This is a genomic window from Bacillus sp. FSL R5-0523 (assembly GCF_037975295.1).
Taxonomy (GTDB): domain Bacteria; phylum Bacillota; class Bacilli; order Bacillales; family Bacillaceae; genus Bacillus; species Bacillus subtilis.
Window position 1 is genome coordinate 3,466,852 of the sequence record NZ_CP150251.1, and the last position, 57,671, is coordinate 3,524,522.

The 57,671-nt window shown below is 39.8% G+C and carries 51 protein-coding genes (2 of these 51 only partly in view); 10 read left to right on the forward strand and 41 right to left on the reverse strand.

Annotated features, from left to right (window positions below):
• The 17 genes from NYE53_RS17765 to degS all read right to left on the reverse strand — a co-directional run.
• Nucleotides 1-155, reverse strand: partial view of a flagellar hook-associated protein 2 gene (locus NYE53_RS17765; protein ID WP_339245994.1) — the 5' portion only. 1,342 nt of this gene lie to the left of the window's left edge; the window shows 155 of its 1,497 coding nt (coding positions 1-155); its start codon is at nucleotides 153-155; the stop codon falls past the left edge of the window.
• Between the two features lie 17 nt (nucleotides 156-172).
• Nucleotides 173-502 carry a flagellar protein FlaG gene (gene flaG / locus NYE53_RS17770; RefSeq protein ID WP_009968250.1) on the reverse strand — a complete coding sequence of 110 codons (330 nt, stop codon included), beginning with the start codon at nucleotides 500-502 and terminating at the stop codon, nucleotides 173-175.
• Between the two features lie 232 nt (nucleotides 503-734).
• Complete coding sequence (gene hag, locus NYE53_RS17775) at nucleotides 735-1,574, reverse strand: flagellin Hag (protein WP_070547858.1); 840 nt, start codon at nucleotides 1,572-1,574, stop codon at nucleotides 735-737.
• 144 nt (nucleotides 1,575-1,718) lie between these two features.
• The gene (gene csrA, locus NYE53_RS17780; protein WP_339245996.1) at nucleotides 1,719-1,943 is read right to left on the reverse strand and encodes a carbon storage regulator CsrA; all 225 of its coding nucleotides are present in this window, start codon (nucleotides 1,941-1,943) and stop codon (nucleotides 1,719-1,721) included.
• On the reverse strand, nucleotides 1,937-2,368 hold the full coding sequence (fliW, locus tag NYE53_RS17785; protein WP_003228007.1) for a flagellar assembly protein FliW: 432 nt from the start codon (nucleotides 2,366-2,368) through the stop codon (nucleotides 1,937-1,939). Before fliW ends, csrA begins: the two co-directional genes overlap by 7 nt.
• Before the next feature lie 20 nt (nucleotides 2,369-2,388).
• The gene (locus NYE53_RS17790) at nucleotides 2,389-2,964 is read right to left on the reverse strand and encodes a DUF6470 family protein (protein ID WP_015384781.1); all 576 of its coding nucleotides are present in this window, start codon (nucleotides 2,962-2,964) and stop codon (nucleotides 2,389-2,391) included.
• 46 nt (nucleotides 2,965-3,010) lie between these two features.
• Nucleotides 3,011-3,907 (reverse strand): flagellar hook-associated protein FlgL, encoded by an 897-nt coding sequence (gene flgL / locus NYE53_RS17795; protein WP_015714797.1) that lies wholly within the window; start codon nucleotides 3,905-3,907, stop codon nucleotides 3,011-3,013.
• A 10-nt stretch (nucleotides 3,908-3,917) separates the two neighbouring features.
• Nucleotides 3,918-5,441 (reverse strand): flagellar hook-associated protein FlgK, encoded by a 1,524-nt coding sequence (gene flgK / locus NYE53_RS17800; protein WP_003228001.1) that lies wholly within the window; start codon nucleotides 5,439-5,441, stop codon nucleotides 3,918-3,920.
• A gap of 18 nt (nucleotides 5,442-5,459) precedes the next feature.
• The gene (gene flgN / locus NYE53_RS17805) at nucleotides 5,460-5,942 is read right to left on the reverse strand and encodes a flagellar protein FlgN (protein WP_251188233.1); all 483 of its coding nucleotides are present in this window, start codon (nucleotides 5,940-5,942) and stop codon (nucleotides 5,460-5,462) included.
• A gap of 15 nt (nucleotides 5,943-5,957) precedes the next feature.
• Nucleotides 5,958-6,224, reverse strand: coding sequence for a flagellar biosynthesis anti-sigma factor FlgM (gene flgM / locus NYE53_RS17810; RefSeq protein ID WP_015384783.1), 267 nt, complete (start codon nucleotides 6,222-6,224; stop codon nucleotides 5,958-5,960).
• 80 nt (nucleotides 6,225-6,304) lie between these two features.
• On the reverse strand, nucleotides 6,305-6,724 hold the full coding sequence (locus NYE53_RS17815) for a TIGR03826 family flagellar region protein (protein WP_339245999.1): 420 nt from the start codon (nucleotides 6,722-6,724) through the stop codon (nucleotides 6,305-6,307).
• A 72-nt stretch (nucleotides 6,725-6,796) separates the two neighbouring features.
• Nucleotides 6,797-7,519: a comF operon protein ComFC gene (gene comFC / locus NYE53_RS17820; protein ID WP_339246000.1), complete on the reverse strand. Its 723-nt coding sequence runs from the start codon at nucleotides 7,517-7,519 to the stop codon at nucleotides 6,797-6,799.
• On the reverse strand, nucleotides 7,504-7,779 hold the full coding sequence (gene comFB / locus NYE53_RS17825) for a late competence protein ComFB (protein ID WP_339246003.1): 276 nt from the start codon (nucleotides 7,777-7,779) through the stop codon (nucleotides 7,504-7,506). The genes comFC and comFB overlap by 16 nt, the downstream gene beginning before the upstream one ends.
• A 59-nt stretch (nucleotides 7,780-7,838) precedes the next feature.
• Nucleotides 7,839-9,230: an ATP-dependent helicase ComFA gene (comFA, locus tag NYE53_RS17830; protein ID WP_339246005.1), complete on the reverse strand. Its 1,392-nt coding sequence runs from the start codon at nucleotides 9,228-9,230 to the stop codon at nucleotides 7,839-7,841.
• Nucleotides 9,231-9,335: 105 nt separating this feature from the next.
• Complete coding sequence (locus NYE53_RS17835) at nucleotides 9,336-10,181, reverse strand: DegV family protein (RefSeq protein ID WP_003227986.1); 846 nt, start codon at nucleotides 10,179-10,181, stop codon at nucleotides 9,336-9,338.
• Nucleotides 10,182-10,278: 97 nt separating this feature from the next.
• Nucleotides 10,279-10,968, reverse strand: a complete 690-nt coding sequence (gene degU / locus NYE53_RS17840) for a two-component system response regulator DegU (protein WP_003219701.1) — start codon at nucleotides 10,966-10,968, stop codon at nucleotides 10,279-10,281.
• An 82-nt stretch (nucleotides 10,969-11,050) separates the two neighbouring features.
• Nucleotides 11,051-12,208 (reverse strand): two-component sensor histidine kinase DegS, encoded by a 1,158-nt coding sequence (degS, locus tag NYE53_RS17845; RefSeq protein WP_003227983.1) that lies wholly within the window; start codon nucleotides 12,206-12,208, stop codon nucleotides 11,051-11,053.
• A 216-nt stretch (nucleotides 12,209-12,424) separates the two neighbouring features.
• Between degS and NYE53_RS17850 the strand changes: the two genes are divergently transcribed.
• Both NYE53_RS17850 and tagV read left to right on the forward strand, forming a co-directional pair.
• On the forward strand, nucleotides 12,425-13,078 hold the full coding sequence (locus NYE53_RS17850; protein WP_003227979.1) for a YigZ family protein: 654 nt from the start codon (nucleotides 12,425-12,427) through the stop codon (nucleotides 13,076-13,078).
• Nucleotides 13,078-14,253 (forward strand): polyisoprenyl-teichoic acid--peptidoglycan teichoic acid transferase TagV, encoded by a 1,176-nt coding sequence (gene tagV, locus NYE53_RS17855; RefSeq protein WP_327828494.1) that lies wholly within the window; start codon nucleotides 13,078-13,080, stop codon nucleotides 14,251-14,253. The genes NYE53_RS17850 and tagV overlap by 1 nt, the downstream gene beginning before the upstream one ends.
• A 72-nt stretch (nucleotides 14,254-14,325) precedes the next feature.
• Here the strand turns inward: tagV and NYE53_RS17860 are convergent, their stop codons facing one another.
• The 13 genes from NYE53_RS17860 to NYE53_RS17920 form a co-directional block, all read right to left on the reverse strand.
• Nucleotides 14,326-15,402, reverse strand: coding sequence for an MraY family glycosyltransferase (locus NYE53_RS17860; RefSeq protein ID WP_003227975.1), 1,077 nt, complete (start codon nucleotides 15,400-15,402; stop codon nucleotides 14,326-14,328).
• Nucleotides 15,403-15,546: 144 nt separating this feature from the next.
• Complete coding sequence (locus NYE53_RS17865; RefSeq protein ID WP_339248570.1) at nucleotides 15,547-16,740, reverse strand: glycosyltransferase family 1 protein; 1,194 nt, start codon at nucleotides 16,738-16,740, stop codon at nucleotides 15,547-15,549.
• Between the two features lie 28 nt (nucleotides 16,741-16,768).
• Complete coding sequence (locus tag NYE53_RS17870; RefSeq protein WP_339246013.1) at nucleotides 16,769-17,527, reverse strand: glycosyltransferase family 2 protein; 759 nt, start codon at nucleotides 17,525-17,527, stop codon at nucleotides 16,769-16,771.
• A 23-nt stretch (nucleotides 17,528-17,550) separates the two neighbouring features.
• Nucleotides 17,551-18,231: a Wzz/FepE/Etk N-terminal domain-containing protein gene (locus tag NYE53_RS17875; protein ID WP_032726970.1), complete on the reverse strand. Its 681-nt coding sequence runs from the start codon at nucleotides 18,229-18,231 to the stop codon at nucleotides 17,551-17,553.
• Between the two features lie 28 nt (nucleotides 18,232-18,259).
• Nucleotides 18,260-19,726: a teichuronic acid biosynthesis protein TuaE gene (gene tuaE, locus NYE53_RS17880; protein WP_339246016.1), complete on the reverse strand. Its 1,467-nt coding sequence runs from the start codon at nucleotides 19,724-19,726 to the stop codon at nucleotides 18,260-18,262.
• An 84-nt stretch (nucleotides 19,727-19,810) separates the two neighbouring features.
• On the reverse strand, nucleotides 19,811-21,196 hold the full coding sequence (gene tuaD / locus NYE53_RS17885) for a UDP-glucose 6-dehydrogenase TuaD (RefSeq protein WP_014478137.1): 1,386 nt from the start codon (nucleotides 21,194-21,196) through the stop codon (nucleotides 19,811-19,813).
• Between the two features lie 61 nt (nucleotides 21,197-21,257).
• Complete coding sequence (locus NYE53_RS17890; protein WP_339246019.1) at nucleotides 21,258-22,427, reverse strand: glycosyltransferase family 4 protein; 1,170 nt, start codon at nucleotides 22,425-22,427, stop codon at nucleotides 21,258-21,260.
• Nucleotides 22,424-23,875 (reverse strand): MOP flippase family protein, encoded by a 1,452-nt coding sequence (locus NYE53_RS17895; RefSeq protein ID WP_339248572.1) that lies wholly within the window; start codon nucleotides 23,873-23,875, stop codon nucleotides 22,424-22,426. Before NYE53_RS17895 ends, NYE53_RS17890 begins: the two co-directional genes overlap by 4 nt.
• Nucleotides 23,876-23,930: 55 nt before the next feature.
• Nucleotides 23,931-24,590 carry a sugar transferase gene (locus NYE53_RS17900; RefSeq protein ID WP_003242561.1) on the reverse strand — a complete coding sequence of 220 codons (660 nt, stop codon included), beginning with the start codon at nucleotides 24,588-24,590 and terminating at the stop codon, nucleotides 23,931-23,933.
• A 234-nt stretch (nucleotides 24,591-24,824) separates the two neighbouring features.
• Complete coding sequence (gene tarQ / locus NYE53_RS17905; RefSeq protein WP_339246022.1) at nucleotides 24,825-26,729, reverse strand: (poly)ribitol-phosphate teichoic acid beta-D-glucosyltransferase TarQ; 1,905 nt, start codon at nucleotides 26,727-26,729, stop codon at nucleotides 24,825-24,827.
• 219 nt (nucleotides 26,730-26,948) lie between these two features.
• Nucleotides 26,949-28,436 carry an N-acetylmuramoyl-L-alanine amidase gene (locus NYE53_RS17910; protein WP_327828488.1) on the reverse strand — a complete coding sequence of 496 codons (1,488 nt, stop codon included), beginning with the start codon at nucleotides 28,434-28,436 and terminating at the stop codon, nucleotides 26,949-26,951.
• Between the two features lie 87 nt (nucleotides 28,437-28,523).
• Complete coding sequence (locus NYE53_RS17915; RefSeq protein ID WP_339246025.1) at nucleotides 28,524-30,677, reverse strand: SpoIID/LytB domain-containing protein; 2,154 nt, start codon at nucleotides 30,675-30,677, stop codon at nucleotides 28,524-28,526.
• Between the two features lie 27 nt (nucleotides 30,678-30,704).
• A complete protein-coding gene (locus tag NYE53_RS17920; protein WP_015384797.1) occupies nucleotides 30,705-31,028 on the reverse strand; it encodes a hypothetical protein in 324 nt (107 codons plus the stop codon).
• A gap of 212 nt (nucleotides 31,029-31,240) precedes the next feature.
• On the opposite strand from NYE53_RS17920, the gene lytR reads away from it, so the two are divergent.
• A complete protein-coding gene (gene lytR, locus NYE53_RS17925; protein WP_015251104.1) occupies nucleotides 31,241-32,161 on the forward strand; it encodes a transcription antiterminator LytR in 921 nt (306 codons plus the stop codon).
• A 39-nt stretch (nucleotides 32,162-32,200) separates the two neighbouring features.
• Here lytR and wecB read toward each other — a convergent pair whose 3' ends face one another.
• The 4 genes from wecB to NYE53_RS17945 all read right to left on the reverse strand — a co-directional run bounded on the left by wecB (nucleotide 32,201) and on the right by NYE53_RS17945 (nucleotide 38,276).
• A complete protein-coding gene (wecB, locus tag NYE53_RS17930) occupies nucleotides 32,201-33,343 on the reverse strand; it encodes a UDP-N-acetylglucosamine 2-epimerase (non-hydrolyzing) (RefSeq protein ID WP_339246027.1) in 1,143 nt (380 codons plus the stop codon).
• 22 nt (nucleotides 33,344-33,365) lie between these two features.
• The gene (locus NYE53_RS17935; protein WP_339246030.1) at nucleotides 33,366-35,276 is read right to left on the reverse strand and encodes a glycosyltransferase; all 1,911 of its coding nucleotides are present in this window, start codon (nucleotides 35,274-35,276) and stop codon (nucleotides 33,366-33,368) included.
• A gap of 74 nt (nucleotides 35,277-35,350) precedes the next feature.
• A complete protein-coding gene (locus NYE53_RS17940) occupies nucleotides 35,351-36,871 on the reverse strand; it encodes a glycosyltransferase (RefSeq protein WP_339246032.1) in 1,521 nt (506 codons plus the stop codon).
• Between the two features lie 34 nt (nucleotides 36,872-36,905).
• Nucleotides 36,906-38,276, reverse strand: a complete 1,371-nt coding sequence (locus tag NYE53_RS17945; RefSeq protein ID WP_339246035.1) for an alpha-glucosyltransferase N-terminal domain-containing protein — start codon at nucleotides 38,274-38,276, stop codon at nucleotides 36,906-36,908.
• Between the two features lie 340 nt (nucleotides 38,277-38,616).
• Between NYE53_RS17945 and galU the strand changes: the two genes are divergently transcribed.
• The gene (gene galU / locus NYE53_RS17950) at nucleotides 38,617-39,495 is read left to right on the forward strand and encodes a UTP--glucose-1-phosphate uridylyltransferase GalU (RefSeq protein ID WP_003227944.1); all 879 of its coding nucleotides are present in this window, start codon (nucleotides 38,617-38,619) and stop codon (nucleotides 39,493-39,495) included.
• A 41-nt stretch (nucleotides 39,496-39,536) separates the two neighbouring features.
• On the opposite strand, the gene tagH is transcribed toward galU, so the two are convergent.
• The 6 genes from tagH to tagD all read right to left on the reverse strand — a co-directional run bounded on the left by tagH (nucleotide 39,537) and on the right by tagD (nucleotide 48,000).
• Nucleotides 39,537-41,120, reverse strand: a complete 1,584-nt coding sequence (gene tagH, locus NYE53_RS17955) for a teichoic acids export ABC transporter ATP-binding subunit TagH (protein ID WP_041850462.1) — start codon at nucleotides 41,118-41,120, stop codon at nucleotides 39,537-39,539.
• 19 nt (nucleotides 41,121-41,139) lie between these two features.
• Nucleotides 41,140-41,967: a teichoic acids export ABC transporter permease subunit TagG gene (gene tagG / locus NYE53_RS17960; RefSeq protein ID WP_014665585.1), complete on the reverse strand. Its 828-nt coding sequence runs from the start codon at nucleotides 41,965-41,967 to the stop codon at nucleotides 41,140-41,142.
• A 173-nt stretch (nucleotides 41,968-42,140) separates the two neighbouring features.
• The gene (gene ggaB / locus NYE53_RS17965) at nucleotides 42,141-44,843 is read right to left on the reverse strand and encodes a poly(glucosyl N-acetylgalactosamine 1-phosphate) glucosyltransferase (protein ID WP_339246040.1); all 2,703 of its coding nucleotides are present in this window, start codon (nucleotides 44,841-44,843) and stop codon (nucleotides 42,141-42,143) included.
• A 125-nt stretch (nucleotides 44,844-44,968) separates the two neighbouring features.
• On the reverse strand, nucleotides 44,969-46,309 hold the full coding sequence (locus NYE53_RS17970) for a glycosyltransferase family 2 protein (protein ID WP_339246041.1): 1,341 nt from the start codon (nucleotides 46,307-46,309) through the stop codon (nucleotides 44,969-44,971).
• A 23-nt stretch (nucleotides 46,310-46,332) separates the two neighbouring features.
• The gene (locus NYE53_RS17975; RefSeq protein WP_339246044.1) at nucleotides 46,333-47,517 is read right to left on the reverse strand and encodes a CDP-glycerol glycerophosphotransferase family protein; all 1,185 of its coding nucleotides are present in this window, start codon (nucleotides 47,515-47,517) and stop codon (nucleotides 46,333-46,335) included.
• 93 nt (nucleotides 47,518-47,610) lie between these two features.
• Nucleotides 47,611-48,000, reverse strand: a complete 390-nt coding sequence (gene tagD, locus NYE53_RS17980) for a glycerol-3-phosphate cytidylyltransferase (RefSeq protein ID WP_029318766.1) — start codon at nucleotides 47,998-48,000, stop codon at nucleotides 47,611-47,613.
• A 507-nt stretch (nucleotides 48,001-48,507) separates the two neighbouring features.
• Between tagD and NYE53_RS17985 the strand changes: the two genes are divergently transcribed.
• From NYE53_RS17985 to NYE53_RS18010, 6 genes are all read left to right on the forward strand, one after another.
• Entirely contained in the window at nucleotides 48,508-49,281 is a 774-nt protein-coding gene (locus tag NYE53_RS17985; RefSeq protein ID WP_339246046.1) for a WecB/TagA/CpsF family glycosyltransferase, read from the forward strand.
• 95 nt (nucleotides 49,282-49,376) lie between these two features.
• Nucleotides 49,377-50,528, forward strand: a complete 1,152-nt coding sequence (locus NYE53_RS17990) for a CDP-glycerol glycerophosphotransferase family protein (protein ID WP_339246047.1) — start codon at nucleotides 49,377-49,379, stop codon at nucleotides 50,526-50,528.
• An 88-nt stretch (nucleotides 50,529-50,616) separates the two neighbouring features.
• On the forward strand, nucleotides 50,617-51,330 hold the full coding sequence (locus tag NYE53_RS17995) for a 2-C-methyl-D-erythritol 4-phosphate cytidylyltransferase (RefSeq protein ID WP_003235520.1): 714 nt from the start codon (nucleotides 50,617-50,619) through the stop codon (nucleotides 51,328-51,330).
• Nucleotides 51,327-52,352, forward strand: coding sequence for a ribitol-5-phosphate dehydrogenase (locus NYE53_RS18000; protein WP_003235523.1), 1,026 nt, complete (start codon nucleotides 51,327-51,329; stop codon nucleotides 52,350-52,352). Before NYE53_RS17995 ends, NYE53_RS18000 begins: the two co-directional genes overlap by 4 nt.
• Nucleotides 52,353-52,355: 3 nt before the next feature.
• Nucleotides 52,356-53,525, forward strand: a complete 1,170-nt coding sequence (locus NYE53_RS18005; protein WP_339246049.1) for a CDP-glycerol glycerophosphotransferase family protein — start codon at nucleotides 52,356-52,358, stop codon at nucleotides 53,523-53,525.
• An 18-nt stretch (nucleotides 53,526-53,543) separates the two neighbouring features.
• Nucleotides 53,544-55,403: a CDP-glycerol glycerophosphotransferase family protein gene (locus NYE53_RS18010; protein ID WP_015384814.1), complete on the forward strand. Its 1,860-nt coding sequence runs from the start codon at nucleotides 53,544-53,546 to the stop codon at nucleotides 55,401-55,403.
• Nucleotides 55,404-55,441: 38 nt separating this feature from the next.
• Here the strand turns inward: NYE53_RS18010 and lytD are convergent, their stop codons facing one another.
• Nucleotides 55,442-57,671: the 3' portion of a beta-N-acetylglucosaminidase LytD gene (gene lytD / locus NYE53_RS18015; RefSeq protein ID WP_339246051.1), read on the reverse strand. 413 nt of this gene lie beyond the right edge of the window; only the last 2,230 of its 2,643 coding nucleotides appear in the window; the start codon falls outside the window, past its right edge; its stop codon occupies nucleotides 55,442-55,444.

The window sequence follows — 57,671 nt, forward strand, 5'->3', positions numbered from 1 at the left end:
TTTGTATTGACTTCACGATAGCTGTCACGCTGCCATTCAAGAGTCTGCTTTTTTTGCTTCAGCTTATCAAGCGGCGCTCTTTCTGTCTGCATCAGCTTTGATACAATATCATCTATATCCATTCCTGACGCCAGCCCTGTTATTCTTGTGACCATCTCAAACCACTCCTATTCTACTTTTTTTCATCTACAAATAACCCAAGAAATTCAGTCATAGCCGCATAAAAATCAAGCCACCGTTTTGGTGGAATTTCGCGGATCACTTCATTTGTAGAGTCCTCTATTACCTTTACATAGTATTCATTTAACTTGTCATGAAGCTCGAACTTCAGATGAACTTGCGAAGGTTCCAAAAGCTTGTTCATTTCCCCCACCATTTCAGCAAGATTGGTATATGAAACTTGATGAACAGGAACCTCGTTATCATTATCTTTCTGATTATGTATTTGAGTATCATAACGATCCCAAACAGGTTGTAACGTAGTGAGCCTTTCAATGTTCAATTGATCATCCCCTATGCCCCAATCTATCGTTTATATCGACTAAAAGGAGATAAGATTACACATATTTTTGGAAAAAAATCTTCTGTTTTAGATTTCTTGTTTGGAAATACATTTATAAAAAGTTAGTAGAGAATCCGGTTATTATATCATGAGTTAGTGACAGGATGAGGAATGATTCGGAGATAGAAATATAAATTAAAAGACCCTGGCAACGCCAAGGTCTTTTTTAAAATTAACGTAACAATTGAAGTACGTTTTGCGGCTGTTGGTTTGCTTGAGCAAGCATCGCTTGAGAAGCCTGAGAAAGAATGTTGTTCTTTGTGAACTCGCTCATTTCTTTCGCCATGTCAACGTCACGGATACGAGACTCAGCAGCTGTCAGGTTTTCACCAGAAGCGCTTAAGTTGTTGATTGTGTGCTCTAGACGGTTTTGTACCGCACCAAGTTTAGCACGTTGAGTTGATACTGCGTTAATAGCCTCATCAATACCTTTTAGTTGATTGTCAAAAGAAGTAGTAGCAAAATCTGTTACGTCAAGTTTATCAACTGTAACAGTAGTACCTAGAGCAGCTGCTCCCATGTCAGCGATTTTAACGTTAAGCTGTTGGCCTGCATTTGCACCAATTTGGAATGTAAATCCAGTAGTAGCGGAAGATCCGTCTAATAACTTTTTACCGTTAAATTCAGTGCGATCGGAAATGCCATCAACTTCCTCAATAAGCGCATCCATTTCATCTTTAATTGCACCAAGATCTTCTGCTTGTTGTGTACCTGTGTTTCCTGCTTGAACAGTAAGTTCACGCATACGTTGAAGAATCGCATGAGTTTCAGTCAATGCACCCTCAGCTGTTTGGATAAGAGAGATTCCATCTTGAGAGTTTTTAGAAGCCATTTCAAGACCTCTGATTTGTCCTCTCATTTTTTCAGAGATCGCAAGACCTGCTGCGTCATCTCCCGCACGGTTGATGCGAAGACCTGAAGAAAGTTTCTCCATGTTTTTTTGTGATGCACCGTTGTTTGAAGACAAACGGTTCAGTGTGTTAAGTGCTGCGATATTGTGGTTAATTCTCATTGTTTTGTTCCTCCCTGAATATGTTGTTACGGCACGTCCTTGTGCCCTTATTTTGTAACTGGCGGAGTCTTTTGCGCCTCCTCCCGGCTACATCATTAATATCGGATTGTCTCTGATTTTGTTAATACAAAAATAAAAAAATCCTCACTTTTTTTGTGAGGATAATGCGGAGATCACATCGCTGGATAACGCTGCTGCACGATTATTTTCTTCCTGAATGGTCAAGTAGATTTCTTTCCTGTGAATATCAATATGCTTTGGGGCGTCAATTCCAAGCTTCACTTGATCCCCCTCAACCGCAATCACTTTCACTTCAATATCAGCACCTATTTGAATCACTTCGTTTATTTTTCGCGATAAAACTAGCATGATTCTCCTCCAATCGGATGCTTTGTCGTATATGAGGAGTCGTGTAAAACGACTTGCTTAGCCATCATGTTCTTGCGATTCACAATAATGGGAGCCAATAAATTCGCAGTAGACTTTTCAAACGGCTCTGCCATAGTCAATATCGTCATGACTTCTACGTCTTGAATATTATCGATATCCAAAAGTTCAGCAGTTGATTCATCAAGGTCAAATTCATAATTCTTAAAAAAGATAAACGGACTCACAACGATAAACGCAAGATTTTCTGAAGTGACGGACTGCAGTGCCACGAATGGGGAGTCTTCTGAAAGCGGAAGTATGACGAACTGTTTTTCTTCTAAAAAGCCTGGAATCCCGCTTTCAAAAAGAATGATTTGTTCTTCTTTTATGTTCATTTGGCCATGGTACTTCGTATGAATGATCATTTTTCACGATCCTTTTCTTTTTACTTTTCGGGTGATTCTTTCGGGTATTCTACATCTATATTTAAATCAGGGTATTGAAGCATGTCAACCTTAACATTTCCTGGCGTATATTCAACAATTGGCTTATGCGGCTCAGCCTGAATAACAGGCTTTCGCGGCGTAATCTGAACATCAAGCTGTGACGGAGTATATTGTATTTTCACCCTAGATAGAGAAGGAGCATAATTTTCGCCTAATTGAATTTGGTGCATTTCAGAGTTCCTCCTTGCTTGTGAAGCGATTGGGTTCCCCTTATTTTCAATCCTCATAAGCTCGTCGCCTTCTTCTGCAGTGCGTGCTATTCCCTCCATTACATCCTCATGCCCTTGTTGGGCGGCTTCTTCAATTCTCTTGAAAACATGCTTTCTGTCTAGTTCTTCCCATGCTTGTGTCTGGTCAATCGTGAGTTTTCCAGGTGTCACCGATATTTCCATTTCCGCACTCGGCTGTTCGATCTCTAGATCAGCTTGAGGCTGCTCCATTTTTAAGCTGGCAGGCGTCGTTGTTAAACCAATTTTTCCTTGAACACTATGCATAATCAATCTGGGAATCTGCATCACTCTACCTCCTGAACTATAAAAAAAGCGAACTCCTAAGAGCCGCTTACTTTAAAAAGTCAATCAATGTAGGCTGAACAATTTGCGCATTAACAGCCAGAGTAGCCCTGTGAACGCTTTGCTGCGCAATAAATTCAGTTATTACTTCTTCCAGTTCTACATCTTCATTATCTGATAACACTTTTGTAGCTGTTTCTTCTTGAGCTGACAGTCTTGTATTAACCAGTTCAAGACGATTATACCTCGCTCCAAGATCAGATCGTTCAGCACTCATGCCGTCAGAAAAATGATCAATATCATCTAAAACACTGTCCATGCCATCTAGCGAACCAGAATTTAGTGCTTTCTCAAAAGAATCAAGCATTTCAAATACATTCTGCCCGCTTTCAGAAGTGCCTCCAAAAGCTGACTTTGGATCTGAATTCACTTTCAATGACATATTATTTGATATATTGACTACGACATCAGCTGTATCAGAAATTGTATAAGTTCCGTCTCCGTTATCTGTAACCGGAGGCTTATCTGAATTTGTGCCATTAAAGATATATCTGCCGTTCACTTGTGTATTCGCAATATTTAAAAGCTGTTCCTTTAACTGCTTTACCTCTACGCCAATCGCTTGCCGCTCCGACTCGCCGTTTGTATCATTTTGAGCTTCGACCGCTAATTCTCTGACCTTTGACAAGATGTCAATTCCTTCTGTAATGTTTGTTTCTGTGTTTTCGAGCCAGGTAAAGGCTTGAGAAGCATTGCTTTTGTACTGCTGCACTTGAGACAGTTGCGTATTATACTTTAAGCTTTTCATTGCTACTACAGGATCGTCGGAAGCTTTTGAGATTTTTTTCCCTGAAGAAATCTGCGACTGGAGTTTATCCAGCTTCGAGTAGCTCGAACCGATATATCTCAGTGAGTTTTGCTGTATCATTCCTTGTGTTACTCTCATGCGACTCTACCTACCTTCCTCCAACACCCATGCCGTTGATCACTTTATCAAGCAATTCGTCTTGTAAAGTCACCATTCTTGCAGCTGCATTGTATGCGTGTTGGAATTGAATCATATTCGTCATTTCTTCGTCTAAAGAAACTGCGCTCATTTGCTGACGGTTTATGTCAGCATCATTTAGCTGTGTTTCTGTATTAGACGCCAGTCGATTAGCCTCTTGAGCTTCGATCCCTAGCTCGCCAATCAGACCCGCATAATAATCTAAAACACTAGTTTCTTTACCGTTAATGGTTATTTTACCGGTTAAAACATTTGCTAATTTTGTAGCATTTGCGTTATCGTTGGCTGCACCAGTCAGTGAGAAAGCAATGTTTGCGCCTTTTGAATCTATTATGCTGTCAGCTACTTTGATCTTGCCCGCTGCGCCCTTGGCAGGTTCAGTTTCACCGCCGGTAAAATCAAAAAAGTCTCCGCCTTGTTCACCGCTCTTGGTCACACCATTTCTGTGCACTTCATTGAAAGCTTTCGCGAATTCAAGCGCCATATTGTCAAGATCAGAAAGCATTTCCGGGTATACGCCCTTTTCTTGGCCGTCTGCTGTTATATACCCGTAAGACTCTATAAATCCTAAAAGGGATCCCTTACTGCTAAAGGACTCCGCCTGCACAGCTGTATCCCCGATTGAAATACTTGATACTAACCCAGTTTCATTATCATAGTTGGCTGCAAGTTCTGAAACCTCGTAATTTTTACCGTCCAAAACAGTTCCTAACGACTGTTTATTTTTATCAAGGATTTCAATTGATACAGTTCCTTCAGCAGATGCAAGTGCATTCCCGCCTGATTTGTTGTAGCTGACTTTGATATCAACCATTGAGGATAATTTATCGATCAGCAAATCTCGCTGGTCATATAAACCATTCGGAAGAAGCCCGACCGGCTCTACTTGTGCAATTTGCTTATTTAAACTGTTTAATTGAGAAAGCAGAGAATTGACATCCAACACAGTTGTATTTAGCTCTGCTTTTAAATTCGATTGGACATTTGTAAGTGATTCAGAAATATAATTAAACGTTTCAGCTACAGCTTGTCCTTTTCGAGCAACAACAGAACGTGCACTTTCTTCATTTGTATTATTCGATAATTCCTGCAGAGAATTCCAAAACGAATTGAGCACACTGTTCAAGCCGCTGTCATCTGTTTCATTTAAAACGCCTTCCATTTGGGACAGCGCTTTGGCCTTCGTGTCATAGTATCCGGCACTGTTGTTTTGAAGACGGTATTGGTAGTCAAGAAAGATATCTCTTATTCTCTCAACTGATTTTCCTTGAACACCTGTACCCATTTGTCCCGCTGTTTTTTCTGCGTTTTTAGATACAGCAGGGAAATAGTCAGTTGCCTCCAGTGAGACCCGCTGTCTTGTATAACCATCAGTATTGGCATTTGCCACGTTATTTGCAGTAGTGCTTAAAGCTGCCTGCTGAGCGCTTAACGCCCGCCTTGCAGTTTCAAGCCCCATAAAGGTAGATGTCATTTTCTGAATTCCTTTCTGCTAAGCTTTTGAATCAAACAGTTTCATTTTGCTGCTTTTCGGCAGCTCAGCTTTAATTGATTTGCTGTAATTGAAGTTATTTTCCTTAGGAACCAGCATATCGTACGAAATAGAGATGAATTGCAGGGCGTCTCTTGTCAGCTGCCTATTCATCTCATTTACTTTTTTCAGACGTCCGAGAACTTGAGAAAGAGATTCGTATAGTTGTTCCAGCTCTTCCTTTTCACTGCCTGAGGTTTTGGCGATACATTCGGAAATAGTATTATTTTCGCTATATCCGAGAAAGGCCGAAGTTGTTTTGATCCGGTCATCTTCTGTCTGCGTGATCGCTTGAATATATTTTTGCTCTTTTGTCAAAATGTTAGAAAGCTCTTTTGTTTTGCCGGCTTTGAGCGCTTCCGTCTTTTCTTCAGACAGCGTGAGCAGGTGCTCATGCAGAACGCAAAGTCGCTTCAATTGTTCAATAATTGCCTTCGCTGACATGGGCTTTCTCCTTTTTTATTGCTTTTTATAAAAATTAATCATATTTTTCGCGATATGATTTGCGTCTACTTTGTATGACCCGTTTTCAATTTGCGCTTTAAGCTGCGCAATTTTTTCCTGTCGTGAACCAGCGACTGCGTCGGATGCATGTTGCATTTCTTTAGCCTGTGATGAAATTTCAATTTTATCTTGAGGCTGTGCAGCAGTTTTTTGCACCGCTTGCTTATCATAATTTTTTTGATATGGATTAACGGATTGTGTTCCAAATTGATTGATTTTCATAGGATTCCTCTCGCTTTCCGTTGCAGTCTTTAAACAATCTTAACCCTTTTATCGACTGCGTTTTCAGTTAGTTTAGGGAATCAGCTGTTTTTGGTATTATAGGCATAGTATGTGTCTTTTTTACTATTTTCTTTCTCGATTTTCAAAGCATCCTCGTGGATCAAATGATCCATTTGATCCTTAATATCGGACTGGCAAGCCTTACAGAACTTGCCTTCTCTAATCGATGTCCCGCACCTTTCACAAGGGTATGCCAAATTAGGAAGATGAGTGATCTGAATTCGCTTCTGCCTGATGAATTTCAATATCAGCTCTTCTTCCACACCTGTTTCCTCAGTTATCCGGCTCAAAGTTGATTGCCGGTTTTCCTGTTTTCTTAAAAATTTATAGACGGTCTCAAATGATTTTTCTTCTTCCTTAATACACGCCTGACATACGGTTTGCAGCTTTGTTTTTAAAAATAAAGCATTGCATTTCGGACAATTAGCCAGTTCTCCCATCTTTTTTCTCCTTATTAGATAATATGCCTGTGTCAATTTCTAGTGATTATATCGGCATAAAAACAGAATCATTTAGCTTCTGATCAAGGTAAAAGATGACACTGAAGCGGCTTTTCCTTTTTCTAATAAGCAGCGGGCTGCGAAGTGCAAGGTGGCGCCTGTTGTATAAAGATCGTCTATTAAAATGATATTCATACCTTCTGCTGAATTATTTTTTGTATCAAAAATGCGCTCTGACAGCAGGCGTTCTGTTTTCTTTTTCTTTGACTGTTTCTCATTATTCAGGCGAATGAGGGGATGGTGGGAAGGCCGGTCTAAACATTCTGCCAAGAGCTGTGCCTGGTTAAATCCGCGCTCTTCTTCCCGTTCCTTGCTCAGCGGAATAGGTACAAGAACAAAATGCTTATCGGGGTAAACCTTAGAAAAGGTTGAAGAAAAATCACTTTTAAATGCATTTATGATTTCTGCATCTCCTCTAAATTTAAAACGGGAGAGCGTTTCTTTCATCATATCATTATATGTGTAAACTGAACGGTTTTGACGCAATAGCAAACTGTCTCTGATCCTTGTTCTCCACACCTCGCAATCCCTGCATACGGCATGAACAGATTGAGGTCTGCCGCACAGGGGGCAGATATGTCCTGTGATTTTCTTTAATTTGCTTCTGCAAGAATAACAAACCTTTTCATCAGGCTTTAATAAAAAAAGGGCTCTCCATGTAACATCTTGAGAAAATTGCGAATCACATAATAAACAGATCAGTTTATGAATGCCTCCTCCTACTTCGTTTGACATAAATCGCTTGGACTCTCTGAAACTACAGCAGCAGATTCAGCCAAAATGACAAGCATTGCTGTGTTTTTTTGTTTATCTACCAGCTCAGCTTTCGTATATGCGATCTTTTTAAGATCAGTAACGTAGGATGGACTCACTTTGTTTAAAGAAAGTGCCAATACATCGTTTTGGCATACTTGGCAAGTACAGGCCATATGAAGCTGGTCCATATATCGGTCGAGCAGTTCTTTCATTACGATTTCTTTTGAATTGACAAGCATTTTTACAGCTCCTCATCATCGGTTATATGAGTATACTGTACCACGTTTTCAAATAATGGCTAGTCTGTACATTCAACTTTTGCTGCCAATTCATTCATTTCTTTTATATGCTTTCTTGCATCGAGCATACTCTTTGTTTTGCCGAAGTGAAAGAAAATGACATCGCCGTCCGCATATTCTTTATGCCGACCGGTTCTTCCTGCAATTTGAACAAGTGCGCTTTCCGTAAAGATAGACGATTCCGCTCCTAGTACACCCGTTTGCACCTTGGGGACTGTGACGCCTCTTTCCAGTATTGTTGTTGTGATTAATAGATCGAGCTGACCATCTCTGAATTGCTGCACTTTCTCCTTTCTATGCTTGTCTTCCGCGTGCACAGATGCGGTTCGGCAATGAACACCTTTAAAGCACGCAGCAGCCTTTTCCAGAATAGAAACGGAAGGAACGAATAAAAAAACAGGCCTCCCTTCTTTTACATGAAACTCTATCCATCTTTTCACCGCTGGCGGAATTTTATTTCGGTTTAATTTCTTCTTCCAGTTTCCACACCATACAAAGCGCGGTTCGGGTAAAGGTTTCCGGTGGTGTCTTGCGGGGATGCGAACTGAATGTAACTGTCCGTTCAGTGCTTTTCTTTTTAATTCTTTAGAAGGTGTTGCACTTAAATAAACGAGGGTGCTGTTTTTCTTTCTTGCTTTTTGAACAGCGAATTGAAGGGTTTGATCAGCAGAATATGGAAAAGCGTCAACTTCATCAATGATCATAACATCGATTGCATCTTTATATCGCAAAAGCTGATGCGTAGTGGAAATCATTAGCGGAGATAGCCGCCCTTTGTCATCGCTTCCTCCGTAAAGCGCTGAAATGTCAGCACCCTGAAAGGCAGCCTTGAGCCTTGGAGCAAGCTCTAATACAACATCGGTGCGAGGTGTTGCAATACATACACGCAGTCCTTGATTTAACGCTGATTCTATACAAGGGAACAGCATTTCTGTTTTGCCAGCGCCGCAAACCGCCCAGATGAGGAGCTCTTCTTTTTTTGATATTGCTTCAATTAAAACATTGGCGGCTTTTTGCTGTCCGCTTGAAAGCTTGCCGTCCCATGTCAGTTTAATTGACTGCCAGTTTGGTTCATTTTCCTCTTCCCATGAATATAAAGGAACCTCCTCACTCACTCTGCCCATCATGACACAGGAACGGCAATACAGCTTATTCTTTCCAGATGAGTGATAAAAAGAATAATACCGCTGATCAGTTTGGCCGCACCTATTACATCTATATCCCCGTTTATTTATGGATATAGAATTTTCAGCAGTGATATAGCCATTCTTGATATGCCATTCAATCATCTCATCGGAAAATGGTAGCTCAGTCCTGAGCAAATGACGGCTTCGAAGCGTCTGCTGCAATTCTTTTGAAAAGGAAATGTTTTTTTCAACTGGCACATTCACATAGCACGCCTCCTTTCGAGACAGTATGCCTGAATGAATATTTTCTGTCCAACTATTAAAATAAGAATATAAAAAAATCTCCGCTTTAAAAACGGAGATTTTACATTATTTAAAACACCAGCAAATTCCTAGCGCACCTTCACCCAAATGAGTGCCGATTACCGCGCCGAAATAGCTGTTATAAAATTCAACATGAGGATATTTTGCAGAAAGTTCTTCAATGATTTTCGCTGCTTCTTCCTCTCGATTAGCGTGGATAACAGCAGCTCGCATAGGCAACCCTTTACTCGCATCTTCGTCTAAAAGCTCATAAATTCGCGAAATGGCTTTTTTACGTGTGCGAATCTTCTCAAAAGGCACAATTACCTTATTGTCAAAATGAAGGATAGGCTTTACCTTTAGAAGACTACCAATGAAGGCTTGGGCGCTGCTTAATCGCCCGCCGCGCTGAAGATGAGCTAAGTCATCTACCATAAAATAAGCTCGAACTGTTTTTTTCATTTCTTCCAGTTCTTTTATAATATCTTCCGGCGATGATGCTCCGTTTTTGATTAATTCAGCAGCTTTAAGGGCATAAAAGCCTTGAGCCAAGCAGCTGATCTCTGAGTCAAATGGATACACATCAATATTGTCGACCATCGAATCAGCCGCTGCGGCACTGCTGAATGTTCCGCTGATCCCGCTGGAAAGATGGATACTGATAACCGCATCATAGGACTTGCCAAGCTCTTCATACAACGCAACCAGCTCGCCGATTGGCGGCTGAGAAGTCGTCGGGAGCTCATTATGTTTTTTCACTTCTTCGTAAAAGCTTTTCCAGTCCAACTCAATTTCTTCACGGTAAGTCTCCTCCCCAAAAACAACCTGGAGAGGGATCATATGTATCTGATGTTGTTCACGCATTTCTTTCGGAATATATGCCGTGCTGTCTGTTACGACTGCAATATTCATAGCTTCGATACCTGCCTTATTGCTTTATAACTCTATTGTAAGGGAAACGGCAGCCTAAAAAAAGACCTGCCTAGAAAAAGGCAAGTCTCCTATTATACTATCTCATTTCTACCCAGCCATTTTTAATGGCGACCACAACGGCTTGCGTCCGGTCGTTTACATTCATTTTTTGTAAAATATTGCTGACATGGTTTTTAACGGTTTTCTCACTGATAAACAATGATTCACCAATTCCGCGGTTGCTTTTTCCGTCTGCAAGCATCTGCAGCACTTCACATTCCCGCCTAGTTAAAATATGTAATGGTCTGCGGATTTCAGGGTAAACCTCATGTTGAGGGTGTGCCGAAACTCCGCTTGTTGCAAGGCGGCGGAATTCGTTAACGAGGTTGTGAGTAACCTTCGGATGAAGGTAAGATCCGCCCTCAGCCACTACTTTAACCGCTTCAATTAATGTATCAGCATCCATCTCTTTCAGCAGATAACCTCTTGCACCTGTTTTCAGGGCATGTGTTACATAATTTTCGTCATCGTGAATTGATAGAATAATTACTTTAGATTCAGGATACAGCTCTACAAGCTGTTTTGTAGCTTCCACACCATTTACGTTTGGCATATTGATATCCATGATCACAACATCAGGATGATAGTGCTCAACAATACGAGCCGCTTCGTCTCCGTCATCACCTTCGGCTACCACTTCAAAGGTAGGTTCAAAATCCAATATCCGTTTAACACCTTCACGAAATAACTGATGGTCGTCGATAATAACAATGTTTACTTTAGTCACAAGCCACGCCTCCTTGTATTATTGTTCTATATACTCTAGCATTCGGTCAATATGCCTTTTGGCTCTATTTTACAAATCATAGTCAAAGAGATAACGGAACCTTAATCATAATAAATGTCCCAAGACCTATTTTCGAATCTATTGTCATCGTTCCTTCCAATAAATCTACTCTTTCTTTCATGCCCAGCAAGCCGAATGATTTGTTTTTCTTCTCTTTCGCTTCCTTCAGGTCGAACCCTTTACCGTTATCTTTTATCATTAAAATCACAAAATCCTTTGTGATCTCAACTTTGACTGTAATTTCTTCAGATTCAGAATGCTTTAGCGCATTAGACACAGCTTCCTGTGCGAGCCTGAAGAGCGCAACCTCAAACTGAGGCGCTAGCCTCTGATCCTCTGTTTCTCCAATGCACTGAAAATGTATTTTGACCTTCCCGTTATATTCCTCGGTTGTATATAGATATTTTCTTAAAGTTGGAATCAGGCCTAGGTCATCAAGGGCCATCGGTCTTAAATCATATATAATCCTTCTCACTTCGTAAAGGGCATTCCGAACATTTTGGCGTAGATTTTTAATTTCTTGGAATCCGTCCTCTGCGCCCCGGTCACGGAAAATCCGCTCGATTAATTCCGATCTCATCATAACATTCGCCAGCATTTGAGCGGGTCCGTCATGGATTTCTCTTGAGACTCTTTTTCGCTCTTCTTCCTGCGCCTCAATAATCCTTAAGCCGAAATCCTGTTTTGCCTGAGCATCAGCAAGAAGCAGTCCAACTTCGCGCAAATCCTGATTCAAGTAGTTGAGCACAACTGTAATTTGGCTTACTAATGATTCTGAACGCTCAATGATTTCCTGAAGCCCTAGCAATCTGCGCTCCAAATCGTCCCGCCGTTCGCGCAATTGCTTCTCACGCTGCTGGATCATCGTCAATTCTACCTGCAGCTTATGGGCTTTTTCATAAGCATTGCGGATTTCCTCTTCACTGAATCTATGAAAATTACGGCTGACCTCGGATAAACGGTTTCTCGCATGGCGGGTTTGCACTTCAAGTTTATCGCCAAGCTCGATCACTTCATACACCTGCTGTTTAATTTGTTTCAGTTCTTCGACCAGCTGTTCATACTGCTGGCGTGACTGCTCCCCGATTTGAAAAACTTCGTCCTTGCTCCCGTCAACGGTTTTCAGCATCTTCATCAAAATAGAATCCAGCACTTTGGAATCCATCTTTGTTTTATTCATAATTTCCCTCCGTCACGGCGTTGTCATATATTTTTATTATAAATGTAATTGATCTGCAAATTATGTCGAATTATAATGAAAGAATGCGTATATTCTAGAAAAAAACATTTTTATATACTATCTACTCTTTATGATACCAAAATACGCACAAAAATTCTAAAGACTGTACGAATTTGTATAGGCAGTCTTTTATGCTTAGCAGGAGGGTCAGCTAGCATGCTGCACAGCTATTTTACTGTGAAAGAAGCAGGAGAACACGAGATTGTTATAGAAAAATCGCGTTTTATCTGTCATTTAAGCCGTGTTTCTACCGAACAAGAGGCACAGGAATTTATACAGAAAATAAAGAAACAGCACTGGAATGCGACTCATAATTGCTCGGCTTATGTTATTGGCGAGAATGATCATATCCAAAAAGCCAATGATGACGGGGAACCAAGCGGTACAGCGGGAGTGCCGATGCTCGAGGTTTTAAAAAAACGCAGGCTGAAGGATACTTGCGCCGTCGTTACACGCTACTTCGGAGGCATTAAGCTTGGTGCTGGCGGATTAATTCGCGCTTATGGGAAATCAGTGTCTGAAGGATTAAATCATATAGGTGTTGTAGAACGGAAGCTTATGCGAATCATGCATACTTCTGCAGATTACACATGGCTTGGCAAGATTGAAAATGAATTAAGGGAGTCACAATTTCTGTTAAAGGAAATCCATTATTCAGAAAATGTTGAATTCGAAACATACGTCGAAGAAAAAGAAACAAACGCTTTTTCTGAATGGATGACAGAACTGACAAATGGAAAGAGTGATATTAAAGAGGGAGAGTTGACGTATCTTGAAAAAGCCGTCAATCACATAAAGGAGACTGAATAATGGCTGAACGCGTTAGAGTGCGTGTGCGAAAAAAGAAAAAGAGCAAACGCAGGAAAATTTTAAAAAGAATTATGTTATTGTTCGCCCTTGCACTATTGGTAGTTGTAGGGCTTGGCGGGTATAAACTTTATAAAACCATTAACGCTGCGGATGAATCGTACGATGCCCTATCCCGCGGGAATAAATCAAATCTTCGCAACGAAGTTGTAGACATGAAGAAAAAACCGTTTTCTATTTTATTTATGGGAATAGAGGATTACGCGACTAAAGGACAAAAAGGGAGATCAGACTCTCTTATTGTTGTTACCCTGGATCCCAAAAATAAAACCATGAAAATGCTGAGCATTCCGCGTGACACACGTGTGCAATTAGCTGGTGACACAACGGGAAGCAAGACGAAGATCAATGCCGCTTACAGCAAAGGCGGTAAAGATGAGACAGTTGAAACTGTTGAAAACTTCTTGCAAATCCCGATTGATAAATATGTCACAGTTGATTTTGACGGATTTAAAGATGTGATTAATGAAGTCGGCGGTATTGATGTTGACGTGCCTTTCGATTTCGATGAAAAAAGTGATGTAGACGAAAGCAAACGGATTTACTTCAAAAAAGGCGAGATGCATTTGAACGGCGAAGAAGCCTTAGCATATGCCCGGATGAGAAAACAGGATAAACGCGGAGACTTTGGCCGTAATGACAGACAAAAACAAATCTTAAACGCGCTGATTGACCGAATGTCAAGTGCAAGCAACATTGCTAAAATTGATAAAATCGCAGAAAAAGCCAGCGAAAACGTTGAAACCAATATTCGCATTACTGAAGGTTTAGCGCTTCAGCAGATTTACAGCGGCTTTACCAGCAAAAAAATCGACACATTGAGCATTACAGGTTCTGATTTGTATTTAGGGCCTAACAACACATATTACTTTGAACCTGATGCTACAAATCTCGAGAAAGTCAGAAAAACGCTTCAAGAGCATTTAGATTATACTCCTGATACAAGCACTGGCACTTCCGGTACCGGAAATGCAACAGACGGGACTGACAGCTCAAGCAGTTCTGGCAGCACTGGCACAACAACTGACGGGACGACGAGCGAAAGCAGCTATTCGAATGACAGCAGCACAAGCTCAAACAACAGTACAACGAATTCAACAACTGATTCATCCTATTAAAAAATGCCCGGTCCTTTTAGAGGATCGGGCATTTTTGCGCAGAAAAAAACTCCGGCACATAAGCCGGAATTTTTAATTCCTTTTCACCAGCCGTTTATAAAACTTTGTAAACGGCTTAAATTTTTCATTCACGAGTCCTGTCACTTCTGCTATGATTTGCATAAAAATAATTAAAATGAAGATAATAAACAAAGAAAGCCAAATTGTGGCACTTTTAAGTACTATCGCACTGATACTGAAAATAAATCCAATTAAATAAATAACTAAGACCGACATCCGATGTGAAAGGCCAAAGGCCATCAGTCTATGGTGAATATGCGACTTATCAGGCGCTGAAATCGGCTGTTTGTTTAATATTCTCCTGATGATAGCAAAAGTTGTATCAAAAATCGGTACGCCTAATATAATAATCGGGATAACGATACTGAACAATGTGACACTTTTATACAGGCCTAATAATGAAAGAATCGAAATACTATACCCTAAAAAAAGTGATCCCGTATCTCCCATAAAGATTTTTGCCGGGTGGAAGTTGTAAAACAAAAACCCTAGCGTGCTGGCAATAACGACTAATGAGAGTGACAGAATGAGCACTTTTCCGCCGGATAGCGCCATGACAGCGATCGTTGACAGGCCGATAACAGAAAGACCGGCAGCAAGGCCATCCAATCCATCAATCAGGTTAATTGCGTTCGTGATGCCGACAATCCATAATACCGTCAGCGGATAAGCCATCCATCCTAACTCAAACCGTTCTGTTAAAAAAGGTACTGAGAAAAAGTCCATTTTTAAGCCAGTGCTTACAATCATAATGGCTACACCTAATTGAATCAAAAACTTAACTTTTGCACTTAATTGATATTTATCGTCAAGAATACCTAACACAATAATGATGAATGCTCCGACTGTAATTGCCGTCATCCTTGTTTCTGTGTAAATACCGGATGCAAGCACGCCTGCAACCACCCCGATAAATATGGCCAGCCCGCCCATGCGGGGCATGATTTTGTCATGTACTTTTCGATTGCTGGGCTGGTCAACTGCACCTATTTTAATCGCAATCCTTTTTACGATTGGGGTTATGATTAAAACTGTCAGCAGCGAGACAATAAACGCAACAACAATGCGAATCATGCGTTCGTCAAGCATAAAGAAGTCTCCTTTGGAATTAAATGAAGTCTTTATTTATATAGAGAACCGTTCCTTCCATTATACCTTCTCCTTAGTTATTATAACAAGCTTCATCAAAAAGAAACACGTATAATCAAAAAACGCGCATCCCAATTTATAGGACTACGCATGTTTTTGAATCCCTGTATATTTCATAATTTGTCTAAATAAGCAATTCCAATCTTGTGTGCGAGCGATGTTTCGGCGCATTTCTTTATAGGTTTCGTCTCCGTTTTTTTCGAGAACTTTTTCACAAGCTGCTATAAAATCAATTGGATGATCACCTTCTACATATTCGTATACATACGGCTTTTGCATTTTTGAGGTTGACGGAAGATTAGAGCCGATGACAGGTTTTCCTGCCGCTAAAAATTCAAATAGTTTCAGCGGAAACACAGCTTGATTATACGATGATTTTTTATAAGGCATGATGCCAATGTCGATAAGCTCCATAAAATGCGGAACTTCTTTCGGATCTGCCGGGCCGGTCCATATGACATTTGGAAGCCTCAGCAGCTCTTGAAACGAAACATCACCATTGGTGGCATCCGGGCCAACCCATAAAAATGTCCAATCAGGCTTTTGCAGGGCGGCTTCTTCAATCATTTTAAAATCGAGCTTCGGTTTAATCCCGCCAATAAAGCCTAACACCGTTCCTTCTCTCCCCTGCAGTATACTGCGATCGGGAGCTTGTTTATGTGCAGAAAACAGCTCATACTCCACACCGTTTTCCACAGTATGAACCTTTTCTCGTCCTGCAGTCAGTTTTTTGTCTACTTCCTTGTGAAGATAATCTGATGAACAGGTTATTGAATCTGCTCGTTGTATAATTCTCAGCTCTGCCGATTTAATGACTTTTCGCCGGAATTCAGACAGCAGATTTGATCGGCCGCTAATCGGCGCCGCCCATAAGTCACTGCAGTCATAAATGACCTGATCCCAAGGATACAGCGAAGACAGTAGCGGGAATCCAGGAAACGTGTACCATAAACAGCAGCGTTCACCATTTGCAGAAGCAGGTGTAAGCTCATCGAGTAATGGGGAGAGCTTATGTCTGTAAAAGACATCTGTATATCGTCCGAAGCGAAACATTTTTTTCTGCAGCAGGTCTTTGACAGCGAATTGCCTGATGCCAGAATGGACTTCCTGAAACTCTTTCCCTTGGGCACGCGGAGCCGGACATACCCAAATAACTTCCTTCGTTTCCTCCTGAGCAGCTAAAAATTCTGCCAGCCGGTGCCTTCTGTATCTCAATTGGTCTTTTCCCCATTCAGCAGTGGCAACGATAACATGAATGATTGCTTCTTTTGTTTCCACCTTCATCACCTTTTCTCTCTGTTTGCGGCTATAATCTTTTTTTTACCGCGTTTTTTGCATATTGAACAAAACACCATGTTGCTTTCATAAAATGAAGCCGTTCGATCTCCCTGTAGACAAACCACGTTTTTTTCGCAGCCTTCCATTTGTTGCTGGAAATTGAGTTATTGACAAGCCGATATTCAGCCAGGCATTCATTCATTCCATAGGCAGTAAATCCTTTTTTTAAAAGAGACAGCCATGTGGCTAAGTCCTGTCTCGTTCTGATATTCGGCATTTGGATCTGTCCCGTTTGCTCCCTGTCAATCATCACCGTCAAGCAGCCGATAATTGTATTTTTCAGGGCGTCATCGTACGTCAGGCTTTCCGGCGCATGAATAAATTTATCGAGTGGGGTCCCGTCCTGCGCCATTAAGCTGTAGCCCGTGAAAGAAAACGCACAGGAGCGCTCCATCATAAACTCAAGCTGCTTTTCCAGTTTGTCTTTTTTCCATTTGTCATCACTGTCCAAAAATGCTACGTAGCGCCCTTGAGCGCGTTCCAACGCTTTGTTGCGAGCAACCGCAGCTCCGGAGTTCTCTTCCAGATACACCACATGAATTCTTTCGTCTATTTTTTCATACTGCTGTAAAATGTCGCGGGTCCCATCCGTTGAGCAATCATCCACGATAATCATTTCCCAATGAGGATGGCTCTGATCTAATACCGAATGAACCGTGTCTTCAATATAGTCACGCGCATTATAGGTAGGTGTAATGACAGATACGAGAGGTTTCCAATTGGTCATGATCACATCTCCATCGTATGATTTTAAAAGGATTCTCTGAAAAATTCAGGAATGACAACGAACATAAAGGCAATCGTAAGGCCAATCATAACGCCGAGAACTGCTTTCTTTTTCGGAGACATTCCGCCGCCTGCTGTCTCACTTACGGTTTCGGAATCAGTAACACTTGCCGCTTTCAGGTTAAGCTGTGTGTTTTTGAGCTCATATAAAAATCTCTCTTTATCCACTTTGGAATCCTCGCTCACCGACTCGCCTTCAAGCGCGTCTATGCTGCTGCGGATGACGGCTTCTCTTTCTGCATACAGCTTTTGATCATTTTTGAGGAAGGTGGAGGATATGGCGTTTAAGACAGATTCCGTTCTATCTTTATCCTCGTCGCTATAGCTTAAAGTCAGTAACGATTTGGATTCCGTTTTGATGGTAAGCTTCTCTTTGATCTCTGCTACATCTTCATCCTTTTCATCAGGAAGCGCCTCCTTCAAAAAAGAGTCGCTCTTAAGCAGAAGCGGAATCTCTTCTGTGCTGTTATAAACCGGATGATCATAGCTCCCCACAACCAAAGTATCTTCTGCTGTATAGCTCTTTTGATCAGCGATCTGTGACGGCAGGATATACCCCGCCGCACCTAATATAATTGGCACCGCTATGATCCAAATGATATTTTTTTTTATGCGACGGGCTATTCTTATCAATATATCGTTCATATAAGTCTCCCTGCTTTTTGTAGTCTGTTTATCTGTACATCGGCTCAGGCGTTTGTCTGGATCGCCTTAACACATTCACGGCGGCGATGACGAGCGCCATAAACACCCAATGGAAAAATAAATTTGAAACAGAGCTTGGGCTGATACTTGATACCAGGAAACTGACCATAGCGGTAATAAGTCCTTCTGTGATCAGTTTTGACTGATTTTCTAATTTTCTTTCATAAAACTTGTAAAGCACCCATATGAGGTAGGCATAAACGGACAGATATCCCAGCATGATGAACAAGCCAAAATTAGCAAGAATTTCAACAAGCCAGTTATGCACCTCTGCCACATTGTCAGTATCATATACAGCATAATGCTCAAGATAATAGGATACATTTCCTGCTCCGACTCCGAATCCGTATGAATCAAGGAAAAAATGCCAAGCGTTTTTCAGCAGATTTGCCCGAGCCACATTTGATGGAAGCCTGTCATGAAATGAATGTAGCGTCTGCGGGGCCAGAAACAGCTCCCAAAACTTTGAATAGATTTTGCTGGCGAAAAGAACTGCGAAAAGAGCAATTCCCGCCGCCGACAGCCATATAGCCATTTTCTTTAAAACAGGCGGCAATACAATGAAGATGTAGACAGCAATACCTGCAAAAATACCCAGAAGGCTGGCTCTTGAACCAGTGGCAAAAATTAAATACAACGCACAGAGCGAGAGCACAAGGCCAATTGCCTTGATGTATCCATTCTTAATGTTTTTCATCATCGTGATGTAAAAAAAGAAGCTGATGGATAAAAAGGTCGCAAAGTCATTTTGATTAAAAAAGACCGATGTCGGATAATGCTGCTTATACTCCGGTCCGCTGTACAATGTGGAACTCGCAAGATGATGGTGGGTGATATGATTGTAAAAGCCAATGATCATCAGAAATACCGTCATCACCAGCCAAATGGCATAAACAATCATCAGCCGCTCCATTTTTTGCACGTACATGACAATAAGATAAATGAAGAAAATTCCCATTGCCAATAAGGCTAAATACTTGAGGCCAACTGTTACCGACTTGGCCCACAGCAGAGAAACAAGGCCATATATAAACCAAAAGGCGAAAAAGAGCAATATCCCTTTTACTTGCAGCCCATGCCATCTTTCAATATGGGTTCGATTCCGAACCATGCCGAAAATATGAAGGCAACCCGCTGCGATGAGCAGAAGCCGGTAAAGGAACAAACTGAAAAATCCAAGATGAATAGCGAAAAATGCATTATTTAAAAAAGTGCAGGCGATCAAAATATAGATTACAGCCATAAAGAGCCGTTCTTTTGTTGTAAATGCGGTTGCAAGCGTCAGTAAAAACAGGCCAATTGCCAACACCGCAAGCACAGCAGCCATCTGCATGAAACCTATATCTTTATGGATGGCTCCCAGCAATAGGACGACTCCAAATATAGCAGCGGCCAGTAACGCTAGCGTATGGACCGCTGATCGTTTGATACTCACATGTTTAACCCCTTTCCTGATGTTTCAGGAGCCGGCGGCCGAGCCTAGCAGCCGGCAGCTTCAACCAAGTAACACTTTTTCTTTTTATAAATTGACGCTTCCCAAGTCTTTAGCCAATTCTTCAAGCGGCAAGCCCGGAAAATACTTGTCAGAAGGTTCCGTTCCCCGAACAGCGGGACGGCCGATAGAGTGATAAATGTATCCGGCTGCCTGCATCTCTTCAAGTGAAAATAAATTTCTGCCGTCGATGATGACTGGCTGTTTTAAGAGGGTTTTCACTTTTACAAGCTCCATTTCTTTCACTTCCGGCCAATCCGTTAAAATCAGGCATGCATCAGTGTCTTCAATCGCAGCATACACATCTGTGTAATACTCGACCTGTTCGCCAAGGATCGCTGAAGCTTCAGGAATAGCAATCGGATCGTATGCTTTTACATGGGCGCCCAGCTGCTGCAGCATTGGGATAATATCAAGCGCTGGAGCGGATCTCACATCGTTCGTATTCGGTTTGAAGGCTAATCCCAGGACTGAAATGGTTCTCCCTTTGACGCTTCCCATAACAGTCAAAAGTTTATCTACAATATGAACACGCTGCTTTTCGTTCGTTTCAATGACAGCTTCGATGAGCTTGAATGGATAGCCTGCCGATTTTGCGATTTGAAGCAACGCGGTTGTATCCTTTGGAAAACATGAACCGCCGAATCCAATACCCGCTTTAAGGAACTTTCTGCCGATACGGCTGTCAAGACCAACACCATCAGCAACTTTTGAAACGTCTGCGCCGACTCGCTCACAAATGTTTGCGATATCGTTGATAAAGGAAATCTTTGTCGCCAGAAATGCATTCGCGGCGTATTTAATCATTTCTGCACTTTCTAGGTTTGTTTTAATGACAGGAGCATGGAATGGCTGATGAAGTTCCTCAATGATGGCAGCGGCTTTATGACTTGTTGAACCAATCACGGCACGCTCCATATTCATCGTGTCATGAATCGCTGACCCTTCCCGAAGGAATTCAGGGTTAGATACAACATCAAATGAGTATCTCCCCTTTGAGGCTTTTTGAACGATAGATTGCACCAGTTTCCCTGTTCCAACCGGGACTGTGCTTTTATTTACGATCACTTTGTAGCCGTTAAGATGCTCACCGATTGTTTTCGCCGCCGCTTTGACGTACGTTAAATCAGCTTCACCTGTTTTGGACATAGGCGTTCCGACTGCAATATAAATAATATCTGAGGCCCGAATGGCAGACGGGATATCGTTCGTAAAGGTCAGGCGCTGATCCAGCACATTTTTTTCAACTAAGTCTGCAAGCCCTGGTTCATAGATTGGGATTACCCCATTTTTCAGGCTTCTGATTTTTGATTCATCGATATCACAGCAAACAACTTTATTGCCGATCTCCGCAAAGCAAGTGCCTGATACGAGTCCTACATAACCTGTTCCAATGACAGCTATTTTTTTCACAGCGCTCAACCCTCTCCTGTAAAATGATCTTCCTATTTATAATGGTCGCAGTGTCTTACGATTAAACGGACGTTTTCGTGACCGTCTGATACTGATGATGCAAGGCCTTGGCGTTTTTTCCTGCGTCAAATTGAGCCTGCACGGTTTCATACAAGTCATCTGCTACTTCCGGCTTCCATATTTGCTCATGTTCGTACCGAGTGATCGCTTCCGCCAAGGCTTGAGCGGATTTCGGTTTAATCAGCAGATGTTGGTGCTTTCCGAATAAAGACGACACTCCGCCAACATCCGTACAAATAACAGGAACCCTTAGCGCCAGCGCCTCAATCACAACAGTCGGCATCCCCTCACTGTAAGAAGGAAGTACAAATAGATCTGCCGCAAGTAAATAGTCTCTTACCTGATGATTCGGCACTTGGCCTGTGACGATATGCCCCTTCTGCGTCAGCGTCGATTTTGCGGGACCATCCCCGACAAAGACTGCCTTAGGAGAGTCCTGCAGCGATTCGATCGCTTCAGACAGTTCAAAAATGCCTTTCTCTCTGACCAGCCGGCCGACATAGACAGCCAGACGCTGATCGAGCGGGAGTCCGAGTCTTTTTCTGATTTCCTCTTTCGTCTCCTCATTCTCCTGAAAACGGCTGAGCTGTATGCCGATTGGCAAAACCGAGCTGTCAAAGCCCGAAAGCTTTTTGGCTTCTTCCTGAAGCTTGTGGCTGACTGCTAAAACAACTGACGCAGAACCTACGGCACGCTTGAAGGCTTTAAACGCTCCTTTGCTGTAATGCGGATAGACATTCACATCACTGCCATGCAAAGTCAGGACATAAGGAATTTGCGCTGACTCTGACACGACTGCCGCAGCCCCGCCCGATGGCATGGCAAAATGCGCATGGATCAGATCCGGATATAGGTCGCATTGATTCATGGTTTTTAAAACGGCTGATGCGATTCTCCGATGAGGCTGCGCCCACTTCAGCTGGCCGGGAACTGCCCGATAGAAAGGCCGGTAAACCGGTATTCCCTTTCTAATCTCATACTCCGGTCTGGCATCCTTTTTTCGATATGTCTTTTTCAGCATGCGGACAGGCGCTGAATGAAAAGGCCGTGGGCATATCACAGTGATATCAAGCCCGAGTTTTTGCAGCTCTTGCACCTGTGTCTCATGAAACACACCCTCTCCGGGTTTCATACTGCTCGGATATACGCTTGTGATCCACAAAATCTTCATGACAAACGTCCTTTTCTTAGTAGTTTGCTTTTCGTTTGAGGGTACGCTTTTACCAAAAGAAAGAGATAGCACAGCGCCCCGGCTGCAACTGAAATGGCCAGCCGCATTTCTGCCTGCATACTGAAGTGTTCGGTACTGAGGCTTACACCAAACGCGATGATGCCCATCGCCGCAGTAATCAGAAATGGCTTCATAATCGACTGGAAATAAGCTGAAAGGTGAAGCTTGATGACATATGCCAAAAGCCAGCGCCCGATCAGGAAATTAACAACACTGATAATGGCATACACCCATGCGACTGTCAGCAGGCTTCCCGTCTGTACAGCTGCAAACAGTGATAATCCATACAGCAGCAGAACGCCGGAATCCCAATAAAATGCTAAGTCTGCTCTTCCTTTAGCCAGCAACACAGATCCATTTGGATTCATGAGCACTCTTAGTATTCCGACAATCGCCAGAACATTTAGGATCGGAACAGCAGCAAGCCATTTTTCTCCGAAAACCGCTGTGATAAAGGCGTCTGACACAGACACGAGCCCGATTAACAGCGGAAACGAAACAAGCGCCAGCATTTTTGTCATATTCAGAAAGCCTTCTCTGATCACGCTGTTTTCATATTTGTTTTTTGCGAAAACAGGGAATGCCACCCGTGTGACAATCGGATTGATCTTCAAAACCGGAATGGTGACAATCTGATAAGCGAGGTTATAAATCCCCAATGCTTCAGCACCAATAAACCGGCCGATCAAAATCATGTCGATATTTGCTCCCAGCCTGTTCACAAGACGGGATGAAAGCTGAAAGGCTCCAAAAGTAAAGAAATCCTTCATGCCTCTCAAATCAAAAACAAAAGCAGGATGCCACTTTTTTCGATATACAGCCCAATATAAAATCCCTTTACTGGACTGCAGCAGGACTTGAGAAATCACGTACGCCAAAATCGCATCCATCATAAAAACTGCTATCGCTAAATATCCGAATGACAATACATTTGAAAAAATCTCTATTTTGCTTAACGTATTAAAATGCAGCTGCTTTTGCAGCATATACTGATATTGCTGTCCAATTGGCGCGATCAAAAACATAATCGCCAGAATCCGAACCAGAAACACCAGCTCTTCTCTTTGATAAAATCCCGCAATGACAGGACTGCTCACATATAAAAGAACAAACAGCAAAACGCCCGTCATAATGTTAAGCCAATACAATGTTGACAGCTGGCGCTCCGTCGCGTCGTCTCTCTGAATTAATGCTGCGCCAAAACCCATATCGAGCACAATCTGGGCGAAAACTGTAACCGTTGTGATCATGCCGACAAGCCCAAATTCTGTTAAGGTCATCATATTTCCAAGCAGGGCAAACTGAACAATTTGTATGATTGTAATACACATGGTTGAAATACTTGTCCACTTTGCACCGCTCATGATTTGTTTTGTAATACTTGGCATCATATTCCCTACTTCTTTTTAAGCTCAGATTGATGGTGAATAATGGAATCCCGTTTTATCTTGCACCATCACCCGTCCAAACTACTTTACAAGTTTTTAACATAATTTTTAATTCTAAAGTGAAAGTCAGATTGCGAATGTAATATAAATCAAATATCAGCTTTTCCTTCGGCGTCATATCGTAACCGCCGTTCACCTGAGCCCAGCCGCTCAATCCCGGTTTAACAGCCAGACGCTGTGTAAAGCCTGGAATCTCATTCTGGAATTTTTCCGTAAATACAGGCCGTTCCGGACGAGGGCCAATCATACTCATATCGCCTTTCAGCACATTAAACAGCTGAGGAAGCTCGTCAATTCTCGTTCTTCTGATAAAAGCTCCGATCCTTGTCACCCGCGGATCTTGCTTCTGTGCCCAAACCGCTCCAGACTTCTCGGCATCTATTTTCATGGAACGAAGCTTATAAAGCTTAAATGGTTTCCCGCCTTTCCCTACGCGTTCCTGCGTATAAATGGCAGGCCCCGGTGTCTCCAAACAAATCAATATTGAAAATACCGCAATCATTGGCAGCGCAATCGCCAACCCAATGAGCGCAAACCAAATATCCATTACGCGCTTTATTGCCAAATAACGAGCCGTCTTTTCAGATAATGTAAAAGAATGTATTTGCTGAACTGAGAATTCACGACTCACATTCATGCTTTTCTCTGCACTCACTGACACACACCTCACGATTTGTTTGGGATGTTATGATGACCTATGCCAGTCAGTTTAGCAGACGGATGTTAATTGGATGTAAATGGTATGTTAAGAAGTGTGAATTTGTTATTTTTTCTGACATTTATCCGTAAACTTTTTATTGTTTTAGACACTTTTTTTAAAAATTAAGCATATTATTTAAAAAAAGAGACAAATCATTTTACTGATTTGTCTCTTTTCGTTGTGAAACATTTAATATTGAAAATAAAACTTTGATTTAGAGGTTAACAGCTTGTATTGAACCTCAACCATTTTACTAAAGAATAACATGGATTTTCGTTCCACATTCCTTGTGTCCAGGACAATTGTTTGGTTATCCACTTTTGCACTGATTTTATTTTGGGAAGTATTTATCGCAAATTCAATTAATCGCTCTTTCTTTACATGAACTAGCTGTTCAAGTAAACTCTGCACGTTTACTGTCAATTTTGTACAATTAGGCTCTAACTCTATACGTTTTACCGGTAATGAGATTTCAGACTGTCCGGTATTCACAATGATTTTTGAATGATTTGGCAAACAGATTTGCTTATCTTTAAAAATAAATGATAAATCTTTTGATTCTGTTTCATATGAAAGTTCTGCTTCTGTATAGGCATGTTTCTTTATATCAATCGAAAGATTATCGTAGTTCATTGTGAAATATGGTCTTGCACTGAAGACAAACAAAGCATTATGCCCTAAATACATCGTTTTTGTAGAATACTTATACGCAGCACGCTTGTTTCCGATTCTCGCCCTTAATTTGTAGTCGTCTATCGACGATTCAATAAAGAAATCCCAAACGCCTAAGTCTTCTTCTGCAGATGCCAGTTCATCAAACCTGCACTCAAATGTAAATGTTGAATTTTCATAATTAGCCGGCGCGATATATTTTTCCGCCTTTGTATCGCGATGAACAAATATTCCTGTCAGAGATTGATTTTGATTCGTTTCATCATCCAACAATTTGTGTTTAATGGTTCCTTGAATGCTGAGGCTGTGATCGCTAAATTCAATATTCTGCAGATAATGTTCAAGCTTATTTTTATAATTTACTTTTAATAACTCTTCAGAAATTGGATAGCGTTCTAAGCTCGGATAACGTGCAATTAAATCCCCGTTATATACAACACAGAACTTTTTAATGTCTTGTTCCTCACGCTCATACTGGGTTAACCCCTGCAAATCATTATTCCGAATAAACAGCAGCCGCAACTTGATATGCGGAAGCACAAATTGGTCAGCCTCTTCAGGTACTGCATGAATAAATGAAGACAAATATTTAAACCATTCAGCTCTTTCTTCATCTGTCTTCATTTTTATTGTGACATTTTTTGTCCGCGAAAAATCGAAATGCCTGTTTAAAAATACTGCCATCAGTTTCGTTTTTCTTGCTTCTTCCAGATCACTAGCCTTGATAGCAGAGATAATATCTTCCATTGCTCCATAAAAGTTCTCTGGGGGAACATAAGCAACACTCATATGTTCACCGTCTCTTTTGACCAGATAGTAATAATCATAGTCAGCTGAAACAGAAATCTTCTTTGCCTTTAAATAAGCGTTCATTGTGAAGACTTGATCTTCCGCTGCTTTTATGTGAGTAGGGAAGATGATTTGATTTTCTTTTAAAAGTGAGGCTTTAAACAGTTTTTGGGGTCCCAATGTGAAAACAATTTTGGAATCAACCAAATCAACATCTGGGTTTGTTTCCTTAAACATTGATTTGGGAACACCTCGGCCGTTTATCCCTTTTAACTTACCTAAAGTAATATCTGAATCATTCTCTTTTGAGAAATTGTACCATTTTAACAATGCTTCATTGCCTAGATAGTCATCGGAATCAACAAACAGGATGTATTCACCTTTGGCAATTTTTATTGCATCATTCCGCGGCGCACCTGGACCGCCTGAATTTATGGTTCTTTCAACAACAACAATATTGTCATATTTCTTTTTATATCGATTCAAAATGTCTAAAGATGAATCCGTAGATTTATCATCGACACATATAATCTCATAATCCTCTTTTGGCATCGTTTGGTTAACTAAGCTATCAAGACATTCGGAAATAAGATCTTCTGAATTATATACAGGGATAACAATGCTTATTTTCATCGATTACCTCACTACCCTAATGGATCGGTTATATTTTTGCCTGATAATTATATCAAAAACATCTGTCAATAAGAATAGGCCTAACCTTAAATTTTGTTAAACTTTTACATAGCATATGTGGTTTAAAATTTTTCTCATTTTATCGTATAAAAAAGCTTGCCGGCAATTCCTGATGGGTTCTGCCGGCAAGCCGCTATTGATGTCTACTAATTTAATCCCCTAATAATATCCAATGATTCCTTCATATATAGCTTGAGCTGCTTTTTCTTGATACAAAGCACTCTTTAACTTACTTGCGTCGTTCGCATTTGAAATGAACGCCAGCTCCGCTAAACTGCTCGGCATCGTTGATTCTCTGATGACATGGAAATTCCCTAATCTCACGCCTCGGTTTTGAGTGTTAAGGGCTTTGTAAAGTCTGTTTTGGATTTCTGTTGCGAGACGTTTGCTATTCGCTGACTCATACTTTGTATAATAGTAGGTTTCAGTACCTGTTGCAGCAGGAGTTGCTGAATTGGCGTGAATACTCACAAACAGGTTTGCATTATTGCTTTTTGCTTTTGCAACCCGCTCTGAAAGCTCTAAGAAAACATCTGTAGATCTGGCCATAATCGGAATGGCTCCACCATTGGAAAGTTTGCTGTTTACAAGCTTAGCAACGGCAAGGTTAACATCTTTCTCTTTTAAACCATTACCTACCGCGCCGCTGTCATAACCACCGTGTCCTGCATCCACAAATACCTTTTTGCCTACAATTACATTTTTAAGCTGGTTCACGACATTTGTTGTCACTGAAATAGTTCCCCCAAGAACTGTGAAGGTATTCTTGCTATTTGATCCGATGACTGTTCTTGTCGCAGTCGGCAATGAACCGGCGTCAGTAAATAGCATTGGGCGATTTTGCTTCGCCGCCAGAACAGAACCCGCTAATGCATCGGCATATTGATAGCCATTGCTGACAAATGCGGCTTTTGATGAAGAATAATATTTTTTCGCTATGTTTGCAGCCACTTCAAAACGGCTGTTTCCGCCGATTCTTGTTGGTGAAGGAAGCTGGCTGTAAACATTTTTAGAGACACTGATTTCTCCTCCGACCACAATAGTCGATGATGTCCCTTTGCTGTTCATCGCATTTTTCGTTGGTGCAGGAATGGAGCTTGCAGTAGTCAGTAAAATTGGAATACCATTACGAGCAGCATAAGAACCGATCGCCAGACTGTCAGCATATGCCGTGCCATTTGCGATTACCGCTTTTGAATTTGAAGATAACTTTTTAGAAATATTTTGGGCAACTTCATAGCGGCTTCTTCCGCCGATCCGTTCCACATTGGAAATACCCAATTTTTTAATGTCACTTACAACGTTGTTAGAAACACTTATTGTTCCGCCAATGACGATAACCTTGCTCGGTTTAAGCTGGCTGATTCTGTCTTTCGTCGGCGCAGTCAGTTTAGATGATTCCGTCAATAAAATCGGGGCATTGTATTTGTAAGCTAAAGGTGCAGCAGTTAATACATCTGCATACGCTGTTCCGTTTGCCACAACAACCGTGCTCGCACTGCTCCAGCCTTGTTTTGAAACATTCACAGCAACCTCATATCTGCTTGCTCCATCCAGCCTTGTAACAGAGTTTGCCGCAAACGCATTTGGTACAAATAACACGACTCCTAGTATCAGCATAGGTATGCTTTTAAGAAAGATCCGCAAAGATAGTCCCTCCAAAGATTCATAATGATTCATAAATCAAATAACGAACAAAGGAGGCATCTCGCCTCCTTGGACTCTAACAATCTTTTAATAGCTTGATAGAGTTGTTCCCGGATAGTAAAAACTTAAAATTGTTGTATAAGATTGTCCGGCAGCTGCTCTGGCATTGGCTCCGTACTGACTCATGCCTATGCCGTGTCCGTATCCTTTACCGCTAATGAGAAAGGCGTTTGTATTGCTTGAGACAGAAGCATATGTACTCTTCATATTGGAAGCGCCAAGCATCGTTCTCAGCTCTGTTGCCGGTACTGAAATTGTTGCCGTTTTTTCACTCAGGCTTCCATTTGAAAGAACGTAGCCATTTGATTTTTCTTTCACGAAATATGAGAATGTGACGCTTGCTGTTTCCGGCCGCTGACCGGCAGTTTTCTCCGTGCTGAATTTCACACTGGATATTTTCGTGATTTTGATAGAATCGGCATTGCTGTATTTATTTTTAATAAACCAGCTTTTCAAACCGCTCAAATATGATGAGTTTGTTTCATTTTTAGAGCTCCACCAAGAACCCGGGCTTTTCAGATTCAGACTGCTCTTATCAAGCTGGGTTTTATTTAAAGACAGAGACCAGCTGATTTGCGGGTCGTACGTATCTTTTTTGGCGATTAAATAAGGAAGCTGGCTGCTCCACACCTCACCGCTCGCTTCTGTGTAGCCGCCGTTGCTTGAGGAATACGTAGCTGAAATCAAATTCCCATTGTATTTCAAAACTTTACCTTTTGTAGCTTCGACCACTTCTGAAGTTTTTGAATTCCAGTCATATCCGCCATATACCTGAAAAGCGGTGGTGTCTTGTACTTCTTTTCCGGCCGAACTGATGGAATAAGTTCTCGCTGCGACAGCTTGGGCTTTAAGCGCTTCTTTCTGCCAGCTGGCCGGCATTTCATGAGGAACAACACCCTTTAAATAATCTTCAAAGGGGATATTCACATTGATTGGCCGAACATATTTGCCTGACTCTATTGTAAATTTCATGTTTCCGAGATATGGCGTTCCGTTCAGACTGATAGAATTTGTAGTTGCATATTTTTTAGGCTGTGCTGTAAAAGACGTTCCAAGCGTCTTGATTGCAATACTGTTTTTATAAAGCACTAGGTTTCCGCCGGTTAACTTGACTGTATATCCAGTTCCTGCAAAAGTATCTGCCAGTTTGTTCTTTAGCGTATCACTGATGGAAATGCTTCCTCCAAGCAGCGCAAATGACTGAGTTCCTTTTGACGCTACTACATCAGCGACTGGTGACGGCAGGCTGCCTGATTCAACCAGCAGTAAAGGGCTTCCCTGCTTTGCTGCAAGCACAGATCCCGTTAATGCATCCGCGAATGTTTGTCCGTTTGACATAAATACCTTTGTTGCTTTCATATTTAATTCTTTAACGATATTGGCAGATACCTCATATCGGGAAACGCCGCCAATCCGTTTCACAGTTGCCTTCTTTTTTAAAGCAGCTTCCACACCAGTGCTGACACTCAACGGACCGCCGACAATTGTAACCTTGCTTGGAATTTTGTAATCACTGCGGATGTTATTGTCTCCCGCAAGTAAAATCGGATAACCGTTCATTGCAGCATATGGCGCGATTGACAGGGCATCCGTAAAGACCATGCCTGTAGCCACTACTGCCTGGCTGTAATTCCCCATCCGATCGGCTATGTTTTTAGAAACCTCGTAACGGGTTGCTCCGCCAATCCGATCGATAGAACCATATTTTTTTAATGTATTTTCTACATTTTTAGAAACACTGATTGTACCGCCAATGATGAGAATATTGTCAGGATTTAATTTTGCAATTTCGCTTTCTGTTTTTGGTGTTAGCGAATCTGCGTCTGTTAATAAAATCGGTGCATCGTACTTTTTGGCAAGCGGGGTTGCAGAGAGCGCATCGGCAAAAGCGTCCCGATTTACAATGACCACAGTCGTTGGATTTGTCCATCCGGCAGAGGCGACATTATTGGCAACATCAAAACGGGTTGCTCCTCCATATCGCTCTGTATCCGCAATTCTTGAGCCGGGAATTTCATATCCGCCTGTGATATCGACATCCAAACTTGATTTGCTGCCTACATAATTACTCAGCTTAACCGAAATGGTTTTATCAGCGGCTTTCGCAGTCTGCATAAACGCCGGACATGCTACAGCCGCCGCAGTGACTGACGATAGAAGCAAGAGCTTCATTTTTTTCAAAACATGGAACCCCCTAAGAGTTTTTTATTACTTTGTCTCAAGATCCTTAAGCATTAAAGCGCCATTTGAATCTTTTGTATATTTGACAACAACTTTTTGCCCTTCTGAAATGCTGTTCATTTTGTCCTGAAGGTCTGAACCAACCTGAATCGACGTCTCTTTATCATCAATAGTGACTGCAATTGTATGGCTGTCCGCCAAACCGGCAAAAGTGCCTTCCTTCGTTACTGTCTCTTCTGCAGCCGCATCCTGGCTGTCTGAATTTGTTTCTGCTCCTGATGAGTTCTGAGCTGTGCCGCACGCAGACAAAAGAAGCAGCATTGAGAACATTAAAATAGCAATTTTTTTCATTCCTATATCACCTCTCCACTTTTTATCGACAATTTTAAGCTTATTTTAAGATTTCTTTCAAAACAACGAAAAATTTTTGCGGATTTTCTTAAAATACCGAAACATTTGTTACAAGGAGCCGTCTATTGTAAAGAATCAGACAAATTTTAGTTGTTTTCAAATATTAAGAAACTTATAATCGTACTAGATTACAAAAAAGCGAGGACTTTATTATGAGAGCTGAAAAAAGAAAGAAAAAAAGAAAGGCGTTACTTGTCATTTTAGCCATTGTGGCCGTATTTGTACTCGGAACAGGCGGCTATGCATACTACTTATGGCATAAAGCAGCATCAACCGTGGCAAGTATTCATGAAAGCATTGATAAATCGAAAAAGAGGGATAAAGAGGTCAGTATCAATAAAAAAGATCCTTTTTCCGTCTTAATCATGGGTGTGGATGAACGCGACGGCGACAAGGGCCGTGCCGATACGCTTATTTATATGACCGTTAACCCAAAAACAAATACAACCGACATGGTCAGCATTCCGCGTGACACGTATACAAAAATTATCGGAAAAGGCACAATGGATAAAATCAACCATTCATACGCTTTCGGCGGCACGCAGATGACGGTTGACACGGTCGAGAACTTCCTCGATGTTCCGGTTGATTATTTTGTAAAAGTGAACATGGAAAGCTTTAGAGACGTTGTTGATACACTTGGCGGCATTACTGTTAACAGCACATTCGCCTTCAGCTATGACGGTTATTCGTTCGGCAAAGGAGAAATCACACTGAACGGAAAAGAAGCGCTCGCTTATACCCGGATGAGAAAAGAAGATCCGAGAGGCGACTTCGGACGCCAGGACCGCCAGCGCCAAGTCATCCAAGGTATTATTAATAAAGGCGCTAATATTTCTTCCATCACGAAATTCGGAGATATGTTTAAAGTTGTTGAAGATAATGTGAAAACGAACTTGACCTTCGATAACATGTGGGATATCCAGTCGGATTACAAAGGTGCGCGGAAACATATTAAACAGCACGAACTAAAAGGTACAGGCACGAAAATCAATGGAATTTACTACTACCAAGCTGATGAAAGCGCCCTTTCCGATATTACAAAAGAGCTGAAGGAAAGCCTCGAAAAGTAAAACAAAAAGAAGCTTCGCACAATGTGCAAAGCTTCTTTTTTATATGCCTGTAAATGAATCCGGTTGTTCTTTCCGGTACCCGTAATGAAACAGCAATTCTTCCACAATCCGGCGGGAAGCCTCTCCATCTCCATACGGATTAGAAGCCTGGGACATTTTTTCGTACTTATCATGATCAGTTAACAGCTGTTTTGCCAGCTGATAAATGTTTTCCTCATCCGTCCCTGCAAGTTTCAGCGTTCCCGCTTCCACTCCTTCAGGCCGTTCCGTCGTATCACGCAGAACAAGCACCGGTTTCCCGAGAGATGGGGCTTCCTCCTGCACGCCGCCCGAATCTGTCAATATAAAATGCGATTTCGCTGCAAAGTTATGGAAATCGATCACCTCTAAAGGTTCAATCAGATGCACTCTGTCAGAATCACCAAAATGCTTATGAGCCGCTTCCCGGACAACAGGATTCAGGTGCACAGGGTAAACGACTTGTACATCTTCAAATTCCTCTACAATTCTGCGGATGGCCTTGAACATGTTTTCCATTGGCTCGCCCAAATTTTCCCGGCGGTGAGCGGTTAAGAGAATCATTTTATCCTCACCCACCTGATCGAGAACAGGATGTGAGTAACCATCCCTAACCGTTGTGTTGAGTGCGTCAATCGCTGTATTGCCCGTTACAAAAATAGAGGCGGCCTTTTTGTTTTCTTTTAATAAATTGTCTTTCGCCTGGCCTGTCGGAGCAAAATGCAAATCAGCAATCGCCCCTGTCATCTGTCGATTGAGCTCTTCCGGAAACGGGGAATACTTATTCCCTGTACGGAGCCCCGCCTCCACATGACCGACAGCAATTTGATGGTAAAAAGCGGCTAGGCTTCCGGCAAACGTCGTCGTTGTATCACCATGGACAAGCACAATATCGGGTTTGATATCTTTAAACAACTCATCCAATTTTACAAGTGCGTTAGACGTAATCTCTGCCAGTGTCTGCCGCTCCTTCATAATGTTCAAATCGAAGTCAGGCTTGATGTGAAACGCATCTAACACCTGATCGAGCATCTGTCTGTGCTGTGCAGTTACCGTTACATAGGAATCTATTTCAGGATATTTTTTCAATTCAAGCACAAGCGGTGCCATCTTGATCGCTTCAGGCCTGGTCCCGAAAACGGTCATAACTTTTAGTTTTTTCATATTTGTCACCTGGTTTCTTTGTTTAACGGGTTGTTAGATAGAATTTCGATTGGTCCGATTGTATAAATAGATCTACTTTCTTCTTTATTTTAAAGCACCATAGCTTTTTTTCAATATTTTTACTGCAAAAGTACACACTGACATCCTTTTTCGGAACCAATGTGGTTTTATAAGAATTAATGGATAAAACAATATTGGTGTTTTGTAAATAAGCCGGAGCAAACTTTTGCTGAACGAGATTCCGATCAACCTGTATCACTGTCCCATCAGCTGAACTGATTTGATTTTTTATTGGTATTAAAAACTCTTGGTTATTGCATTCGAGCAATAATAAAGATTGCTTCGGAAAAAACAATTGGCTTCCAGGAAATACGAACGTTAAATGCTGGTCCGAATCATTATCTCTGAATTCGACTTTCAGAACTTCCTGCTTTCTGATATCCACCGACAAATTATCATAGGTTTTAGTAAAGTACGGCCGTGCGCTGAAAGCATATTCCCCGTTATTCCCAATATATTTAGCATGTTTTGAATAAGGATACGGTTCTCTGCTGCTGCCAATTCGGACGCGTTTTTTATAGCCGTCTATCCCCGATTCAATAAAGAAATCCCAAACACCAATATCTTCTTCATGAATAGCCAAATCAGTAAACTTCGTGAGAAATTCAAATTCTCCGTCCTTGGAATACACTGGAGAAATGATTTTTTCAGTTTTTCTATCACGGTGCACCCAAATGCCGTATAAAGTTTGCATAGCTTGATGCTCTGGTTGTAAAGCCGTGTGGGTAACCGACCCTCTTAATGTGAAAGTGTTGTCCTTCATTTGAAATTCGCTCACGTAATGACTGATTTTGTTTCTGTCATCAACAATCCGTTCATTCTCTGCCAAATGATATGAGATAAGGCTGGGATAGTTTGCTATGATATGACCATTTTTAACTGACGTATATTGGGCCATATTTTCTTTATCAGCTTCAAACTGCTTCAAGCCCTTTAGGTCATTATGGCGTACAAAGTGTAATTTTAACCGCGTATGAGAATGAACAAGCTTATCAATTTCCCGTGGTATATTTTGTTCAACAAAATGATGCAGCTCTGTCATCCATGTTTGCTGCTCCCGTTCGTCCTCGATTGTTACGGTAAAGTCCGTTGTTCTGGAAAAATCAAAATGACGATTTAAAAACTTCGCCATAAACTTCATTTTGCGATTATGTGAAAGACGGCTATTACGAATCATATCTATGATTACCTTCATTGCGCCATAGTAGCTTTGAGGCGCAACGTATGCAAACGTCATATGCTCGCCGTCATGCTGTACAGCATAGTAATAATCATAATCGGCCAAGACAGAAATTTTGTCCGCTTCTAAATAAGCCTGCATGACAAATACCTGATCCTCTGTAGCCTGTATATTAGAGGGGAAATATATGTCATGCATTCTAAGCAGTGAAACTTTAAAAAGTTTTGTCGGTCCTATTGAGTAAACAAGCGGAGATTTTACAAGATCCGCCTCAGGTTTCGTTTCCTTAAAAATAGCTTGCGGGACCGATCTGCCGTTTACACCGACCATTTTCCCAAGCACAATATCTGAATCATGCTGTTTTGCAAATTGATACATTCTCTCAAACGCTTCGATTCCTACATAATCATCGGAATCAATAAAAAAAATGTATTCACCGTTCGCAGCACGTATCGCCTGGTTTCGCGGCTCTCCCGGCCCTCCCGAGTTTTTTTCTCGTTCTATAACCGTTATATTAGAATACTGTTCACTGTACTTTTTTAATATTGAAACCGTGCCATCCTGAGAACAATCATCTACACAAATAATTTCGTACTCATTATTCGGCATGGTTTGTTGAACCAGACTATCCAGGCAGCGGGAGATAAAATGTTCTGAGTTGTATGTGGGTACTGCTGCAGTAATTTTCACCATGACACCTCTATCCTTATCCGCTTCTATTTCATTCACAAAAGCTCATATAATGAACAAAACAGTTTAAAAAAGCACTATTTCGTCATTTCAAATACTTCTTCCCATCTTTCAAATAATCGGGCTTCACTATATTCAGTATCCATTAAGTTCTTTGCGTTTTTTCCGTATTTAATGGCTCTCTCAGGGTTGTCGTACAAATAAATGATACTTTCAGCAAGCATGTCAATATTATCAGGTTCTACAAGCATTCCCGTTTCGTGTTCTTTTATGAGCTCCCTCGGGCTGTATTTCACATCAAAACTGACAACAGGGGTTGCGCACGAAAACGATTCACAAATCGCGAGACTAAACCCCTCAAATTTTGATGTTAATAATGTGGCAAGCGCCTGCTGATAAAATGGAGCAGGATTTGCGACATACCCTTTTAAATGTACATTATCTAACTTAAGATCATCGATCAATTGCTGGTATTCCTTATGGCCAGGACCGCTGCCATATATATTCAGGACAATATCCGGCCGGGATTTTTTTACGATTCCCATTGCTTTTATGACCTTATCGATCCCTTTTTCCTCATGATATCTGGCCACCATGACAAACTCGTTTTTCTTTTTTTCATACGTTTGTAATTTTTCAAGCCTTCTTGGTGCATGAGGAATAACAAAAATATTATTGTTCGACTCAAAATCCTTCATGATATCTTCTTTTTGTTCATTCGTTAATACGATCAGCCCGTCATAATCCTTAATATGCTCCATCGCATATTGATGATTGTTTCGAACTTTGCTGCCTAACGTATAAGGATAATCTAAATGATTTGAGTGAACACAGTAAAATCGTTTTGCCAATCCTGCACGCATTTCATTTACTTTTGAAGCACTTCCGACTCCATCACAGATGATAATAGGGTCCTTTTCTTTCTCACATAACGTTTCAAGCCAATGTGTATGAAACTGGTGCTTGTTTTTGAAAAATACAGCTTCCTTTTCACCACGGCCAAACAGCATAACTCCTTGACTGGCTCCTGTTTTAAAATGGTGCCATTCTGTTAAATAACAGAAACCGTCGGGTGCTGTGTAGTGAATTTGATTGATTTTTCCGCTTCTTGTATCGAAAATCACAGTTTTATTTACATAACCGCCATGAAAGAATTCTCGCTTTGTCATTTGCATATTTTCATTGAAATGATCTACATATAAAAGATTATCCGACTCATCCCATTTTTTCTTTTTTATATATAAGCCATTCTTGAAGTATTCCGTTTCTAATTTTTCCTCATTATGATACGCAGCGTATGGTTCTTCAAAGCGATTACGATTTTGATCATAGTAACTTTGTTGCGCTTCCCCAATTTTTATATGCTTATGCTGATTTTTATAGTCATCATAAATATTGAGGATATTTACATCAGCATGCAGCCTTCCAGCGCTCTTCAGCACTTGCTCAATCTGATCATAATTGTCTTTATAATCAAGTGTAACCAAATCGATTTTATGACCGCGCTCCGCAAATGTAAAAGATCTTGACATCATAGAGCTTGTAATGCCGCCTTTTTCAATGTCTATTTCATATATTAGTGAAAAGATCCTTCTCATCTTCAAGCTCCTTCTTCTGGTAAAACCTTGTCTGCTATTTTTTCACAAACAGCCGTTTCATTAATTTTCTCCGAAATCCCTCGGCAGTCTGAACACGCAAATAATTATTTTCTTTTTCTAAAGTAACTTGCCAGCCTGAAATACTTTGTTCTGATAATGGAATTTCCTTTGAACCGGTTATTCGCACACCTGATGCAAAGAAGCTATTATCCCACTTGGAACAGAGATACAATTCAATGGTGGACAACTGATCTAATACAGAGTGAACACGAAGTGTACCGCTTACGGTAAATATTAGTTCTTCCTCGCTGTTTACTTTTGCGTTAAACGTGCTTTCAGTGCCGCTCTTTTTATTTTTTAACTTCCAATACATTTTATGGCGGCCCACAGAATGGGGAGGAATGCAGCCTTTAAATTCAACCTTGGCTGACAAATATAAATCGGATTTTGATTGCCATTCTGCCATTAACAGCTCAACATTCATATCCTTCAATTGATTATTAAATGGCACCTGATCTATTAGTTTGTCCACAAAACGCTTGCGGGTAAACGGCTCTTCAGAAACGTAATAAATATTTGTGCGAGGCCCCGTATTTTTAATTATGTCATGATATCTCTTCAAGGAAGGAACCACAAAAGCATCAAGGTGGCCTATTTCCTTTTCAGGGTTTTCCAACATCTCATTCGTCTCTATAAAACCTAGATACATGGAAGAATATTCAACTGAAGAAAGAGATTTTAATGTAGTATATAACTCAACTTCAGAAGTCATAAATAAATAATCCGCTTCCTTTATCAAGCGGCTCAGAAAATAACGGGAAAGTTCATTTTCTGAATACAATACACTGACTATATTCTCTTTTTCGTCAAAAATGACAATTTTTTCAGTTGATCCATCATTCTTATACCATTTTGTCATATAACAAGTGCCATCTGCCCTTAAATAAAGATGCTGCTTCGGTTTGTTAGTGTCCAGATCCATGTACATTAAGCTGTGTACATATCCAGACAAATCATATTCTTCCCTTTTAAATCTTTGCCTGCTTTCATTAAAGTAATCAATGACAGCAAGTTCTCCTGATGCTGTAAACCTTTGATATTTAATATAACGTCCATTATTGTAATAACGATAAATTGGCTTATTTGGTTCTTGAATATATGTTAAACCTTCTTGTTCAATCGGATGCCTGATTTTATCTTTCTGAGGTTCAGAACCTTTAAAGTAGCTGTACATATTAATAACAGCAGTATCTTTAAAAGAAGAAGGCCCATTGGGCTCATGATATAAAGTGACAATTTCCATTGGATAATTCCAATCGATCGTATTGATACTAAACTTTTTTGCAGCATTCAGCTCTTGACAAACAAATGCTAATTTTGGAGTAGAAACCTTAATTGTCATCATCTATTTATTACCTTTCGAATAAATTCGTACAGTCACATTTTCAGAACTACATTATATCACTTTTGCTGAGCAGGCTCTAGAGATGAAGAAGCTGTTATATTTCTTGAAATACCGGATCAGGTGAAACTGTTATATCTATCAATTAATGATATTTTTTTGTATTTCCTCGACCCCAAAGTCACTGAATTGACTCTTGTTTAATATTGGTTTTTCTTATATGATTAAATGTGTTTAACAGAATGAAAATAGGGTATTGATGAGAAAAGAAACTCAAACATTTTAAATACTCAGCATTCAAAAGAGTGACCCTAAATCTGTTCTTAAGGAAGGTGCTTTGAAATTGAAAAAAGTACGTAAAGCCATAATCCCTGCCGCAGGTCTCGGAACGAGATTCTTGCCGGCTACGAAAGCAATGCCGAAAGAAATGCTTCCTATCGTTGATAAACCTACCATTCAATACATAATTGAAGAAGCTGTTGAAGCCGGTATTGAAGATATTATTATCGTAACAGGAAAAAGCAAGCGTGCGATTGAGGATCATTTTGATTACTCTCCTGAGCTTGAAAGAAACCTAGAAGAAAAAGGAAAAACTGAGCTGCTTGAAAAAGTGAAAAAGGCTTCTAACCTGGCTGACATTCACTATATCCGCCAAAAAGAACCTAAAGGTCTCGGACATGCTGTCTGGTGCGCGCGCAACTTTATCGGCGATGAGCCGTTTGCGGTACTGCTTGGAGACGATATTGTTCAGGCTGAAACACCAGGGTTGCGCCAATTAATGGATGAATATGAAAAAACACTTTCTTCTATTATCGGTGTTCAGCAGGTGCCTGAAGAAGAAACACACCGCTACGGCATTATTGACCCGCTGACAAGTGAAGGCCGCCGTTATCAGGTGAAAAACTTCGTTGAAAAACCGCCTAAAGGCACAGCACCTTCTAATCTTGCCATCTTAGGCCGTTACGTATTCACGCCTGAGATCTTCATGTATTTAGAAGAGCAGCAGGTTGGCGCCGGCGGAGAAATTCAGCTCACAGACGCCATTCAAAAACTGAATGAAATTCAAAGAGTGTTTGCTTACGACTTTGAAGGCAAGCGTTATGATGTTGGTGAAAAGCTCGGCTTTATCACAACAACTCTAGAATTTGCGATGCAGGATAAAGAGCTTCGCGATCAGCTCGTTCCATTTATGGAAGGTTTACTAAACAAAGAAGAAATCTAAACAAAAAGGCTATTGGACAACATTCATCCAATAGCCTTTTTTTATTTCAACATCAAAGTCAGTGTATGCTCTTCATTATCAACTGCAAAAACCTGATCAGCTGTATTCACAAGAAAACGCTTCTTGCTGCTGTCATACAATACATCGCTATCACTTAAGGATAGTGACGCCGGGGTGATAGGAGAAATGTTATGAAAAATAAGCTCTGTTGCTTTATCATTCTCCAACACATAGCTGATTTTTTCATAATCAAAATCTAACGTTTTTCTGCCGTCAGCCGTATCCCCTTCAGTATATCCATTCAACTTGGATTGAATGCTGGTTCTGCTGTCTCCCAGGAATTTCAGAAAGTATTCATAGGAAGATGCTGCGTTTTGCGAGACATAAGACGTAAATGCAGCGGCATGCAATTCAGCATGTTTCATGTTAGCTGCAACAGCGCTCTTTTTCACAAAATAAGACTGTCCGTTAAACTTTATTTTCGCTGCCTGTTTGCCTTTTGCAGCTACCGACACCTCTGTACCGAATGGCAGTGTAACGTCAGCCTTCTGTTTCAAACCCTGATCTTTATAAGCAGCCGCTTTTTCATTTGCTATAAACCCTTGCTTATTGACTGCGGTTAAGCGTTCATCTGACTTGCCCTTTGCATTGCCATGATGATTCTTCACTTCATTTTGCGGGATAGCACCAAACGAAGCAATTGTACGAAGCGGAGCATTAAAGAACATCGTTCCTGCCATGAATACAGTCAGGATAGACAAAATAGCAATTTGAACCGCATTAGCCAATGATTTCGGCTTTTTCTTCTTTTGGCGGAAACGGGCAAACGCTTCAGGATCTTCTTTCTTCCTCTCTTCCGTCTGCTCTTTTTTATATGTCTCTTTTTCTTTTTTAGACAGCTTATTAAACCAGTCAATAAACGCTTTATACTCTTTGACAACCGTTTTTGTTTCATCAAACATACGAAGCTCGCCATAGTGCATCCAAGCAACACGGTCACACATCTTTTCAATCTGACCGATTGAGTGGCTGACAAAGAAAATCGTTTTTCCTTGCTTTTTAAACTCATTTATTCTGTCTACACACTTCTGATAAAACGTTTGGTCCCCTACAGAAAGCGCTTCGTCAATAATTAAAATGTCAGGGTCAATATGCACGGAAATCGCAAAACCGAGACGCGATTTCATCCCGCTGGAATAGTTTTTAACCGGCTGATTAATAAAATCGCCAATCTCGGCAAATTCAACGATGCTGTCATACATATCATCAATTTCTTTATTGGTTAACCCCATCATCAAACACTTGAGCCGGACATTGTCCCGGCCCGTTAATTGGTTATTTAAACCGGCAGCAATCGCAATCAGCGACGGCTGGCCGTTCATTTCAATTTCACCGCTGGTCGGCGGAATAATTTTAGCCAGCAGGTTAGACATGGTTGATTTCCCTGATCCATTTATCCCTACAAAGCCGATTGTCTCTCCCTCATACACGTCAAAGGAGACATTCCGCACAGCAAAAAAACCATTATCCTTAGCCGGAAAAAACAATCCTTTTATCTTGTCCGATTGTTTTTTATACAAATGATATTGCTTTGAAACATTTCGAAACGAAACTTTTAGTTTCATCGTACAATCTCCTTACGTATTAAAGAAAGTCAACAAACTTGTCTCTGAATTTCATATGCAGAATAGAACCCACTAACAACAAAAGGAATGTGAACAGCCAGAAATACAGCGTGTACTTCATGTCTTGGAAAAACCATTTTCCGTCTAAGAAGCTGTTCCTAAATCCTTCTATCAGATAAAAAATCGGATTCAGCTTAAGCACAGGCAGAAGATTCGGGTGATTTTTCCCGAGCTGCTCTGAGATATTCCAAAAAATCGGAAGTAAAAAGAACAATAATCTGGTTACGGCCTGCAGCAGAAATTGATAATCTCTGACAAGCACACTGATTGTAGAGTTAAACAAGCTAAATGAAAACATAAACACAATCATGCAGATTAAATAGTAAATATATTGTATCCAATGCAAGCTAGGGTAAACACCGCTTGCTAAAAGGACAATGACATAAACACCCATCATTACAAAATAACTAAATAAATTTGAAGCAATCACAACAGAAGGCAGTGAACTGATCGGAAAATTCATTTTCGCAACCATATTGATCCGTTTAAATACACTGTTTGATCCATCCAGAATCGTCGGGCTAATAAAAAACCACGGGATCAAACCAGCCAGCATCCAAACAATAAAAGGCACTTCTCCAATACCTGTTATGACTGGCTTGCTGTTACGAATCCCCATACCAAATACAAACCAATACGCCAGCATTTGAATGAGAGGATTGAGAAACTGCCATAATACGCCAAGATAATTCATCTGATACTGAGACTTTGTCTCATACGAAGCTAAGCGCAAAATTAAAGGAAACGATGTCACTTGCTCTTTTACGATTCTTACTAATGCATTCATTGTTTATCTTCCTTAGACTTAAATGATTTTTTGGATCTTTCGGTTAAAGAAATTTGAAAGCACCGGTGAATATTGTAACAGATGTTGAGGTTTTTTTCACTTTTAAAAAGTAAAGAGAAGTCCCTCAGAACTTCTCCTAACATTTTGAAGTGTCAATATAAAACAAACCAACCTCATTTAGCAACTTTATTATTATCTAATTCCAAAATAGCTTTATAAATACGATTCCTATTATTTTTATCAGTATATGCAAAAAAGTTATCTACTCTTTTTCTATACTTATCTTCCATACGACTATTGTTTTTCATATAATAGATAACTTTATCAACTAAGCTATTATGATCTTCTATTACATCACCAAACCCCATTTTTTTATAATCATAATAATCAAGTTTAAAATGGTATGATTTTTCGTATTGATAATAGATAACAGGTTTTTTCTCATATGCAAAATCAAACGCAACAGATGAAAAATCAGTAATCATTATATTAGAAGAATTAAATAGCATTTGATAGCTGCTGTTATAGTCGGCAAACTTCACATACTCATGCTTTTCAAAGTCTACTATCTGTTGCTGAATATCTGGGTGCGGAAAAAAAGTTATTTTATAATTATTTTTTTTAGCAAATTCGATTAGCCGTTCATCATTAATCAAAGCATTATACCTAGAAAAGTATTCACTATCTTTAAATTTCGGGTTGTACGGTCTTACTCCTTTTGCCTGATCTTTCGGTAATACAATATCTTTTCTCCAAGTCGGCATTATTAGAAGCTGCTTTTCTCCTTCACTCTTCTTAAGATTATCGTATCTTGGAAATCCACCCAACAAAATATTCTCTTTTTTATAGTTGTAATTCCCTTTCACAATAGACCGATATTCAGGTTTGGCAGAAGTGACTAATAATTTGATATTCTTACTGTATTTATTTAACCATTCAGAATGATCTGCCATTGTTATTCCATGCTGTAAAAAGACAAACTCAAAATTAAATAAATCTCTAAAATAAATCTCCATATTAAAAAATGGATTTACAACCCATATATCTGCATGTGTCGATATTACTTTGGAAGAGGATAAGGTTAAAATTTTATGTCTAAAAGATCTGTATGGTATAACCTTTCCATATTTTTTAATCCTGTTGTAATCCTTGCTATCTTTTTTTATTATAAAGTATTTTTTTACCCCATCATTCTTGCTGATTGCATATTTAAAGAGGTGCTCTGCATTATCATCAGCTTTATCTTGTCTGTCTATGAATAACCAAACTGGCTTCCTGTTAAAAATAGTAAAAACATGGTGTGCCACTCTTGCCAACATTGCCTTTTTAATAGCTGATTTTCGTTTCTTTGATTTATCTCCTAATTTATTAAGGGATTTTAAGAAACGAAATTCTTTTATAAATCTATTTTTAAAATTGTTTTGTTTGAACATTAGTTTTTTATAATTATAATAAAAGATATAATCCTTTTTAGCTGCATAAGCGTTAAATAGATCATTTGACAAACCTGAATACTTAAAGAATCGAAGTTTTGCCATTTTCCTTTTTTTACCTTTGGCTATAAAAAGTTCAATATGGTGATTGCCATCAAGATAGCTTTTCGGAATATCTATAGAAAAACCAGGATATTTTTTTATTACTTCTCCCAAACTTATATAATCGTTATGACTTCTTTTTATTTTCTTAGCTTTTATTTTAATTTCTCCAATTTTAGCATAAAAATTAAAGCCTTTAGAATTAAAAAGAGAGCTCCAAAATCCTTCAATATGAATAGAATCCTCATTTTCTTCTAAAATCTCAATAGTTAGAGTTTGATTCGATAACTTCGAAACAATTTTATCTGCTCTGAATAAATAATAATCTTGTTCAGTTTCTTTTTCATATACATACTTACTATAATTTTCACCGTGTTTTATTTTTAAAGCATGATATAGATAGAAATGGCTGACACTTTTTGTATTAATAATCACATCGTCGTCAATATACGATAATACTTCTCGTATCAATGTTAAAAATTCACGGTATTCATTTTCGTCTAAAGGTGTTTCACTAATATCCTTAATCAATAATTTCCACTTCAAATCATGCATAACCATGTATTGAAGAAACAAAGGTATTTTCTGTTCATTATTTTTGGTGATATCGATTAAATTCTTGGAGAAAGTGATAAGTGAATGGTTAAACCAATTCTTATTTGCTTTAGCGGTCTGCATGGCAGACGATCCATCTTCTCTAACTCTATAATGATATTTTGCCTCCTTAACAAGACCATACTTTTTCTTTTGCGATATAATTAAATTAACTAGCTTAGCATCTTCACCTATTTTACAATTTTCATCAAACCTGATATTTTTCAAGGCATCATTTTTTATAAATGTAGAACAGCAATGAGTTAATATATGATGTGGTTCTTTTTCCACATCCAATATTCTCGTTGAAGAAAACTTATTATTTAGATTATGTTCTCCGGTTCTTCCTTCCTCAAAAAATATTGGGATTGCTACAATATCAACTTCATTTTTATGTTGGTTAAAGAAGTTTAAAACATTTTCGAATGTTTCTTCTGAAACTAAGTCATCTGGATCCAAAAATTGAATATATCTGCCTTCAGCATACTTTAAACCATAATTTCGGGCACTGCTCACTCCGCCATTCTGTTTCTCTACATATACAATATTTTTTGGATATTTTTGAGCATATTCTTTACAAATTATTTCACTTTTATCGGGGCTTTCATCATTCACAAGTATTAACTGAATATTCTCGAAGCCTATAGTCTGGTTAATAACGCTTTCTATTGCATCAGTTAAATATAACTCGACATTATAAATCGGCATTATAACACTGAAATCATAGTTAAAACTCTTTTCGTTCATAAAAGATTACTCCTAACAAAATGTTTATATGAATAAGAATCCGGGTAAATAAAAGTAAAAACAATTAGAGTGCTAAATTTTTGAAAAAACATGATTAATCTAGTAAAATGTATGAAAAGGATTCCTTACCTGTTTTTTAAAGTCTTTGTAAGAAAACTTTTAAATACGTTTACATGGTTAAGTTCTAAAGCATCATTTGGTGTTTTTAGGACAAAGTCAAATGCAAGGGCCCAAATCGGTATTTCTACAACAAAACCAGCATGTCTAAAATCTCTTAATTTATATCCCCATACTTCAATTGTTTTTTTCAGTTCTTTTCGTTTACATACTTTTAATCTATTAAAATATTTTATATATAATTTGTCATTTTCTTTCATCTCATAATACTGGTTAATAAAGTGCCCTGTTAATTCAAGTCTAAACCCTTTTATTTTTGTCGAAGTAACAGTACATGAACTAAGCAGTACTCTTTCTTTTTTTATATTTTCAAGAGCTTCTGTATTTTCTTTTAATAAGTGAAACATAAATTCTTTATAGTACATCGGCATATCTTGTTCTTTTATAAATTGCGGATCAATAAATTTTAAAACTTTTATAAAATCATCAACAAAAACTTTTTGTTCTTGTTGATCTAAAACAGACTTATAAACATCTCTATAGTTCGGATATAAAAACAATTTCATATGATATACAATTAAAAATTGCAGATAAGGCAAAACTATATCATATTTTTTTATTGAATCCATCAACAAAGTCATGTAACATTCATTCAACAAATATGTGTACCTTTTTTTGTTAAACCACGAACGATCAACTAACGAGTTCTGTTCTTTCCGTTTTCTATAAAAATACTTTCCTTCTGCAACTGCTCCGTATCTTTTTTCTTTCAGTAATAACTGATTAAAAAAGATAGCGTCTTCCCAAAACTTTATAGATTCATCAAACTGGACGGTACGATTTAGTGTATGTCTTCTGTAAAAAGTGCCGCCAATATAAAAGTGAATAGCTTTATAATCGTTGAGAATATTTATAACTCTTGTTCCTTTTTCAAATCTATTATTTAATTTATGTTCGCCTTCTTTTTCACCTGTGTAATAAACAGGTAATACCGCGATATTTACATCTTTGGAATCACAAAAAAAATCATAAACACTTTGCAGTGCATTATGAGACAATGCATCGTCAGAATCAAGAAAACCAATAAATTTAGATTTTTCGCTTACATTTGATAATCCACAATTTCTTGCAGCAGAGGGTCCAGAGTTTTCAATTTTCATGATTTTAATATTATTAGGATATAGATTTTTAAAGGACTCACAAATTTGAGGGCTGCTGTCAACACTGCCATCATCTATTAATATCAGTTCTATATTTTCCTTAAATCCAATTGACTGGTTAATGACACTTTCTATTGAGTACCTTAAATAATTCTCAGAATTATATATTGGCATAATTATAGAAAACATGTTTGTACCTCTTTATTTAGAAGTTAAAGGATCGTTTCAATTACTCTTTTAGAAGCCTTGCCATCTTCTAAATTACAAAATTCGTTATAAAAATCCTCATAGTTATGATCTATATAAGGATTATGTAACAACTCTATTACCGTATCTATAAGTTCTTCACTTGTTTGAACCAAGTTTCCTGGCGTTTTTTGCTGAAAATTAAAGTAAAAACCTCTGATAGAGTCTCGATAAGCCGGGAGATCATACACAAAAAATACAATGGGTTTTTTTAAATTCATATAATCAAAAAAGACAGAAGAATAATCCGTAATCAATAAATCACTAATTAAATATAAATCTCGAATATCTTTATATAAGGAAACATCTTTCACAAAATCTTTATATTTCCCTAAATTAAATTTTTCTGAAACTAGATAATGCATTCTTAAAAGAATAACCACAGAGTCCCCAAGCTTCCTCTTCATTTCCTCTAAATCAAATTGAAGCTTAAATTTATACTGACCAACTTTCTTAAACTCATTGTCTCTCCAAGTCGGTGCATATAAAATTATTTTTTTATCTTCGCTAATTTCTAACTCTTGTTTTACCCTTTTAATTAATGATTCTTTATTTGCCGAATAAAGTATGTCATTTCTCGGATAACCAGTCTCTAAAATTTGTTTTTTAAATTGAAACGCTCGTTTAAAAATTTCAGTCGAATAAGCATTAGGAGAAATCAAATAATCCCATTTGCTTGCTTCCTGCAGAAAATTCTGTTTATATTTTTCAGTTGTGGTTCCGGGCATATGCACTTCATCCATATCATTAGCAAGTTTTTTTAGCGGAGTGCCGTGCCACGTCTGTACATACAATGTGTTTTTTGGTTTTGGAATCCATAAAGGGAGCCGGCTGTTTGTAATCCAATATTTCGCTGTAGCCATGTACCAAATCCACTTAAAAGAAAACCTTTTTATATATGCTGCATCTACGCCGTCTAATGCCGACAAATATCGTTTATCAATGCTCCATATCATTTTATAATCATATTGATCTTTATTTTCCTGTAAATATTCATAGATTGCTCGGGGATTGCAGCTAAACTGCTTTCCTGAGTAGCTTTCAAATAAAATTAATTTATTGTTTCTTGGCAGAAGAGCAAAAATCTTAAAAAGAACTGAATAGGCCCTGACTAATAAACTTCTGCATTTTTGTAAAATAAAAGATTTCATAATGAACTCCTTAAAGAGTAAAAAATTTATATTTGCGCAAACAAGAAAAAAAGAAGCAACTGAATTACTTCAAGCCTCTTTAAGTTAGTGCTTCTATAAACTAGCCATGTCTTTTTTGATTTGGGTAGTTGAAATGCCTTCTGTTCTCGGAAGGTAAATGACCTCACAATATTCCTTTAAGAAGTCAAATTTCCCTTTCCAATCATCGCCGATCACAAATGTATCTATATCGTACTTTTGAATATCTGAGATTTTTTGTTCCCAGTTTTTTTCGGGAATCACTTCATCCACAAAATCAATTGTTTCTAAAATGAATTTTCGATGTTCATAGGAATGATGCGATTTTTTTTGTTTTTGAAGATTAAATTCATCTGTAGATAATCCCACGATTAAGTAATCACCCAGATTTTTTGCTCTTTGCAGCAGCTTCATGTGTCCATAATGAAATAAATCAAATGTTCCGTACGTTATCACTTTCTTCATCAGATAACATCACCTTCCAACTGTTTTCAACTGAGAGTACCAGAAAAAAACCACAAACCTTAACAGATTGTTTATAATTTCGACACATTTTTTACGTACCATTAATATTGAACAATAATAACATAAGTTCCTATAAAAGTTAAGGCTCTTTAAAAATGTCAATCACCAGCATTTTTTGGTATCATCGTTGTATTGATGTATATTTTTTACAGGTCTAATGTCTTATCCATACCCATTATAACAAGTTTTCTTTTTCGAAAAAATCGAATCTTTTGTCGCGTTTTTAAGTGAAACGATTTTCTTTCTGCTGCGTCATTTATTTTGTACGCCCTCCTCATATTAATTCATCGTCAAAACGTGAAGGAATTGTAATGTGAATGTTAAAAGTTCCTAAAGATTTTTGTGGTAAGATAGAGTAAAATGTTTTCAGACAAAGAGTCTTTAATCAAACTATACGAATGACACGTGTTTTTTATAGACATATAGATGAAAAGGAGGGTTGATACGATGCAAACGAAACCCATTAATCAATTAGATTTTGTAGACGGTGAACTGACTTCATTTGTATCACATTTAGAAACGTCATTTTTGGACCAGAATAAAGGTGCGTTCATCGTAACAGCGAATCCTGAAATCGGATTTGAAGCGATGCAAAATCCGCGATATGAAGCGGTTCTTTCATCTGCTGATTTTATTTTGCCGGATGGCATTGGTGTTGTGTTGGTTTCCAAGCTAATTGGTAAGCCGCTTCAATCCAGAATCGCCGGTTATGATTTGTTTACGTCTTTGGTTGAGAAGGCTGATCAAAAGAAAAAACGGGTTTTCTTTTACGGTGCAGCTAAGCATGTGATTGCTCAGACAATCGAGCGAGTCGAACGTGATTATCCTGGGATTGAAATTGCCGGATATTCTGACGGTTATGTGAAGAATCAACGTGAGGTGGCAGACAAGATCGCAGCCTCAAATCCTGACATGGTATTTGTCGCGTTAGGTTATCCTAATCAGGAGTTCTTTATCCATAAATACCGACATCTATTCCCTCAGGCTGTTTCTGTAGGGCTGGGCGGAAGCTTTGATGTGTTCAGCGGCAATGTCAAAAGAGCGCCCTCATTTTTTATCCGTTTTCACCTTGAATGGATGTACAGGCTGATCACAAACCCTGCGCGCTGGAGAAGAATGCTTAGCATTCCTAAGTATGTTACAGCCGTGCTGAAACATGAACGAACTTCAGCAAAGCCGCAATATACGGGACAGGTCAAAGATCAATCACGCCATCTGTAATGGGCCTTAAAGGAGCTATGGTATGTAATGAAATGCATGAATCTTTCGCTGTGCCTGCCGACAATCCGCGGCAGCCGTTTTGAGCTGATGACAGATTGAAATCCTGGTTTGCGTTTTTTTACTATTTGTTCATCAAAGTCATCGGCGCATTGCTGTTTTGGGTCAAACCGGGAAGTCAAGTGACCCTTCTTGTTTCCTTTCCTGATAATGCCCGGGCAATATTAAAGGAATATCAGATGGGACACTACTCATTTCCCATTCATGTACTTCTGACCCAGCATGCCAAATCGCTGGAAACAGAATTTCCTGAGCTTACTGTTTCAGTTATTAACGAAAAACACCCGCTTCATATATATAAAGCGGTCTTTTCTATGCTGAGCAGTAAAGCTGTGATTGTTGATAACTATTTTGTTTTGACAACCGTTTTGACCTGCAGACCTGATATAGAGTGTATCCAAGTTTGGCATGCGAATGGAGCGTTTAAACGATTTGGGTTAAAGGATATCAACACACAGAATCGTTCGCGGGCTGACGTGAGACGCTTTCGCAAAGTGTATGCTTCATTTGACCGGATTGTCGTCGGTTCTGAACATATGGCTGACATATTCAAGGAATTCTTCGATATAAAAGGTGATAAATTTCTTCGGTTTGGCGTGCCTTTAACCGATGCTTACTATGAGGTGAAAGAAAACAGTAATGACTTTAAAAGAAAATATCACCTGCCGGCAGAGAAAAAAATCATCCTGTATGCGCCAACCTTTAGGGATCATCAGTTTGAAAGCTTTTCGCTGCCGTTTTCAGAAAAACAGCTGCAGCATGATTTAAAAGGAAAATATTTACTTGCAGTAAAACTTCATCCTGTTATGAAGCAATCTGCTCAATTGCATGGGGATAGTGCGTGGATAAAAGACGTATCAGATCTCCCTCTTGCAGACCTTTTAAAAATGAGTGATCTGTTAATATCAGATTATTCTTCTGTCCCTTTTGAATTTGCTTTGCTGGACAAACCCATTTTGTTTTATACGTATGATATGGAGGCTTACAACAGAACCCGCGGTTTAATCCGCCATTATACAGAGGTAATCCCCGGGGTTCCTTGCCGTGATTCAGGAATGCTCTTGGACCAGCTGAAAGATATGAACAGGCTTCAATCTGAAGTGGAGCGCTTTTCACGTGAATGGAATCTGTACTCGAGAGGGAATGCCAGCAAGCTGCTTTTAAGCTATGTAAATGAGAAATTAAACTGATCTTTATATATAATAGAGATCGGTATTGCAAATAATATGAAAACCTTTTATAAAACATTATGAGTTGTAGTAAGGAAGGAGTCATTTTATGATTTATGCTGAGATTCTAGCCGGTGGAAAAGGTTCCCGCATGGGGAACGTTAATATGCCAAAACAGTTTTTGCCGTTAAATAAACGCCCAATTATCATTCATACGGTTGAAAAGTTTTTATTAAATGACCGTTTCGATAAGATTTTAATCGTCTCCCCTAAAGAGTGGATTAACCATACAAAAGACATTTTAAAGAAATTCATCGGGCAGGATGATCGCCTGATTGTCGTTGAAGGCGGCAGCGACCGTAATGAATCTATTATGAGCGGCATCCGCTATATTGAAAAAGAATTCGGTATTCAGGATGATGACGTGATCATCACTCACGATTCTGTGCGTCCGTTTCTCACTCATCGCATTATCGATGAAAACATTGATGCTGTTCTTCAATACGGCGCGGTTGATACTGTTATCTCAGCCATTGATACAATTATTGCTTCAGAAGACCAGGAATTTATTTCTGATATCCCTGTCCGCGATAACATGTATCAGGGGCAAACACCGCAAAGCTTCCGGATCAGCAAATTGGTCGAGCTTTATAATAAACTGTCCGATGAGCAAAAAGCTGTCCTTACTGACGCTTGCAAGATCTGCTCGTTAGCGGGTGAAAAAGTGAAGCTGGTCCGCGGTGAAGTCTTTAACATTAAAGTAACGACACCATATGACTTAAAAGTGGCTAATGCCATTTTACAGGAGCGAATTTCACAATGATTAATCAAACATATCGTTTAGTTTCTGCCCGACAATTTGAAGTGACATATAAAGATAAAGTTGTCCATTCAGATAAGGTCGTCGTCCGTCCTACCCATTTATCCATCTGTGCTGCAGACCAGCGTTATTATACTGGCTCACGCGGCAAAGAAGCGATGGACAAAAAACTGCCGATGGCTCTGATCCATGAAGGGATCGGAAAAGTCATGTTTGATCCAACAGGCACATTTAAAGTCGGAACCCGGGTTGTTATGGTGCCAAATACACCGGTTGAAGAGCATGAAGTCATCGCGGAGAATTACCTGCGGTCCAGCAGATTCCGTTCAAGCGGTTATGATGGATTTATGCAGGATTATATGTTCATGGCGCCTGATCGGCTTGTTGAGCTTCCAGACAGCATTAATCCGCATGTCGCAGCCTTCACTGAGCTTATTACAATTGCAGTTCACGCGCTTTCCCGCTTTGAGCGCATGGCGCATAAGAAGCGTGACACATTCGGTGTCTGGGGGGACGGAAATCTCGGATTTATCATGACGCTTCTACTGAAGAAAAAATATCCAGACAGCAAGGTGTTTATTTTCGGAAAAACACCTTACAAGCTTGATCATTTTTCTTTTGTTGATGCAGCTTATCAAATTAACGACATTCCTGAAGATGTCAGAATTGATCATGCCTTTGAATGCGTGGGCGGACGCGGCAGTGAAAGCGCAATTGAGCAAATCATTGCCCATGTCCATCCTGAAGCGTGTGTAGCGCTCTTAGGCGTATCTGAATACCCTGTTGAAATTGAAACAAGAATGGTGCTTGAAAAAGGGATTACGCTGATCGGCAGCAGCCGAAGCGGACGCGAGGATTTTGCCCGTACTGTAGACTTTTTAGCTCAATACCCTGAAGTCGTTGATTATTTAGAAACATTAGTTGGCGGACGCTTCCCGGTACGCAGTATTGAGGAAATTACAAACGCGTTTGAAGCAGATTTGACTTCATCTTGGGGAAAAACTGTTATTGAATGGGAAATTTAAACAGTGAAAACATTCCTTACACGAATTGTAAAAGGAGTATTCGGCACTGCTTATAAACTATTGAGCGCTTTATTACCAGTACAGCACAACAAAATTGTCATAGCTTCCTATCGTGAGGATCATTTAAGTGATAATTTTAAAGGTGTCTATGAAAAGCTGAAGCAAGATCCGTCTCTTCGCATCACCCTGCTGTTCCGCAAGATGGATAAGGGGCTGATCGGACGAGCTGCATATTTGCTTCATCTTTTCAGCTCGTTATATCACCTTGCAACATGCCGCGTGCTTTTGTTGGATGATTATTATTTTCCTTTGTATGTTGTGCCAAAACGAAAGGAAACTGTTGCCATCCAGCTTTGGCATGCTTGCGGCGCGTTTAAAAAATTTGGCTACAGCATTGTGAACAAGCCGTTCGGCCCTTCTTCTGATTATTTGAAGATTGTTCCCGTGCATTCAAACTATGATTATGCCATTGTCAGTGCACCCGCTGCCGTTCCGCATTTCGCCGAAGCGTTTCAAATGGAGGAAAAACAGATTTTGCCGCTCGGCATTCCAAGGACGGATTATTTTTATCATAAAGAACATATTCGCAGTGTACTGGATGAGTTTCATCGGGTTTATCCTGAACTGAAGCATAAAAAAAAGCTTTTGTATGCTCCTACTTTTCGAGGCAGCGGACATCATCAAGAGGGTGACGCTATACCGCTTGATCTGCTACAATTAAAATCGGCGCTAAACCATAAAGATTATGTCGTGATCCTCCATCTTCATCCGTATACGCGCAAACATGCGCACACGGAAGAGGATGATTTTGTGCTGGATTTAACTGATTCGTACTCTTTGTACGATTTGATGGCAATCTCTGATGGGCTGATAACCGATTATTCTTCAGTTATTTTCGAGTACAGCCTGCTGAAACGTCCGATGTATTTTTACTGCCCGGATTTAGAAGACTACTTGGAAGAACGTGATTTCTACTACCCGTTTGAATCGTTTGTACCCGGGCCGATTTCGAAAGACGTTCCATCGCTTGTACACGATATCGAGAGTGATCACGAGGCTGATACGAAACGTATTGAAGATTTTTCACAGGCATTTATCACCCATCAGGACGGCAAATCTTCAGAGCGGGTGGCCGATTTTATTTCATCATTTTTAACATCTGGTGCCGATTAGGAGAAAGTGAGGTACAAAGTGAAGCTGGCAAGAAAGATCAAGAACAGACTTTTCAGATCAAAAAAGAAAACGCAAAAAGAAAATGCAGCTGTCATTGTCCATCCAGCTGATAACAGGGTTTTTTCTCTATTTGATAAAACGAAGCGAATTGAAGAAAACCAGCAAGTCCCTGTCAGAAAGATTTCTGAGTTTTCTTGGAATGGGTCAATTTTAAAAATTGCGGGTTATATGTATATCAAGGGCCTGCCGCTTCAAAAAGAGGATCAGGTTCGAAAACGTTTATTATTGGTGAACAACGGTGTTTTATTTACAGCTGTTTCACTGCGGGATGTTCCGGTAGATAAGCTGTCAATTGATACTTCAAATGTGCCTGGAGCCTATAAGTGGGCAGGATTTTCACAGCAGATTAACTTTTCTAAGCTGATGAATGACAAGCCTCTTCCGCAGGGCGAGTATAAGCTGTTTCTCGAGATTGAAGCTGTAGATGACCAAAATGTAAAACATCAGGAAGTGCATACAGTCGGAAATGTAAGTAATTTCCTCTCTAATGATGTGTATGCCACAAAAATGGAATTTCATTCTGCTAAAAAGCTGATGAAGTTCAATTTGATCGTTAATTATGATGAGGGCGAAAAGACGATTAATTTGTCTTGCAACAAACTGCAGGAAATTGATCCGAGCCTTTTGGAGCTGGATACTGGAAAAGAGGCAAACCGCTTTTTGCGCAAGCTGAATACAAGCTTATTCCATTTTGCTTATGATGTATTCCGCCTACTTCCAATTAAGTCTAATAAAATTGTCTTTGCTTCTGACAGCCGGCTTGATATGACAGGAAACTTCGAATTTGTTTATGAAGAGCTGCTGAAACGTGAAGAAAATTTTGATTTCAAATTTTTCTTAAAGAGCAGCATTCGAGATAGAAAAAGCCTGTCTGAACTGATGTCTATGGCTTATCATTTTGCGACAAGCAAAATCATTTTTATAGATGATTTTTATCCGATTATTTATCCGTTAAAAATCCGTAAAAATGCGGACCTTGTCCAGCTGTGGCATGCTGTCGGCGCCTTTAAGACATTCGGCTACAGCCGAATCGGTCTGCCGGGAGGACCGTCACCGCATTCGAAAAACCATAGAAACTACACGAAGGTTATTGTCAGCTCTGAAAATATACGGAAGCACTACGCAGAGGGCTTTGGGGTAGACATTGAGAACGTCATTGCTACGGGCGTACCGCGAACAGACTTTTTCTTTGATGAAGCGAAGAAGGCATTTGTAAAAGAACGCCTTTATACAGAATATCCGTTTCTGAAGGACAAAAAGGTCATTCTTTTTGCTCCAACCTTCCGCGGAAACGGTCAGCAATCAGCTCATTATCCTTTTGAAGTGCTTGATTTTGACCGTCTGTACCGTGAGTTAAAGGATGAATATATCTTCTTATTCAAAATTCATCCATTTGTACGAAACGATGCCAATATTCCTTATCAGTACAGCGATTTCTTTTATGATTTCTCTTCGTTCAGGGAAATTAACGAGCTATTGCTCGTAACAGATATTCTGATAACGGATTACTCTTCTGTTTGCTTTGAGTATGCTTTATTAAATAAACCAATGATCTTCTTCAGCTATGATGTAGATGATTATATTCGCAAACGTGATTTCTATTACGATTACTTTGACTTTATTCCTGGCCCTCTTGCGAAAACGTCTGAGCAAATGATTTCGATCATTAAAGAAGAGAAGTATAACTTTGAGCAAATTGATTCATTTGTTCATTATTTCTTCGATGATCTTGATGGAAAAGCAAGTGAGCGAGTCGTCGATCAAATTGTTTTCCCTCAGGAAGAAGAGCCATCAGAGGATAAAGTTCTTAAAAGATAAATCAAAAACACCTTTTGCAGCCGCAAAAGGTGTTTTTTTTATCGATATTCCGGAACATCAAAGTAAAGTGTATAACCGTCCAGCAATGAATACAGGCTGTACATGCGGTTTACTTGTTTGTACGCCCAGCCGATGTCTGTTGCGTATTGGTGTGTCGCTGTAGCTGACCATCTCATTTTGTACAGTGTGTCCTGATTGTAAGCTGTGTTGTGGATATACGATGAGCCTATGAATTTAGCTCCTCCGATAATGGCCGCTTCTGGTGTGAACCAGCCCTGCTCGTACGCATATTTGGCTCCGTAGTAATTCGGGTTGCTGTCGTATGCTCCAATTCCATACATGTTGTATACGGTTTTTCCGTTATAGGTTAATCCATTGGCTAAGGCGGATGTCCCGTTTCCTGTTTCCAGAAGAGCGTGTGAGATTAAATACAGTTCGTTGATGCTATATTGATTGGCGGCATCGATAAATGCCTTTGCTCTCCCTGTCAGGATGCCTTTACCCGCAAGCACTTTCTGATTGACCTCAGTAACGCTGAGGCCCGCTGTCTGTGACAGCTTGAGAAATTGGAAGTAGTATTTGCTGTCTCTGGAAAAGTTATTCGGATCCACGTATTGAACCACTTCATCACTGCTTGCGTTTCGCCAGCCCAAATTGATCTTAGCCCAGCCGTTTATCTGTCCGATGATTTTCACTTTATCGCCTTTTTTAAATTGGCCGATCACGTTTGTCGGGCTGACTTCCGGCGTTGACCGGATATTTAGTACATCAGCCGTAACGGTTGATGTTGCTGTATTAATGTACGTGAGCGATACGTAAGCCGCTCCGTCTGTTTGCGGACTTACTGTCATTTGTTTTTGGACCATATCACGAAGCGAGAGATTGTAATTTGTTTTCATGATTTGCGGGCCGTTTTTGATCTTCACGATAGATGATGTCCATCCGTATAATTGTTTTAGCTTCGTTGATGCCGCAGCAGCTGTATCATTGCCTGTGAACTGCTCGTTTACGCTGATTTTATAAAGCGTATTGCTTTTCGTTGTGTAGCTCGGGGTTACACTTTTCGATTTAAGATAGGTTAACCCATTGTTCAATGCTGTTTTGCTGCTGAGCTGTGTTGTCACGATTTTGTATTGTGTATATGCAGTCTGGCCTGTTTTTGATGTTGTGACTGCGATTTTATTTTGTTTGAAAAATGTTAAAACGCGGTCAATCTCTTCTTGGCTGATGATAGCTTCAGTTGTGATTTGATAGCTGCTCGCAGCTGTCTGTCCGGTTTTCTGGCTTGCTGCTGATATATGATTCGATTTGAAAAACGTGAGTGCCTGATTGACTTTCGTTGGATCAAGCAGAGATTCGGTTGTGATTTTAAACGTGTCAGCTATTTGTTTTTTGACGGATTTCGCAGAAGCACTCAGCTGATTTTTCTTTAATATGTTCAAACCCTTTGTGACTTTTGCTTGATCTGATGTTTCTTCTGAGATGAGCTGATATTGATTTTCTACTGTTGATCCAGCTGCTGTTTTTGAAGCTTTTACTTTTTTCTGAGCAAAGAAAGCTGCTGCTTTGTTTGCTTGCTGCTCGCCTAAAATCTTTGCCGTCGTGATTTGATAAGCTGCAGACGTTGCCGTTTTTTTGACGCTGGATGACGTGTAATGCCATTTTTTCTTTTTAAAGAAAGTGTCTACTTTTTGAAGCTGCTGTTTTGTTATACCCTTCATATTCACGGTATATGATGTACTTTTTCCAACCTGTTGATAACTGCCGGATACGCCGGTGTTTTTCTTGATTTGGCTGATGGCGTCCTTTACTGTATTCAGCCCTTTGAAATAAGCTGATTGGACATTGTATGACTCAACGGTTGTTTTTTGATTGATGGACTTGTAGCTACCTGTGATGCCAGTGCTCTGTTTCAGCTGCTGCAATAGAGTCTTGGCATTCGCTTCACCTGAAATGGCGGCAGTTGTGAACGTATAATAGGCTTGTCCTTTCACTGTTTCCTTTAATGATGCCTGCAGCCCAGATTCCTTTTGGAAGGCGTTTTTGATCTGCGCTGCTCTGCTGTCTCCCACGATTGTGCCAGACTGAATGGTTGTGACAGACACCGTGTGTGTGATGGGCTGATACGAGCTTTTAATCCCCGTTTGCTTGGCCAGGCTCTGGATAAGCGCCTTGACTTTTGTCTCATCAGCAATGTCTGATGTCATGACGTTCATATAGGGCTGAGCTGCTCCGTAAGCTTTTACAGCGCCAGCCACTCCCGTCTCC

Bases quoted from the DNA above. Each gene is read 5' to 3' on its own strand.
- hag (WP_070547858.1), bottom strand. From the start codon at position 1,574: ATGAGAATTAACCACAATATCGCAGCACTTAACACACTGAACCGTTTG.
- csrA (WP_339245996.1), bottom strand. From the start codon at position 1,943: ATGCTAGTTTTATCGCGAAAAATAAACGAAGTGATTCAAATAGGTGCT.
- fliW (WP_003228007.1), bottom strand. From the start codon at position 2,368: ATGATCATTCATACGAAGTACCATGGCCAAATGAACATAAAAGAAGAA.
- NYE53_RS17790 (WP_015384781.1), bottom strand. From the start codon at position 2,964: ATGCAGATTCCCAGATTGATTATGCATAGTGTTCAAGGAAAAATTGGT.
- flgL (WP_015714797.1), bottom strand. From the start codon at position 3,907: ATGAGAGTAACACAAGGAATGATACAGCAAAACTCACTGAGATATATC.
- flgK (WP_003228001.1), bottom strand. From the start codon at position 5,441: ATGACATCTACCTTTATGGGGCTTGAAACTGCAAGGCGGGCGTTAAGC.
- flgN (WP_251188233.1), bottom strand. From the start codon at position 5,942: ATGTCAGCGAAGGCAATTATTGAACAATTGAAGCGACTTTGCGTTCTG.
- flgM (WP_015384783.1), bottom strand. From the start codon at position 6,224: ATGAAAATCAATCAATTTGGAACACAATCCGTTAATCCATATCAAAAA.
- NYE53_RS17815 (WP_339245999.1), bottom strand. From the start codon at position 6,724: ATGGGAGAACTGGCTAATTGTCCGAAATGCAATGCTTTATTTTTAAAA.
- comFC (WP_339246000.1), bottom strand. From the start codon at position 7,519: ATGTCAAACGAAGTAGGAGGAGGCATTCATAAACTGATCTGTTTATTA.
- comFB (WP_339246003.1), bottom strand. From the start codon at position 7,779: ATGCTTGTCAATTCAAAAGAAATCGTAATGAAAGAACTGCTCGACCGA.
- NYE53_RS17835 (WP_003227986.1), bottom strand. From the start codon at position 10,181: ATGAATATTGCAGTCGTAACAGACAGCACGGCATATATTCCGAAAGAA.
- degS (WP_003227983.1), bottom strand. From the start codon at position 12,208: ATGAATAAAACAAAGATGGATTCCAAAGTGCTGGATTCTATTTTGATG.
- NYE53_RS17850 (WP_003227979.1), top strand. From the start codon at position 12,425: ATGCTGCACAGCTATTTTACTGTGAAAGAAGCAGGAGAACACGAGATT.
- tagV (WP_327828494.1), top strand. From the start codon at position 13,078: ATGGCTGAACGCGTTAGAGTGCGTGTGCGAAAAAAGAAAAAGAGCAAA.
- NYE53_RS17860 (WP_003227975.1), bottom strand. From the start codon at position 15,402: ATGCTTGACGAACGCATGATTCGCATTGTTGTTGCGTTTATTGTCTCG.
- NYE53_RS17870 (WP_339246013.1), bottom strand. From the start codon at position 17,527: ATGACCAATTGGAAACCTCTCGTATCTGTCATTACACCTACCTATAAT.
- NYE53_RS17875 (WP_032726970.1), bottom strand. From the start codon at position 18,231: ATGAACGATATATTGATAAGAATAGCCCGTCGCATAAAAAAAAATATC.
- NYE53_RS17890 (WP_339246019.1), bottom strand. From the start codon at position 22,427: ATGAAGATTTTGTGGATCACAAGCGTATATCCGAGCAGTATGAAACCC.
- NYE53_RS17895 (WP_339248572.1), bottom strand. From the start codon at position 23,875: ATGCCAAGTATTACAAAACAAATCATGAGCGGTGCAAAGTGGACAAGT.
- tarQ (WP_339246022.1), bottom strand. From the start codon at position 26,729: ATGAAAATAAGCATTGTTATCCCTGTATATAATTCAGAAGATCTTATT.
- NYE53_RS17920 (WP_015384797.1), bottom strand. From the start codon at position 31,028: ATGAAAAAAATTGCTATTTTAATGTTCTCAATGCTGCTTCTTTTGTCT.
- lytR (WP_015251104.1), top strand. From the start codon at position 31,241: ATGAGAGCTGAAAAAAGAAAGAAAAAAAGAAAGGCGTTACTTGTCATT.
- wecB (WP_339246027.1), bottom strand. From the start codon at position 33,343: ATGAAAAAACTAAAAGTTATGACCGTTTTCGGGACCAGGCCTGAAGCG.
- NYE53_RS17935 (WP_339246030.1), bottom strand. From the start codon at position 35,276: ATGGTGAAAATTACTGCAGCAGTACCCACATACAACTCAGAACATTTT.
- NYE53_RS17940 (WP_339246032.1), bottom strand. From the start codon at position 36,871: ATGAGAAGGATCTTTTCACTAATATATGAAATAGACATTGAAAAAGGC.
- NYE53_RS17945 (WP_339246035.1), bottom strand. From the start codon at position 38,276: ATGATGACAATTAAGGTTTCTACTCCAAAATTAGCATTTGTTTGTCAA.
- tagH (WP_041850462.1), bottom strand. From the start codon at position 41,120: ATGAAACTAAAAGTTTCGTTTCGAAATGTTTCAAAGCAATATCATTTG.
- tagG (WP_014665585.1), bottom strand. From the start codon at position 41,967: ATGAATGCATTAGTAAGAATCGTAAAAGAGCAAGTGACATCGTTTCCT.
- ggaB (WP_339246040.1), bottom strand. From the start codon at position 44,843: ATGAACGAAAAGAGTTTTAACTATGATTTCAGTGTTATAATGCCGATT.
- NYE53_RS17970 (WP_339246041.1), bottom strand. From the start codon at position 46,309: ATGTTTTCTATAATTATGCCAATATATAATTCTGAGAATTATTTAAGG.
- NYE53_RS17975 (WP_339246044.1), bottom strand. From the start codon at position 47,517: ATGAAATCTTTTATTTTACAAAAATGCAGAAGTTTATTAGTCAGGGCC.
- tagD (WP_029318766.1), bottom strand. From the start codon at position 48,000: ATGAAGAAAGTGATAACGTACGGAACATTTGATTTATTTCATTATGGA.
- NYE53_RS17985 (WP_339246046.1), top strand. From the start codon at position 48,508: ATGCAAACGAAACCCATTAATCAATTAGATTTTGTAGACGGTGAACTG.
- NYE53_RS17995 (WP_003235520.1), top strand. From the start codon at position 50,617: ATGATTTATGCTGAGATTCTAGCCGGTGGAAAAGGTTCCCGCATGGGG.
- NYE53_RS18000 (WP_003235523.1), top strand. From the start codon at position 51,327: ATGATTAATCAAACATATCGTTTAGTTTCTGCCCGACAATTTGAAGTG.